This window comes from Streptomyces sp. HUAS MS02, assembly GCF_055702265.1.
Genome location: NZ_CM146747.1, coordinates 2,447,908 through 2,505,578 on the forward strand (window position 1 = coordinate 2,447,908; position 57,671 = coordinate 2,505,578).

Genomic DNA, 57,671 nt, shown 5'->3' on the forward strand with positions numbered 1-57,671 from the left:
CTCGAGTTCGGTGGAGAGGCCCGCCACACGGCGCAGGGCCGCGCGGTCGGAGCGGTCGAACTGGTCGCCGTCCCGCTCTCCGTCGATCTCGAAGCTCCAGGCGACGTCCTCTTCCATCAGGGCATCGGCCCGAAGACCTTCGGGGTTGTTCTGCGCGAAGGCGCGCTGTGCGGCCTGGGAAGGGGAAGAAGAGGAGGTCATTGGGTCCTTACGTCGATGGGGATGTCGCTAGGGATACCGAAGGGCGACGGATCTTCACGGATCCCGACCCGTCACCGGTGACAACGTCCGGGGTGTCCCGGGGATTCCCGGGGCGTGCCGTCGTCGACCCGAAGATGGTCGCACGGTACGCCCCGTCTCGTCACCCGGGTTATTTCCCGTCCGCGCGGGGGTCACACCCGCGCGGATCCCGGTCGGTCCCGCTCACCGCCGGGCGGCGGCCTCCACCGGTGCCGACTTCCAGTCGGGGTGCCCGGGCATGGGGGGTGTTCTCACCTCGTACAGCCAGGCGTGGAAGAAGTCTCCCAGGTCCCGTCCGGCGATCTTGGAGGCGAGTTCCCGGAAGTCGGCGGTGGACGCGACGCCGTCCCGGTGGACGGTGACCCAGGCCCGCTGCAGCAGGGCGAAGGCGGGGGCGCCGATCTCCTGGCGCAGGGCGTAGAGGAAGAGCGCGGCGCCGTCGTAGACGTTGGCCCGGAAGATGCCGATCTTCTGGCCGTCCTTGGGCTTCTTGGGCGCCGCCGGCGGGCCTCCGGCGGCGCGCCAGCGGTCGGACGCGCCGTACGCGGCCTTCATGCGCGCCTCCACCGTCCGGCCGGCAATCTCCTCGGCGTACAGGGCCTCGTACCAGGTGGCGTGGCCCTCGTTGAGCCACAGGTCGGACCAGGTGCGGGGGCTGACGCTGTTGCCGAACCACTGGTGGGCCAGCTCATGGACCATGATCGACTCGACGTACCACTTGGGGTACTCGGGCCGGACGAACAGCGCCCTCTCGAAGAGCGAGAGCGTCTGGGTCTCCAGCTCGAACCCGGTCTGCGCCTCCGCGATCAGCACCCCGTACGTCTCGAAGGGGTAGCGGCCGACCTTGTCCTCCATCCACTCGATCTGGGCGGGGGTCTTCGCGAGCCACGGTTCGAGCCTCTCGCGGTCCTTGGCGGGGACCACGTCGCGTACCGGCAGGCGGTGCGGTCCGGTGCGGTGCAGGACGGCGGAGCGGCCGATGGAGATCTGGGCCAGTTCGGTGGCCATGGGGTGCTCGGTGCGGTAGGTCCAGGTGGTGGTGCCGGGGGCGCGGTCCGTGCCGGTGGCGAGGCCGTTGGAGACGGCCGTGTAGCCGTCGGGGACGGTGACGCGGACGGTGAACATGGCCTTGTCGGACGGGTGGTCGTTGCAGGGGAACACGACGTGCGCCGCGTCCGCCTGGTTGGCCATCGCGAGTCCGTCGGCGGTCCGTACCCAGCCGCCCTCCACGTCGCCCGTGTACACCGGGTCGCTGGTGTGCCGCACGGTGATGCGGGTCCGGCTGCCCTCGGCGAGCGGCGCCTCGGGCGTGATCACCAGGTCCTCTCCCGCGCCGGTGAAGGCGGCGGGCGCCCCGTCGACCTCGACGGAGTCGACCTTGCCGTGGGTGAAGTCGAGGTTGATCCGCTCCAGCCGGGAGGTCGTCCGGGCGTCGATGGTGGTGACGGCGGTGAGCGGCTCGCGGTTGCTGCCGGGGTAGGTGAAGTCGAGATCGTACGACCGCACGTCGTATCCGGGGTTGCCGAGGTGCGGGAAGAGCCGGTCGCCGACGCCCAGCGGGGCGGCGGGCGACGGGGCGCTCGCGGCGATCAGGCAGACGGAGACGGCGGAGGCGAGCAGCGCGGCCTGGACGCGGCGGCTCCTGGGGCGTGGGGTGAGCGGCATGGACCACCGCTACCAGCGCGCTCCGGCTCCGCGCCGCCGACGCGCAGCGGGCCCACCCGAACGAGCGGCCCGGCCGTCCGCCGAGCCGCCCCGGCCCCTCCCGGTCCGCTCAGTACGCGGCCACGGTCTGGTGCTGGGCGCGGCCCACGTCGTACACGCCCGGTACGTTCCGCATGGCGCGCATCAGGGCCGGGAGGTGGGCGGCGTCCGGGAGTTGCAGCGTGTAGGTGTGGCGGACGCGCTGCTGGGTCGGGGGTTCGACGGTGGCGGTGACGATGTCGACGCCTTCGAGGGCGATGGCCTCGGTGAGGTCGGCCAGCAGGTGGGGGCGCTGGAAGGATTCGGCGACGAGGGTGACCCGGAATTCGGTGGTGTCGCCCCAGCGCACGTCGATCTCGGGGCGCCCCAGCCCCTTCATGCGTGTCACGGCGGCGCATTCGACGCGGTGCACGGTCACCACTCCCCCGCGCACGGCGAACCCGGTGACCTCGTCGGGCGGTACGGGGGTGCAGCAGCGGGCGAGGCGGACGGTCGCCTCGGGCCTGTCTGCGACGACCACGGCGCCGGCGGTGTCGGAGGTGGCGGCTGGCTCGTCGAGGGCGGGGCGCGGGGCGGGGGTCCCGTCCTTGCGGTCGCCGTCGCGTTCGTCCTGCTCGTCGGTGGCGGGTGACGGGTGGGTGGCGAGCCAGCGCTGGATGGCGATGCGCGCGGCGGGCGTGTGGGCGTGCTCCAACCACTCCCTGGAGGGCTCGGAGGCCGGGTCCTGACCCATCAGGAGCTGGACGGTGTCGCCGTCCTTCAGGACCGTGCTGAGCGTCGCCAGACGGCCGTTGACGCGGGCGCCGATACAGGCGTGGGCGTCCTCGCCGTACTGCGCGTACGCCGCGTCCACGCAACTGGCGCCCTCGGGGAGCCCCAACGTGCCCCCGTCGGGGCGGAACACGGTGATCTCCCGGTCCTGGGCGAGGTCCTCGCGCAGGGTCGACCAGAACATGTCGGCGTCCGGGGCCGCCTCCTGCCAGTCGAGGAGCCGGGAGAGCCAGCCGGGACGGGTGGGGTCGACGCGCTCGCCCTCGCCGTCGGCCCGCCGTCCGTCGGGTTGTTCCTCGGCGGGGGCGGCGTACGGGTTGCCGAGCGCCACGACGCCGGCCTCGGCGGCCTTGTGCATCTGGTGGGTGCGGATGAGGATTTCGGCGACCTGGCCGTCACCGCGCGCGACGGCGGTGTGCAGCGACTGGTACAGGTTGAACTTCGGTACGGCGATGAAGTCCTTGAACTCCGAGACCACGGGCGTGAGGCAGGTGTGCAGCTCGCCGAGGACGGCGTAGCAGTCGGCGTCCTCGCCGACGAGGACCAGGATCCGGCCGAAGTCGGTGCCGCGCAGCCGTCCGCGTTTTCGGGAGACGCGGTGCAGGGAGACGAAGTGGCGTGGCCTGATGAGGACTTCGGCCTGGATGCCCGCCTCGCGCAGCACGCCGCGTACCTCGTCGGCGATCTCGGCGAGCGGGTCGCTCTCCTGTGCGGCGTTGTCCGCGATGAGGCCACGGGTGTGGGCGTACTCCTCGGGGTGGAGGATCGCGAAGACGAGGTCCTCCAGCTCCGTTTTGAGCGCCTGCACGCCGAGTCGTTCGGCGAGGGGGATCAGGACGTCCCGGGTGACCTTGGCGATGCGTTCCTGCTTCTCGGGGCGCATCACGCCGAGGGTGCGCATGTTGTGCAGCCGGTCGGCGAGTTTGATCGACATCACGCGGACGTCGTTGCCGGTGGCGACGAGCATCTTGCGGAAGGTCTCGGGTTCGGCGGCGGCGCCGTAGTCGACCTTCTCCAGCTTGGTGACGCCGTCGACGATGAAGCACACCTCGGCGCCGAACTCCTCGCGCACCTGATCGAGGGTCACATCGGTGTCCTCGACGGTGTCGTGGAGCAGAGAGGCCGTCAGGGTCGTGGTCTCCGCGCCGAGTTCGGCGAGGATCAGCGTCACGGCGAGCGGGTGGGTGATGTACGGCTCACCGCTCTTGCGCATCTGACCGCGGTGCGAGGACTCGGCGAGGACGTACGCCCGGCGCAACGGCTCCAGGTCGGCGTCGGGGTGGTGGGCGCGGTGCGCCTCGGCGACATGGCTGATCGCGTCGGGCAACCGGTCGCGGGCCGTCGGGCCCAGGAGTGCGGCGCGGCCCAGACGGCGCAGGTCGATACGGGGTCGGCCCTTCCTGCGGAGCGCTGGTGGCGGCGCAGGGGCGGGCGATACGGCGGGGTTCGTGGCCTCCGCGCTCATGGGCACCTCCGGCTGCGTGGACCGGCGGACGGGTGCCCCAGGGCGTGCGGCGGCTCAAGGGATCGTGTCGTTCCCCCGTCCGTGCCGGTGCTTGATGCTACCGAGCCCATCACGCCCGTCCGACCGCCTCTCGCCGAGCGTGAAACGGATCACCCATTCGAGCGATGGTTCCGAGGTTTGCGTTTTCGGGCCACCCCACCGGAGTGGGCCATGGATTCGCACCCCTGGACGCGTGGCGGGCTTGGATCTTCACGGTGTTCGCGCCGCGAACACCGCCATACCAAGCCCTACCACACTTCAACGCGCCGCGTTTTCCAGCCAGTTGGCATCGATCTCGCCCTCGGCGACGATCACGGCGGGGCCGGTCATCTCGATCTCGCCGTCGGGCCGTTCGGTGATCACCAGGGTGCCGCCGGGCACATCGACGGTGTAGGTCGCCGGGGCGCCCGTAACCGCCGGGTCGGCGCCGTCGCGTCGGGCGGCGGCCACGGCGACGGCGCACGCGCCGGTGCCGCAGGAACGGGTCTCGCCGGAGCCGCGCTCGTGCACCCGCATCGCCACGTGCCCAGGGCCCCGGTCGACGACGAACTCGACGTTCACGCCGTCCGGGTAGGCGGAGGCGGGGCTGAAGGGCGGCGGGGCGTGCAGGTCGCCGGCGTGCGCGAGGTCGCCGACGAACGCCACCGCGTGCGGGTTGCCCATGTTGACGTTGCGCGCGGGCCAGCTGCGCTCGCCGACGCTCACGGTCACGTCCCCCTCGGGGAGGCGGGCGCGGCCCATGCCGACGGTGACGTCACCGTCCTTGTCGATGTGGACCTTCTTCACGCCCCCGCGCGTGGCGACGGTGAGGTCGCCCTCGGCGACGTGCCCGGCGTGCAGGAGGTAGCGCGCGAAGACGCGGACGCCGTTTCCGCACATCTCGGCGATCGACCCGTCGCCGTTGCGGTAGTCCATGAACCACTCCGCCTCGGCGGCCAGTTCCTTCGCCTCGGGATGCGCGGCGGAGCGGACGACGTGCAGCACGCCGTCACCTCCGATGCCCGCGCGGCGGTCGCACAGGGCGGCGACGGCGGCCGGGGGGAGATCGATGGCGTTCTCGGGGTCCGGGACGATCACGAAGTCGTTCTCGGTCCCGTGACCCTTGAGGAAGGCGATCCGCGTGCTCATTCCTCGATCGTACGGGAGCGCTCCGGCGGGGCGCCGACGGGAGAGCTTGCGGGTGGAGGGTCCGCGCGCGGGTCTGTTCGTGGCCGGTCGCGCAGTTCCCCGCGCCCCTGACGGGGCGCTCCGTGGGCGGGGCTCTAGCGGAGTCGGGCCACTCGCCAGACGGCCAGGAAGGCCACCGCTGCCACGACCAGGGCGTAGGCGAGGACGAGGCGCCAGTCCGGGCGGCGGCCGGAGCCGCGGGCGGGCAGGCCGGGCCACGTGTAACCGACCCGGCGGGCGGCCATCATGCCCCAGCCGGCCGCGGTGGCGCAGATCAGCAGTCCGAGCATGGCGACCACGGCGCCGCCGTCCCCGAACTCGAAGGCGAGCGGGAAGGCGAACATCAGGGAGCCGACCGCGGCGAGGCCCACGATCGGGGCGAGCTGCCAGAGGCGCAGCCTGCGCTGGGGGCGCAGCTCGACCTCCACCTCCGGACCGGACATCTCGTCCGGTTCCGGGCCGTCGTCGCTGACGCCGTCGGGGGTCTGGTCCTCCGGACCGTCGGGGCTCAGCGGATCACCTTCGGAATCCAGTGTGTACCCCTCGGTAACCAGCTGGTCCGCGTCCTGCGCGGTGCCCTGCTCCGTGCTTTGTGCGGTGTCGCGAGGGCCGGCCTCCATCGCCACGCGCCCTCCCAACTCGGACTCCACTTGGTCGATCGAAGCTCGATGATGGCACGCCCCCGGAGGCCGGGATGACCGCCGGGGCGACCCGATGCCATGACGTGATCAGGCTGTGACCGGTCGTTCGACCAACGCCAGTGCGAGCTGCGGGAGTTCCGTCAGGTCGGCGAGACCCCCCTTGAGCCAATGCACCCGCGGGTCGCGTCTGAACCATGAATCCTGGCGGCGCGCGAAGCGCTTGGTGGCCCGCACGGTCTCCGCACGCGCCTCGTCCAGGGTGCACCGCCCGGCGAGTGCCGCGAGGACCTGCTGGTAGCCGAGCGCGCGCGACGCCGTACGCCCCTCGCGCAACCCCTGCGCCTCCAGTGCGCGCACTTCTTCGACCAGTCCGGCGTCCCACATGCGGTCGACCCGGCGGGCGATGCGCTCGTCGAGTTCGGGCCGCGCCACGTCGACGCCGATCTGGACGGTGTCGTAGACCGCGTCATGGCCCGGCAGGTTCGCCGTGAACGGCTTTCCGGTGATCTCGATCACTTCGAGGGCGCGGACGATGCGGCGGCCGTTGCTGGGCAGGATCGCCTCGGCGGCCTCGGGGTCGGCGGCGGCGAGCCGGGCGTGCAGCGCGCCGGAGCCGCGCAACGTCAGCTCCTCCTCCAGGCGGGCGCGGATCTCGGGGTCGGTGCCGGGGAACTCCAGGTTGTCGACGGCTCCCCGGACGTACAGCCCGGAGCCGCCCACCAGGATCGGCCAGCGGCCGTCGGCGAGCAGGGCGTCGATCCGGGCGCGGGCGAGCCGCTGGTACTCGGCGACGCTGGCGGCGGCCGTCACCTCCCAGATGTCCAGGAGGTGGTGCGGGACTCCGTCGCGCTCCTCGGGGGTCAGCTTGGCGGTGCCGATGTCCATCCCCCGGTAGAGCTGCATGGAGTCGGCGTTGACGACCTCGCCGCCGAGGCGCTGGGCCAGAAAGACGCCCAGATCGGACTTGCCGGCCGCGGTCGGTCCGACGACGGCGATGACCCGTGGGGAGGGAACTGCGTTGCTCACCGACCCAGTCTCGCAAATGTCGGGGCCCGTTCTCTAACGAGCTACGTGACGCGGGGGAGCCGGAGTCGTTGCGTGTTGCGTGTTCGCAGCGCCGGTTTCGAGTGCCGGCGACCCGGATGACGCAATCGGACGCTCCGGGAGAGGGCGGGAATTAACCCGCATGATTAGCATTGAGGTTGATATGGGCGTTTTTTCACTGTTCCGTCGTAAGGCGAAGGACGCGGAAGAGGCCGCCGTGACGGCGCCCGAGCCGGACGCCGAGACGGAGGCGGAGGAGCCGGAGGAAGCGAAGGGAACCACCGAGGCCGCCCGGCCGGAGGCCGGGAGCACGGCCGAGGCCGAGGCGGAGGGCGACGCGGCCGAGCCGGCGGCGGAGGCCGTCGACGCGGCGGACGACGTGGAGATCCCCAAGCAGCAGACGGCCGATCAGGCGGCGGACAACGAGTCCAGTGAGAACGCCCGCAAGTGACTGCCCGCGCGGGAAGGTGAATCATGGGTCTGCTGCATAATTTGAAGTCCAAACTCTCCCCGGCCAAGGACAAGGTCTCGCACCTCGCTCAGAAGCACGAGGGCAAGATCCACCACGGCCTCGACAGGGCCGCTCACACGGTCGACAGGAAGACCAAGGGCAAGTACAGCGACAAGATCCAGTCGGGCACGGGCAGGGCCAAGCACGCCATGGACCGACTCGCGCACCACGAGGACGGTCACACGCCCCCGCCTCCGGGTGGCGGCGCCACACCCCCGCCTCCGGCTTCCTGAACGCGCATCTCGTCGGACGGCCGCGGAGCCTCGTGCTCCCGGCCGTCCGCCGTGTGCGGCTCTACGACCAGACGGCGACCAGGTAACCCACGCCGTACGGGGCGTCGTCGTAGAGCAGGCTGCCGGCCAGGCCCGAGCCTTCGGCGGCGCCCGCGAGGATCTGCCAGGGGGCGCGCCCGGAGGCCCGCAGCTCGCGGGCCAGCCCGGTGTCCAGCGTCTTCAGCGCCTCGATGTCGGCGTCGGCGAGCGCACGCGCGACCCCCGCGTCGAAACCGGCCGCGCGGTCGTCCAGGTACCCGGGGGCCTTGAGCGTGCGGCACGCGCTGGCGTCACCCATCACCAGCAGAGCCACCCGCTCGGCCGCCCCGGCGACCTGCCGTCCCACTTGGGTACACCGCTCGACGGCGGTCGGTTCCGCCACCCCGAGCCCTTCCAGCGGGGCGTCGGCCCAGTTCGTGCGGTCGAGCAGCCAGGCGGCGACGGCGAGCGAGGCGGGCAGGGCCGTCGTGTCGCCGTTCCCCCCGCGTCCGAGGCGGACGTCGAGGTCCACGCCGAAGCCCCGGAACGAGCCGCCCGAGCCTTCCGGATACGACGCGTCGCGCCCGGCGGGGCCCACGACCACCAGCCGGTCGGGCCGGGCGGCGGCGAGCACTCCGAGCGCGTCCGCGCACGCGTCCCGCGCCGTGTCCAGCTCGGGCGCGGCCCCGGCGGCCACCTCGGGCACGAGCAGGGGTGGACAGGGGCAGACGGCGGCGGCGACAAGCATGAGGCGCAGGGTACTTCCGCAGCCCAGGGGCGGCCCCTTCAGGGGCGCGGGGAACCGCGCGAACAACCCGCGCACCGGCAGCCCGCGAACAACCGTCACGACCGAGCGGAACTCGCTGCTGAGAAAGCCCGCTACCGAAGAATCCCGCTACTGAGGAACCCCGCACCCACCGGCGGTCGCCGCCGGCAGCGGCTCCGGAACCCCGATCTTCGGCAGCCCCAGCAGCACCCCGCCCGGCTTCTCCGCCGGAAGGGCCTGACGCTTCTCCCAGGCGTCGCCCGACCGGGTCCGCCGTACGTCCAGGACGGCGCCCTCGGCCAGCAGGTGGTGCGGCGCGGCGTACGTGATCTCGACGGTCACCACGTCGCCGGGGCGGACCTCCTGATCCGGCTTGGTGAAGTGGACCAGGCGGTTGTCGGGGGCCCGGCCGGAGAGCCGGTGTGTGGCGCCGTCCTTGCGGCCCTCGCCCTCGGCGACCATCAGCTCCAGGGTGCGGCCGACCTGCTTCTTGTTCTCCTCCCAGGAGATCTCCTCCTGGAGGGCGACGAGGCGCTCGTAGCGCTTCTGGACGACCTCCTTGGGGATCTGGTCCTCCATGGTGGCGGCCGGGGTGCCGGGGCGCTTGGAGTACTGGAAGGTGAACGCCTGGGTGAAGCGGGCCTCGCGGACCACGTGCATGGTCTGCTCGAAGTCCTCCTCGGTCTCGCCGGGGAAGCCCACGATGATGTCGGTGGTGATGGCCGCGTGCGGGATGGACGCGCGGACCTTCTCGATGATCCCGAGGTAGCGCTCCTGGCGGTAGGAGCGGCGCATGGCCTTCAGGACCGTGTCCGAGCCGGACTGGAGCGGCATGTGCAGCTGCGGCATCACGTTCGGCGTCTCGGCCATGGCCGCGATCACGTCGTCGGTGAAGTCGCGGGGGTGCGGGGAGGTGAAGCGGACGCGCTCCAGGCCCTCGATCCGCCCGCAGGCCCGCAGCAGCTTGCTGAACGCCTCACGGTCGCCGATGTCGGAGCCGTACGCGTTCACGTTCTGGCCGAGCAGGGTGATCTCGGAGACGCCCTCGCCGACCAGGGCCTCGATCTCGGCGAGGATGTCGCCGGTGCGGCGGTCCTTCTCCTTGCCGCGCAGGGCCGGGACGATGCAGAACGTGCAGGTGTTGTTGCAGCCGACGGAGATCGAGACCCAGGCGGCGTAGGCGCTCTCGCGGCGGGTCGGCAGCGTGGAGGGGAAGGCCTCCAGGGACTCGGCGATCTCGACCTGGGCCTCGTCCTGGACGCGGGCGCGCTCCAGCAGGACGGGCAGCTTGCCGATGTTGTGCGTGCCGAAGACGACGTCGACCCAGGGCGCCTTCCTGACGATGGTGTCCCGGTCCTTCTGGGCCAGGCAGCCGCCGACGGCGATCTGCATGCCGGGGCGGGCGGTCTTCATCGGGGCGAGGCGGCCGAGGTTGCCGTAGAGGCGGTTGTCGGCGTTCTCGCGGACGGCGCAGGTGTTGAAGACGACGACGTCGGCGTTGCCCTCCCCCGCGTCCTCGGGTGCGCGGACGTATCCGGCCTCCTCCAGCAGACCGGAGAGGCGTTCGGAGTCATGGACGTTCATCTGACATCCATAAGTACGCACTTCGTATGTCTTGACGCCCACTGCCTGACTCCGGTCGCTGCTGTTGGTCACTCCGTAAGCCTAAGGCAGCGCCCGGGGAGCCCTCGTCCCCAGGCGCCGCGGTCTCAGTGCTCCGCGTCGAGGACGGTCTCCGGGATCTGCACGTTGATCAGTTCGCCGGTGCGCTGGTCGACGGTGAGGCCCCGGCCGGGCTTGCGGCCGCGCAGGTGGGCGTGGGCGAGGCGGGCCCCGACGAAGTCGCCCTCCAGGATGCTCTGCGGGCCGAGGAGGACGCCCTTGCGGTGCCGTTTCAGGGCGCTCAGCCAGCCCATCGCGCCGGTCATGGTCTCGGCGGTGGCCGCAACGACGACGCCGATGCCGTGGTCCCGGCCGGACTGGGCCATGGAGCGCAGGTTCTGGTCGATGTCCGGCAGGACGAACAGGTCGGCGTCGTCCACCATGACCACCCGGGGTCCGCCGCCGGCCTCCAGGGCCTCGGTGAACTCCTCGACCGTGGGTTCGGTCGCGGTGATCAGCCGTACGCCGGGGTGGGTGCCCAGCGTCCGCAGAGGCGACTCGCGCGGGGCGAGGATCACCAGACGGGTGCCGGAGGCCAGCAGGGAGACGGCCAGGGCGGCCAGGGTCGTGCTGCGGCCGGAGCCGGGCGGGCCGACGACCGAGAAGGCGGGCGAGGTCTCCGCGAAGTCGACGCCGACCGGGGAGACGTCGTCGCCACCGAGACCCAGCAGGCCCCACATCGGCCGGCGGAGCTCCTGCCCCACCTTCTCGTAGGCGTCGGTGAACGTGACCTTCACCGGCAGGGTGCCGATGCGGGCGGGGCGGCGGTCGGCCGGGAGGCCGGCGTCGCGGCGGGTGGCCTCGGCGCCGATCCGGCGCAGTGCCTCGGCCTGCTCCTGGCCGGAGGCGCCGGGGGCGAGCAGGGCGACCTGGATCTCGGTGCCGCCGTCGGAGGTGAAGCCGCGGCCGGGGAGGACCAGGTCGGGGATGTCGCGGGCGCGCTTGCCGACGGCGTGGTAGTCGGTGCGGTCGTTCAGCCGCAGCAGCAGTTTGTTGTCGTTGAGGGCGGTGGCCCGGCCGGACAGCAGGGCGCGTTCGGAGGTGGCGACGAGGTGGATGCCCGCCGCGGCTCCTTCCCGCAGGAGCCGGTTGACCTGTTCGACCAGGCGTCCGCCGTTGTGGTCGGCGACGGCCTCGATCAGGGCGTCCCAGCCGTCGATGAACAGCATGACGTGGGCCGGGCGCTCCCCGGCGGCGACCACTTCACGCAGTTCGGTGAGGTTGCCGGCGTGGTGCCGGGTGAGCAGTTCCTGACGGCGCTCCAGATCCGTGTCGAGCCTGGCGAACAGGCGCTCCAGGCGCTCGATGTCACCACGGGGGACCACGGCTCCGGTGTTCGGGAGCACGCCCAGCGCGGTGAGCGCGCCACCGGCGAAGTCGATGCCGTAGAGGTGGACGTCGGCACTGGAGTGGGCGCGGGCCAGGGCTCCGGCCATGGTGCGCAGCACCTGGGAGCGGCCGGAGCGCGGGACACCGACGACGTACAGGTGTCCGAACTCGGCGAGGTCCAGCCGGACCGGCAGCTGCGCCTGGGCCTCGGGGATGTCCGACAGGGCCCAGGAGACCGGGGCCGGCCGGGCGCCGCCGGGCTCGTCCGGCTGGGGCAGGTCGTCGATCAGTACCTGCTGGCCGAGCGCGGGCAGCCAGGGGCTGGGCTGTGGCACACAGTCGGCGAGCCGAGCCGCCTCGGACAGGGCCTCCACCAGGGCGTTGAGGTCGGTGGGGGCTTCATCGGCCATCGGGTCCGACGGGTCCGTGTCCTGCTGCCCCTCGGGGGTTCCGGGCCGGGCGACGGCTCGGCCGAGGCGCTGCCAGTGGAGCGGGGTGCCCCAGATCCGGGCCTGCTCGGCGGCCTGCCGCTCCTGGCGGGCCCGGGTCTCGGCGGACGGTTCGGCGACGGGCCTGGGGGTGCCCGCGTACGCGGTCTGGAAGGGGACGACGGTGCCGTGGCCGAGCCGGGCGAGGGCGCGGCCGGGGGTCGCCGGCGAGATGCTGACGGCGTCCTTGGTGTCGATGACGTCCATGCTCTCCGAGGAGTCGGTGACCCGGAGCGCGATGCGCAGGTTGGTGTTGGCCCGGATGTCGGAGTTGACGACTCCGGCGGGGCGCTGGGTGGCCAGGATCAGATGGATGCCGAGGGAGCGGCCGCGCTGGGCGATGCCGACCAGGCCGGGGATGAAGTCGGGGATCTCCCGGAAGAGGGTGGCGAACTCGTCGATGACGATCACCAGCCGGGGCACGGGCGCCAGTTCGGGGGTCCGGCGGCGCATGCCCTGGTACTCGGGCAGGTCCTTGGCTCCCGCCTCGGCCAGGATGTGCTCGCGGCGGGTGAGTTCGGCGGACAGCGAGGTGAGCGCGCGCTGCACGAGGTGGCTGTCGAGGTCGGTGACCATGCCGAGGGTGTGGGGCAGGTCGACGCAGTCCTTGAAGGCGCTGCCGCCCTTGTAGTCGACGAGGACGAAGGTGAGTTCGTCGGGACGGTTCATCGTGGCGAGGGAGGCCACGAAGGTCTGCAGCAGTTCGGACTTGCCGGAGCCGGTGGTACCGGCGACGAGTCCGTGCGGCCCGTCCTTGACCAGGTCGAAGGCGACCGGTCCGTCGTAACCGGCGCCCAGCAGGACACCGGTGGAGGCCGGGCGGCGGGACCAGCGGGCGGTGATCAGTTCGGCGTCCGGCTGCGGCAGTCCGAGGAGTTCCAGCAGCCCCACCTCGCCGGGCAGGCCCTCGGAGGCGTCCGGGGTGACGTCACGGATGGGGGCGATGCCCCGGGCCGCGCGCTCGCACCAGTCGGGCTCGACCAGGTCGGGGCGGATGTCGGCGATGTCGGGCCGCCCGGTGCGGCGCAGGGTCAGCCGGTGGTCCTCGTGGCGGACGACGGCGGTGCACTCCTCCGGCAGGAGCCGTTCCTCCTGGTCCAGGCAGAGCGGGAAGATCCGGACGCCGGGGCCCTCCTTGAGGATCGCGACCACGCCCGGTACGTCACGCAGCCGACGGGCGCCGTCCATCACCACCAGGACGTCGGGCTCGCTCAGCAGCGCCTTGCTCATGGTGGACTCGGCCGCCCGCTGGCGGGTGCGCAGGGTGGAGACCAGTTCGGCGACGCGGTTGGCGACCGTCTCGGGGTCGTTGCCGATGAGGGTGACGGCACCGCCGCGGGTGCCGGGCAGGCCGTCGCGGGAGTGGGGCAGCCAGCGTGCCCAGTTCCAGGAGTCCTCGGAGCCCTTGTCGGTGAGGATGACGATCCGCAGGTCGCGCGGGGTGTGCAGGATGGCCGCCTGGGCCGTCATCCAGCGGGCCAGCGCCTGCACGGGTCCGGGCGCTCCGGCCAGTCCGACCACGCCGCTGTCGACCAGGCCGACGCTGACGGGGGCGTCCGGGATGGTCCAGTGGACGGCGGTGTGGTTGTCCTCGCGGGCCGTGTCGTCGATGCCGAGCAGCGACGGCTGGGGGGCGGTGCCGATGCGCAGGGCGAGGTGGTCCGGGTCGCCGCGCCGGCGCTCCCAGAGCCGTCGGCCGGGGCCGACCGCCCACAGTCCGGCGACCGCCGGGTCGGGCGCGCTCTCGGTGCGCAGCCGCCGCTCGCCGGCGACCTTCTCGCGGACGTCGTCCTCCAGGGAGGCCCGGCGCTGCCGGTAGACGCGGGACCGTTCCTCGTAGTCCTTGCGGGCCTGGCGTCGTCCGCTGAGGTAGTTCGCCGCCATCAGCACCGGCGAGAGGAACATGAAGATCAGATAGAAGTACGAGTTCCAGAACAGCATCATGGCCACGCCGAAGACCATCGGGGCGAGCGAGACCATCAGCGGGATCGGTCTGCGGGCCGGGGGGTCGGGCGGGCCGGGCAGCCGGAACCGCTCGGGTGCCAGATGGGGCAGGATGCGCGGCGGCCGGTTGTAGTCGAGGCCGCCGCCGCCCTCGGACGGCACCACGGCGGCGTCCCTCGGGGTCGGCTCGGTCAGCCGCAGCAGATACTCGCCGACCGACAACTCGGCCCCGACGGCCCACGGCTGCCAGCCCTCGGGGAGTGCCGGGCCCTCGGCGTCCTCCTCGGGCCCGCCGGTCTTCCCCTCCCCGTCCTCCTCGTCCTGTTCGTCCTGTTCGGCGAGGGGCAGCAGCGGGGTGTCGGGCCGTCCCCGGTGCTCCGGCGGCTCCGGGACGGACAGCCGCGCGGGCCCGCCCTCGCGGAGTTCCACGACGGCCGAGCCGTCCGGGCGCACGGTCACCCGGATGCCCTCGGACGGCAGGCCCCGGCCTTCGAGGGGCACGGCGGCGTCCTCCAGGGGGCCGATGCCGTGGGTGCCGAGGCCGAGGGGGTACACGCGTCCGGCGTCGGGGCCGCCCACCACCTGGAGTTCGACCACGGGGGCGTGGTCCGGCCGGTGTGGCTGCGGCATCGCGTCGCGCTCGGGGCCGTACGGGGTGACGGCCGGAGACCGGGGGGCGCCCAGGGCGACGACGCTGCCGTCCATGAGGCGTGTGTCGCGCAGCGGCGTGCCCGGTGCGAGGGGCTCGGCGCCCAGGAAGCAGGCGGGGGCCGGGCCGGACGCGGGGAACGGGCCGGAGGTCTCGTCGGCGTCCCCGGCGCGCAGCCGGGCCAGGTGCGCGGCGACGTCCTCGACGGGGGTGCTGCCGGACGCGGTGAGCAGAACGTCCTGGACGTCGCGGGAGTCGCCGCCGTCGATCGTGGTGATGAGGAGTTTCACTTCTCCCCTTGCGGGTGGTTCGGGGGCTGGGGGGTGGTGGGGGCAGGCCCCGTCGTCAGTCGTCCCTCGTGGTGGAGGAGGCCGCCGTGGGGCGGTCGCGGGCGGTGGCCGGCTCGGCGAGGAGGGCGGTGGCGGTGGTGGTGGCGGTCGCGATGGTGGGGTCCGCCGGGTGTTCCTGCAAGGGGCTGGCCTCTTCCAGGAGATCGGGGCGGGGCTCCTCAAGGCGGCTCGCGCGCGGGCGGCCCGTCGGCGACTCTCGGCGCAAGCGGCGCCGGTCGGCGCGGACGGCCGCCACGACGGCGCGGCCCAGGGGGCCCGAGTCGGCGTCCAGGTCCAGCTCCGGCGCGGTCACCCGGCCGCGGCCGTCCACCCGGAGGGTCCAGGCGTGCCCCGCGACCCGGCCGTCGACCAGACCGACGACGGCACCGGAAGCGGCGAGGGCGCCGAGCCTGCGGGCCTGGTCCGGGGTGGGGGCGGCGCAGACGACCACCGTGGTGGCGGCGCGGCCCTGCTCCCCGATCTCCTCGGGCTCCCGGACCCCGGCTGTCTCGGCGGCGCCCGTACCGCCCGGGCCGGGCGCCGTCTCCAGCTCCGTCAGCAGCGCGTCGAGGCGTCGGCCCCGGTGCTGCGGATGGACGCCGTCCGCGACGACGACCGAGGCCCCGCTGCCGGGCCGGTCCAGCTGGGCGGCGAGTGCCTGGAACAGCAGGGCGCGGGCGGTGGTGTCGCCCTCGACGGTGATCAGCCGTGGTCCGGCGGCGAGGTCGACGTGGACGCAGGCGTCGTCCGCCATGCCGACGGCGACCGGCAGCGGTCGGACCGCGCCGGCCCGGGTGCGGCCCGGCGGCAGCGCGTCCGCCTCGTCCAGCGGCAGCTCCCAGCGCTGCGGTCCGGGCTCGACGGCGGCCTCCCAGGGCGCGGGCGGTTCCGGCAGCCGGCGGGCGGCGATCTGCACGCAGGCCCAGCCGGGTTCGAGGCGCACGGCGTGCGCCAGGGCGCCGGGGACGTCCGCGAGGGCGGCCGCCGCCGCGTCGAACAGCCGTCGTACAAGCAGTCCGCCGCGTGGGTCGGAGAGTTGCCGGGCCAGGGCGCGGACGCCTCGGCGGTGGCGGCGGTAGGCGCGCAGCGGCTCGCCGAAGGCGCGTCGGGTGAGCGTCAGTTCCCGGCCGACGCTCCGCCGGAACCGGCGCCAGCCGCCCCGCTTGCGGATCAGGTGCCGCAGCAGCAGGACGAGCAGGATGAGGACGACCGCGGCGACGATGACGACGGTGAGCACCGAGTCGCCGGGCTTGCCGATCGCGACCAGCCGCCCGTGTGCCGTCAGGTGGGCGCCGGTCACGACGGGCCCGGTCATGCCGCCGCCAGGGCGTCTTCGGGGTGCCTGCGGCGCAGTTCCCGCAGCGCGTGGTGGGTGCGGGACTTGACGGTGCCCGGGGGGATGCCCAGGGCGTCCGCCGCGTCGGTACCGGTGCAGCCGAGGACGTAGACGTAGAAGAGGACCTCGCGGTGGGGGTGCGAGAGCCGGGAGAGGGCGTGGACCATGAAGCGGCGCTGGACGGCCTGGCTCATCGGGTCCACCGGTTCGAGGTGTCGGTCCAGGCTGTGTTCGTGCTGGATGTCGGTGTGCACCCGCTCGCGGCGGGACCAGTCGATCACCAGGTTGTGCGCCACCCTCATCAGCCAGGCCCGGGACGGCGACCAGCCGGGGGGCTGGCTCCCGGTGCTCAACCAGGCGCGGACCAGGGTCTCCTGGACGAAGTCCTCGGCCCGCGCGCGGTCACCCCGGATGAGGCTGGACACATAACGCAGCAAGGGGCCGTGGTGCTCGTCATAGAGTTTGCGAACGGAACCGTCGCAGGAGGCGGGCGAGGCCTCGCCGGTATCCGGGGTGCTCCCGGACACGGCGGAGCTGGGCGTAGGCGTTCTCATAGGTTCCCCCAGGGCCGGCATGGGTCTCTGAGCCGGTCCGGTCGGGCGCCGCGGCGGCGGCGTTGGCTGGGCAAGGGCTGAGCACGGGTACCCGGGTGACCTCACGGTTCATGGGTGGAAGGTGAGGTTCCGTTTGGAGTCTATGAGCGCTTCCCGATGTTTCAAGAGTTCCTGAGAAGAACCTGAGGTTACTGACGAGAAGGAAACATTCCTGGTGGATGACCTGGAGAAAGGACGACGTCCGACGGTTCGATCCGTCGAACCGTCGGGTGAGAAGCGACAGGGGCGCCGGTCCGGGGGAAGGACCGGCGCCCCTGCCCAAAGGGGGTCGGCGGAGGGGGAGTTGAGGGGGCCGACACCCTGCTTCGGGGTCGATCAGCTGGGGATGCCGCCCGCGATCTGCGCGTCGAGGTTGTTCACCGCGTTGCAGATGTCACGGAACTGCTTGGAGAACTGCGTGATGTTGTTCACTGCCTCCGTCAACGACTTGTTGAAGTTGGCGTAGGAGGTCTGCATCTTCGGGCTGGTGGCCGTCAGCAGCAGGCCGCCCTGGAGCAGGTTCTCCACATCGGCCTGCAGCGAGGACAGCTGGGGGACCAGGGTGTCGCTGACGGCGGAGTCGAGCTTCTTGGCCGTGCTCTCGACTTCCTCGTCGTCGATGACGTTCTTCGGCATGGTGCACCTCGTTCTCTGTTGACGGACCCGGCAGCGCCGGAGGGGCGCGCGGGAGCTTCGGGGCGGGGCGTGGCGGCGCCCGCGAGGGGGGTCAGCGCCAGTTCTCGCCGAGCGCCCCCAGGGGCGGTTCGTCGCCGTAACGCTCGTGCTGGGTGACGGACTCCCGCAAGTACCAGGTCCCGTCCGCGCGCCGCTGCCAGACCTCCTGGATCTCGTTGTTCTCTGCGGCCACGAAGCGCTGTCCCGTGTTCTCGTTGGTGACGACCTTCAGCACGGAGCCGTCCGGTTCCGTGTAGTCCGTCCGCGTGACCCCGTCCTGCAGCCGGGTCGTCGTCCCCGGGGAGGACGTGTCGCCGGAGGGGCGGCCGTCCGCGTCGACGACCGGGTTCTCCACCGTGAGGTACGCGGGAGGCCTGTCCAGGAACTGCTGGGGGTCCTCCTTGCCGGCCTCCGACTCCAGATAGGTCTCCTTGTCCAACCGCAACACCCAGTCGCCGTCGGCCGTCTTGCCCCAGATCTGCTGGGTGTCCCGGCCGGTGGCGTCGGTGACGTAACGGGTCCCGGACCCGTCGGCCTCGACGGCCGTGTAGACCTTGGTGACGGTGCCGTCGGAGCTGCGGATCGTCGTCACCGAGTCGCCGTCGGTGGAGAGCGGATGGTACGTCTCCGTGTACGACAGGCCCGTGTTCTTGTTGGTGACGGTGGTGGTCGTCTCGACCGGGTCGCCGTTCGCGTCGACCTTGATCTCACCGTTCTCGTCGAGCTGGAACGACACCGTGGTCGTGTTGTTCTCGTCCGTGATCGTGTAGCCCGTGGGCACGAACGCCTCGGGGGGCAGGTCGTCCAGCTCGCCCCGCATGCCCCGGAGCTGGCTGAGGTCCTCGTCCTTGTCGAAGTCCCGGTCGCGGATCTCGTCGAGCCGGTCGCCGAAGCCGTCCTGGAGGTCCTGCTGCCGCTGCTGGAGGGGCTTCTCCTCCTCGGTCAGCGCGGTCTGCGCGTCCTCGGTGTCGGACTCCTCGTCCCACAGCTCCTTCTGGCGGTTCTGGAGGTCGTTCGACTCCCGGTCCAGGGGGTCCAGCCGCGACTGGAGGTCGGCGCGGTCGGCGTCGAGCTCGCCCTGCTTCCCGTCCATGGTGTCCTCGACCTCCTGCTGGGTGGACTTCTCCAGGGCCCAGAGGTCCTTCTGCTTCTGCTGCAGCTCGTCCTGCCGCTCGGAGAGGGGCTTCTGGTCGGCGGCCAGCGCGTCACGCTCGGCGTCGATCTCCTTCTGCCGCTCGTCCAACGGATCGAACGCCTGCTGCTGGTCGCGCTGCTCCTGCTCCAGGGCGTCCCAGCGCGCCTCCAGGCGCTTGCCCTCCGACTCCCACAGGGCATCCCGCTCCTTGTCGAGGGCGTCCTGCCGACGCTGCCAGGCGTCGAGGTCGGCCTGGGTGACGCCCTCCTCGGCCAGCAGGGCCCGCCGCTCCTGCCAGAGGGCCTCCCGCCTCTCCTGAAGGGCGTCCTGCTTGGCGTCGTAGGCCTTCTGCTCCTGTTCGAGGGCGGTGACCTTCTTCTCCGTCGCCGCGTCCTGCTCGGCGCGCAGGGCCTTCGCGTCCGCCCACAGCTGCTGCTGCTTGCGCTGGAGCTCCTCCTGCCGCTTGATCAGGGGCTCCTGTTCCGCGCGCAGGGCCTCGGAGTCCTTCTGCAGTTCGTCCCGTCGCGCCCGGAGCTTCTCCTCGCGCTCCTCGAGGAGTTCCTTCTGCTCCTGCCAGAGCTGCCGCTGCCTGGCCTGGAGTTCGTCCTGCTGCCTCATCAGGGGCTCGCGCTTCGCGGCGAGTTCCTCCTGTTCCCTGTTGAGCTCCAGCTGCCGCTTCTCCTGGGCCGCGGCCTGCTCGTCGAGCCTGTCGCGCTTCTCGACGAGGGCGGCCTGTTGCTTCTTCAGGCGCTCCTGTTCCCTCTGGTAGCCGATCTCCAGACGGCGGGCCAACGCCTCGCGCCGCTTGCCGTCCAGCGTCTGCTTGCGTATCTCGTTCTGCCGGGTCGCCTCGCCGCGGACCTGTGCGGTGACCTGCTGGGCGGCGCCGGCGGCCTGGGCGGCGTCCTGGTCGTAGAAGGCCTTGCCGGCCCGGTCGAGGAGGTTGCCGAGGTCGGTCATGACCTGCCAGCCCTCCTGGAACGACTTCTTCCAGGCCCCGTAGAACTCCTCCAGGGCCTCGGCCGTCTCCCGGCGGGGGCCGATGTCCCCGGGGGCGAACGTCTTGTCCGTCTGCGAGGTGACGTCCAGCTCGTCGCGGAGGTGCCACAGATGGCGTGCGAGGACGGTCATCAGGTCGTAGTCGTAGGAGACGCGCACCATGTCCGCCGTCCTTTCCTCGAAGCGGTCGTGTGCCGGGCGATCGGGCGCGAGGGCCGGTCCCGCGGCTCGTGCCGGGGTTCGGTGCCGAGCCGCCCTGTAGACGAGGAGCCGGGGCCGGATGGTTCAAAAAAACTTTCCGCCGCACCTCACTGACCGGCGGAAATGTGGCGTGCGCCACTCTCTTGAACTCTCGTGCCGCCTGGGAACGTCTGCCTTCGACACCCAAGTCCCGGACCGCGTGGAGGATTCGTTGGCCACCTCCGACGAGTGGAGCAGAGTCGGCTTCACCGGCAATCCGGTGACCGGGAATCCGGGCGTCCTGGAGAGCATCGCCAAGGAGCTGCGCGACCTCGGCGATCTGGCCGGCCGGGTCAGCGGCGGCCTCGACACCCTGCTGGCGAAGGCCGAGGACGGCGGCTTCGAGGGGCGGACCGCGGACGCGCTGCGGACGTACGTCAAGGACGAGCTGAAGACGTACATGGCAAACATCAACCGCTCCTTCGAGATGGCCGCCGACGCCACCGCCCGCTACGCCCGCGCGCTCGGGGACGCCCAGGACCGGGCCGAGAACGCCGCGGACACCGTGGCCGCGCTGGAGCGGGTCGGCGGTGAGCCGCTGGCCGCCAACGATCCGGAGATGGCCCGTGCGCGCGGCGAGGTCGACGCGGAGCGGGACGCCGTCCAGGCCGAGGCGAAGATCCTCGAAGACGCGTTGCACGAGGCGTCCCGGCTGGTGTCGAGACCCGTGAAGAAGCCGAAGAAGAGCTTCTGGAAGCGGTTCGTGTCGACGTTCTTCAAGGTGCTGGAGATCGTCGCGCTGGTCGTCACCATCGTCGCGGCCATCATCGGCGGCCCGTTGGGGCTGGTGGCCTTCGGACTGGGCGCGGTGCTCTTCGCCAAGGCCCTCGTCGACTACGCCACGGGCAACGGCAACGCCCTCAGCCTGGGCCTCGCCTTCCTGGGCGTCCTGTTCCCGTCGACGAAGGGCCTGACCACTCTCGGCGGACTGTTCCGGCTCGGCGCGTCCGGCGCCAAGGCCCTCAGCGGCGCCCTCTCCGCGAGCGGGCGCCTGCTGTTCCGGGGCGGCAGGGCGTTGATGTCCTCCCCCGGCCGGATGCTGTCGCTGGCGGGCCAGGGGCTGGTCAGGTTCGGCGGAGGGCTGGCGAGCCGGGCGGGCAGCGGGTTCATGGCACTGCCCCGGGTGCTGGCGAAGACACCCGCGATGCTGGGGTCGGCCCTGAGGTTCATGGGCGGCTTCGCCCGCGGCGCGGTCCGGCAGGGCTGGTCCGCGCTGAGCCGCGACTTCTACCGGTCGACCGCGTTCGTCACCGGCAACATGGCCACCAAGCTGGGCGTCTTCGCGGTCATGGGCCTCGGCCGGCTCACGGCCACCGCGCTGCTGCCGATGAGGTACTCCGAGATCGCCCGGCTCGGATACCGGGGCGCCGCCCGCATGGGCTTCATCAACCGGGGCCTGCACTTCACCCCCAAGAGCTCCGGCCTCCTCACCAGGACGGGCTCCCTGACCGGCGACCTGCTGGACCTGCCGGCCAGGAACCTCGACCGGGGCGGCACCCTGCGCCCGTTCGACGGCACCGGCTCCGACACGCTCGCCGTTCCCGGCACCCCCGGGTTCCACGAAACCCTCGACGAGCTGGCCGACATCTCGGTGACCCCGGTGACGACGCCCCGCACCCCGGGCTTCAGCTCGCTGCCGGGCCCGAGCCCCGTCCGGATGCCCGGCCGCCTCGACGACCTGGGCGTACGGCTCGGCGCGCTCGACGACCTCGACGCGGTGGGCCTGCCGGTCGGCACGGTCCCCGGCGGGCAACGGCTCGGCCTCTTCACCCCCGTGAACGATCGCCTCCGTCTCCTCGACCCGCTGGACGGCCGGGTCGGCGACGGTCTGCTGCCGTCGCCCACCGCCCTCGACGACCTGCGGGACCTCGACGCCCTGACCGGTATGGAGCGCACCCCGACCGGGCTGCTCAGACCCCTCGACGACCTGGCCGGACTGAGCCTCGACGGCAGGCTGGGCGGGCTCACCGAGTCCCAGGTGCGGCAGGTGCTGGACGGCGAGATCGATCTGGTGCGGGTCACCCCCGACGGGGTGGTGCTGCGCATCGGGAAGACCGACCCGATCGACGTCCGGGTCGGGTTGAAGGACGGCGTGACGATCGAGGCCCTCGGCCCGGCCGACCCCCGCGTCCCCACGTGGAACGCCACCAAGGGTGCCGAGGGACTAGACGACCTCGGGATCAAGCTCGACGATCTGACCCGTCTGCTCCCCGACACCGGCGACGGCTCCCGCACCGCACGCGATCTGCTCGGTCTGGGCCCGGTCCGCACGGACGTCACCGCTCCCCCGGCCACCAAGCCGTTCACCGCGCTGACCCTGCGGGACATCGTCACCGGCGGCGCCACCGGCCGGCTCGCCACGGAGCGCTTCCGGACCTGGCTGCGCGCCCAGTCCGCCCAGCTCCAGCTGGACACCGCCGGGCGCAGACTCAGCGAACTCGACGTGCTGACCGACGTACCGCCGCTGAGCCGCGCGCGGGCGGAGCTGGATCTGAGCGCCGCTCGAATCGACCTCAACCAGGCCAGGATCGCGTTCGACCGGCTCGGGATGAACCTGGACGCGGTCCGCCGGGACGTCGTGGTGATGACCGCCCGGGTCGACGGGCCGGTCGCCGCCCTGCCCACCGGCGAACTGCGGCTGCTGGACGACCTCGGGCTGCCCACCGGCCGGTGGATCACCATGGAGCCCGGGCAGAACGTCACCTGGGTGGTCCGGACGGACGCCGGGATCGTGCCGGACGTCCAGGTGCGGATGGCCGACGGGGGCTTCACGGTCACCGGCCCCGAGGGTGCCGTCGCCCGGTTCGGCGCCGACGGACGGCCGGACCGGCTGGCCTTCGCCGCCGACCGGTCCGTCGACGTCCAGGCCATCGCTCCGGGCCCGGTCTGGCGTGCGACCGACGAGACGCTGTGGCGCAGCGGCGGCAAGCGCCCGCTCGACCAGGTCTTCAGGGTCGGTTCGCTGGACGGCATCGGGAGCGGACTGGACGGCGTCGGAAGCGGACTGGACGACCTCGGCCGCCTCTCCGACGACGTCCGCTTCGACCGCTTCGACGCGCCCGCGCCCCGGACCGACTCCCTGGTGGTGGACCCGTCCGACCTCCCGGGCATGACCGGTTTCCGGACCGAGTGGCAGCTCACCCCGCTGGAGAACGGTGGCTTCCTGTTCACCGACCAGACCGGTGACCTCCGACTGGTGTTCGACGCGGGCGAGGTCCAGCAGTTCACCGACATCCGGCTCCCGGGTGCCGACGCCTTCGTACGCTTCGACGCCGACCCCGGGCCGGGATCGCTGCCCCGGATCGTCGGCGAGGACGGCGTGGGGCTGCCCGGCGGTGCGACGATCGAGCCGGTCAGGGGTGCGCTGGGTGTGGTGACCGGGGTGCGGGTGCAAGCGCTCGACGGCTCCTGGATCGGCCGCTTCGACCTCGACGGCACCCGGCTGTCGGAGCAGCTGACCCTGTCCGGCCCCGTCGGCGGCCCGCTGAGCGGGGCCCGGCTGAGCACGACGTTCACGCAACTCCCGGGCGGCACGACGTCGGTGACCCACCGGCTGACCGTACCGGGGCTGGGCGACGGCGCCTTCGATGTCGTACGGCTCGACGGGGCCCTGGGGCAGCGGTTGCCGGGCGGCTTCTCGGTGACCGACAGGGCCACCGGCGGCCAGTTCCTGTTCGACCGGGGCGGCCGGTTCGTGGACCTTCCCGTGGACGGGGTGCCGGCACCCCGCCTGGACAGCTTCGGGACGACGGTGCCGGACACGACGGCGCGCCCGGCGCCGGCCCTCGACGCTTCCGACGGTCTCAGCGGTGTCGGAGGCCCCGACGGCGTCGGGAGTCTCGACGGCGTCGGGAGTCTCGACGGTGTCGGGAGTCTCGACGGTGTCGGAGGACTCGACGGTGTCGGAGGACTCGACGGTGTCCGGGGGCTCGACGGTCTCGGCGGCAATCCGTCCGAGCGGCTTTCTCCGGCGTCCCTGCCCGGGACCGGAGTCCTGGACGACGTGGCGAGCGAGGTCACGGGACCACTCCCGGGCGGCGAGCGCGTGTCCCTGGAGGACCTGGCCGTTCCGGCGCCGCCCCGTGTCGCTCCTCCTCCGCCCGCCCCGCCGCATCTCGCTCCGCCACCGCCCGCCCCGCCATCGGTTCCCGCCGCCGCTCTCCCGGCGCACGCGCCCGGTGCGCCGGTGGCCCCTCGGGGCTCGCGGGCGGTGGCACCGGGCTTCGACTCGTCCTTCCCCGCCCCCTCCATCGGCACCGAGAGCGAACTCGGCGGGTTCGTCGTCGCGCTGCCGGAGAACGCGGACCGGACCTTCGCCTTCGTGTCGAAGGCCGGGACCGACGAACCCCTGCTCATGGTCACCAAGGACATGAGCAAGGGCGCCTACGCCAACCCGGCTGACCTTTCGACGGCACAGCGCGGCAACTGGCAGACGCACACCGTGGAGCTGATCACCTATCCCTCCCGTCTGGGCGACCAGGCAGCGATCGGCGCCCGCAACGACGCGACCCAGTGGCTGCTCGACGTCTTCAAGGAGCGGCTCGGCGGCCACAACCACCGGCCGCTGGAGTCGATGACCAGCCCTGACGGGCTCTACCGGCTGCAGGTGACGAGCGACCGGCACGTCATCGCGACGGGGAGCGGCCTCGAACTCGAAGGCATTCCCTCCGTCTCCATGCCGACCACCCAGCAGCAGGCCACGATCGGCATCCGGGCCGTGGACTTCGGCTCCCGTACCTCGCAGGAGCTGAGACTGCTGGCGGACCACGCCCACTGGTACAAGCCCGCATTCCGTGACGACGAGGCCCTGCGGACGGCGCTGACCCGGGAGGCGCTCGACGCTCCCGAGCAGGTGGAGAACGCGTACACCTATGTGAAGTCCGTCATCGACTTCACCTCCGACCTGGTGCGCAGGCACGGCATCCCCATGGAGGGCTGGTCCGGCGCGCCGCCCTACCGCGGTCTGACCCACCCCGCGGTGAAGAACGAGTGGTCGGTACTGCCCAGGACCAGGCCGAGTCTGGTCCTCGACGCCCTGTCGCCCGGTGACCGCGCCCTGACGCTGAGACTCCTGCGCGAGGCGCCCGCCCTCGGTGACGAACCCGTCTGGCAGGCGGCGAGGCAGTACATCCTCACCGGCAACGAGGTGGCCGGACGAGGCATCAACAACGCCACCGTGGGGGGCGAACGAGCCCTGCTGTTCGAGTTCCGCTCCCTCCCGGACGAGCTGAAGGGCGCCGTGCCTCACGAGAAGGCGCCTGTCCTCGTGGTCACCGACCCCCTGGCCGAGCTGGGCGGGAACCGGGCGGCCGGCGTCCGGAGGATCAACGACTTCGTCTCCGGACCGGAGAACCGGGACGCCTTCGCGGACTGGTACCGCACGGAGTTCCCGAGGGATCCGGACGCCGCGCGCATCCACCAGGACAAGGGCACCGACGCGATCCTGAGGATGGCGGCGGCCCGCCACAAGGCCGAGTGGATCAGCCTGCGGCATCCGCAGACCTGGCAGGACATCACCACGAGGCCCGCGGCACCCGTCGTCCCGTCGACCTCCGCGGTCCCCACCGCCCCTGCCGTCCCGCCCGCCCCCTCCATGCCTGCCGCCCCGGCCGTCCCGGCCGTCCTGTCTGCCTCCTCCGTTCCGCCGGTGCCCCCGCATGTCGGCGCGGGGTCGCTTCCGGACGGGCTGAACCGTCCGATGACCGACCTCGGCGGGCCGGGCCTGCCCCCGCCCGACCTGCCCAGGACGGGCCTGGACATGCCCACCGCCGACCTGCCCTCGACGGGCCCGGACCTGCCCACCGCCGACCTGCCCCGGACCCCGCGGACACCGGGGACCGACCTGCCGCGGATCACCGGGAGCCCGGACGTCTCCCTCTCCCGGACCACCCCCGCACCGGACGTCAGCCTCACCCACACACCCACCGCCGCATCGGACATCAGCCTCACCCGCACACCGACCGTCACACCGGACGTCAACCTCCCCCACACCCCCGCGCACGTACCCGTCGTGCGGGAGGTCCCCCTGTCCGGGCTGGACGACGTGGCCGGGCTGCGGCTGCGCGTCACGGAGGTCCCGGCGACCGACACCGCCCCGGCGTCGGTCCGCGTCGAGGTGCTGGACTTCACCGCCCAGGGCGGGCCGGCGCGGCTGCCGGACGCCTCGGTCACCGTGCGGGAGGGCGGCGGATTCACCGCCACCGGCCCGCAGGGCGGCGTGCGCTGGCACTTCGACGCCGCGGGGCGTCTGGAACACCGGGAACTGCCGCTGACCGGAACCGACTTCTCGCTGCGCTTCACCGACGATGCCCTCCGTCCGATCCGGGTGACCGGCCCGGACGGGGCCCCCGTCCCCGGCGCCGCCGTCACACCGGTACGGGATGCCTCCGGCGCGCTGAGCGAGCTGACCGTGCGCGTGCCCCTGCCCGGCCCCGACGGTCCCACCGCGGTGTGGCGCTTCGAACCCGGTGGCCTGACGCACTCGCGGGAGCTGCCGCTCACGCTGCCGGGCCTGGACGGGCCGTCCGGTCTGGGGGTCAAGGTCACGACCGCCCCCGGAGCGGGCGGCACCACGACAAGAGTCCTGGAACTGACCGGCCCGCCGAACCTCACCGGCTCCTTCCGGCTCGACCCCGTGGGCGGCACGCTCTCCGGACGGCTGCCGCAGGGCTTCACGGTGACCGACTCGGTGACCGGCTTCCGCTTCCACTTCGACCACTCCGGTCGCCTCGCCTACCGCGACCTCCCCGACCAGGACGGGTCCGGCTTCCTGCGCTTCAGCGAGGAGGCCCCCGACACGGCACCGACCAGGCTCGACGAACTCGACGACGTCATCGGGGACGGCGGCCACCTGCCGCTCGCCCCCGAGACTGACGCGCTGGACGGCATCGACCTGGCGCGGATCTTCGACCTCACGCTCGACGAGGCCGCCGGCCTCCGGGCCGCCCCCGGGGGCTCCCCCACCCACCTGTCCGACACCGCGGGGGCCCTCGACCTCCTGCCCAGGGCGCTCGACCCGCACGCCACCCGGTCACCGGACCTGCCCCGCCTGCCAGGACCCGCCGACGATGTGACCGTCTCGCCGGACCGCTTCGAGCTGCGACGGCAGGCCGTCACCGCCCTCGACGACCATCTCGGCCTCCCACCGGCGCCCCGCGTCGACGGCCTCCCGCCCGTCGCCCACAGCACCGGCGGCCATGTCGTCGGCGACTTCACCGTCACCCCGACACCGCACGGCGGGCCCGGCGGCAGCCACCACACTGTCCACCACGGCCCGACGGACGTGACCCTGGGCTTCGGCCCGGACCGTGAACTGCGCTACCAGGAGATGTTCCTCAGGGGCGGCCCCGACGAACTGGACGGACTGAGGGTCGGTGCCACCGGCCGGGCGACGGACGGCAGTCCCTGGACACCCGACTCGTTCGACTTCGCGGGCACCCGCACGGCGGACGGCTTCACCCTCTCCCCCAGCACCGACGTGCCCGGCGGACTCAGCCTCACCGACGCCGCCGGGACGACCACGTGGCACTACGGCCCCGACGGCGTCGCCGCCTTGCGGGACCTGCGGCTGCCTGCCGACCGTGGCGTCCTCCGCTTCGACACCGGCACCCCCGGTGGGGTGCCCCAGGTGCTCGACCCGGCGGGCCGGCAACTCGGCGGCGTGCGGGTCGACCTGCTGGACGAGGGCCGGATCGCGCTGATCCCGACCGGCAACGGCGCGCACCCGCTGGAACGGACGGTGTTCGACCCGGCGGGCACCCTGCTGGAGGAGACGGTCGCGGTGCGCGGCAAGGGCGGCGTCCCCACCGGGGACCTCTGGAAGATCGACCATGTCTCCGGCACGGCCGTCCGCACCGACACCTCGGGCACCGCGTTCACCGGCCGCTTCGACACCGCGAGCGTGGAGCGGTCCGCCACCGGCCAGTTCAGGCTGACCGGTGCCGCCCCGGGCAAGGTCACGCTGTTCGAACGCGAGACGCTGCGGAACGGCAACGTCCTGCACCTGTCCCGGGACCGCTACGGGCAAGCCCGCTGGACCGAGTTCGACGCCGCCGGTGACGTGTTCCGGCACGGCCGGCGCATCGGGGACCCCGACCTGCGCACCTTCCACGACGTGCCCTCCGGTACCTGGCGCCGGCTGCTGGACAACGCCGGTGACGTGCGGACGTACACGAAGGCCAGTGACGGCGGTCTGGTGCGGGCCGAGAAGGGCCCGGGCGGTGCGTGGACGTGGCAGCGCTTCGCCACGGACGGCACCGAGTCGCTGTCCGGCACCCGGCACTGGAGCTGGGACCACGTCGGCTTCAGGGACACCTTCCGCGACCCGGCGACCGGTGTGGAGTCCGTCGCCCAACGCCGGGGCACGACCTGGCCGTTCGGCGGTGTGCACGGCTCCCGCATGTACCAGGAGTTCTCGGTGGTGCCGGGCCACGCGCCCGCCGGCGGCCGGATCGACGTGGGCGCGTACACCGGGCACGGCCTGGCGAACGCCCAGATCAAGAGCCTGGAGACGCTGTCGGACGGCGGGAGCCTGCTGGTGCGGCGGTTCTCGGACATGCGCCCGCCCGCGTTCCTGTGGAAGAGCGCGGCCGGCCGCAGCCCGTTCGACGGCTTCTTCCGCGACCTGTTCGCCGGCGACTCGCTGCACCGGGTCAGCCACTGGACCCAGACCGCCGCCGACGGCACGACGATCACCGGCGTCCGTCTCAACCCGTCCGGAGCCAACTGGGTCGACATCGACGAGTACGGCCGTGTCGTGCGCGAGACCCGCAAGCTCGACGACGGCCACGTCGTCGAGATCGGCCGCAGCCCGGACGACCCCACCCGCTGGGCGCCTCTCCCGGAGTACCGCGCGGGCGGCTCGTACGAGCTGTCCTGGCGCGACACCACGAGCGGCACCACCGGCACCCGGCACGTCGACGGCGAGGGCCGCTGGCGGGACCTGTTCACCGACGACGGCGGCGTCGAGCGGGTCCGGATGCGCGGCGAGGGCCGCGACAGCCGCGAGTACCTGTTCGAGGCGCCCTCCACCCGCGACCTCTCGCTGCACGACAACGCGGGCACCTGGGTCGACAGGAACTCCCTGCTGCACGTCACCGGCCGCCGTGACCTGATCGACGGCCGGATCGTCGAGTCGTCCGGCAGCCCGTACCGCACCTCGTGGACCTGGCGGGAGTTCTCCGCGGACGATCCGGCCACCGTGGTCGCCGAGGGGGTCCGCAGGCAGAACCGTGGTTCGTTGTACTCGAAGACCTGGGACGACTCGTTCGTCGACCTGGACCGGCTCGGCGACACCGTGCGCGAGCGCAACGCCACCGACACCGGGAGTTCCTGGGTCGACGCCGTGCGGCAGCCCGACGGCACATGGAAGTGGACGAAGACCTCCGCCGACGGCACGGTCCACTCCGAGGGCACGCGCGTGTACGAGGGCGCCGCGGGCGGCGGCCGCTGGCGGGACCTCGTCGACGGCCAGGTGGTCAGGGAGCGGGAGGCCGGGGGCCGGGTCCGCGAGTTCGACTACAAGATCCTCACTCCGGAGCCGCCGACGGCCCCGCCGACCACCGGCTCGCTGCGCGAGCTGCTCGCGCACGCGGCCCGCCAGTTCGAGCCGCCGCGCACGGTCGAGGTGAACACGCAGGTCTGGAAGGAGTACGACCTCGGGAAGGTGTTCCGCGAGCGGGTCGCCGTGGACGGCGTGCCCGGCCGGTTCCGGGAGGTCGACAAGCAGTGGGGGCAGTGGCGTGAGTTCCAGGACGGCCGGCTGGTGGAGCAGCGCACCTTCACCGGGCGTATCTGGAAGACCGACGCCTTCGGCCGGCTGAGCACCTCCGGCCCGGCGTTCGTCCCCGAGTACCTGGCGGGTGCGCTGCCCCGCATGGGCGACGAGGTCGGGCTGGCGGGCGACACCGGCTGGCGGCTCATCGGCCGGGAGACCGACTTCCGGGGCCCCGAGATCGAGGCGCTGGGCCTGCTGCGCGAGGTGCAGGACCCGTGGCACGGAGTCTTCACCGGGGTCAGGGACGGGGTCTCGGCCGAGATGCCGGTGTGGCAGCGCGAACTGCGCGCCGCGCTCACCTCGTTCACTCTCGGCTTCGTCACCGACTTCACCGCGAGTCTCGCCATCACCGCCGCCACCACGGGCGACGGCAGCGTCTCCCGTATCGACGTCTACAAGGCCCTGCTCAGCGGCACGGTCGGCGGTTCCTTCGGCAGCGGCCTCAACGTCCTCTACAACCGCACCGCGCTCGGCCATCTCAAGACCAGCATGGGCGCCCGCGACTGGGGCGGACACCCGAAGCAGTCGATGAACTCCAACACCGACGACTGGGCCACCGACTGGGCCGCCCAGGAGAAGGCCACCCGCTGGCGCAACGCCACCTACGCGAACACCGTGGGCATCGCCACGGGCGCGCTCAGCGGGTTCGTCAGCACCGCCGTCAGCGCGGCGGTCTTCGGCGTCAACGGCCACGACGTCAAGGGCGCGGACGCCCTGGTGGCGGGTCTGTGGGGCGCGGGAGCCTCCGCCTTCGGCGGGGTCACCACCGGTCTGGCGAAGAACGCCTTCCACCTCACCACCGGCGCCCGGGTCTTCCACAAGGGCGGCCTGCCGGAGATGGGCGTGAACTGGGGCGAGGCCGCGCTGACCAAGTACATCAGCTGGCTGATCACCGAGGCGGGCAAGAAGAACGGCAGCGATCTGCCCGCCCCCGGCCGAGCGTTCCCGGCCGCGCCGCCGACCACCACGCCCGCGTCCACCATGCCCACGTCCACCACCCCCACCACCACGCCATCGGCGACGGCGCCGCAGCGACCGGCCCCGGATCCGGCCGCCCTGCTCGCCGACGGATTGGAGTTCCCGTGACCCCCACCGCCACCGTGCACCGGGTCGCCCCCAAGGGACGCGGCGCCCATCGCAGCATCGCCTCCGCCCTGCGCGCCGCGCGCGACGGCGACGAGATCCGTGTCGCCGCCGGTGAGTACGTCGAACAGTTGCTGGTCGACCGCGCGGTCCTCCTGGTGCCGGAGGAGGGCGCACGGCACGCCGTACGCGTGCTGGCGGCCTCCCCCGGCCGCCCGGTGCTGGAGGTCGCCGCGCGGGCCGTACGCGTCGAGGACCTCGTCCTCGTCGGCCAGGACCCGGGGCTGCCCGCAGTGCTGGTGGACGCCGGGGATCTGGAGCTGGACGGCTGCGACGTGTCCGGCGGCCGCATCGAGGCGGGCGGGGACGCGTCGCTGACCCTGACCGACTGCGGTGTCTCGGGCGCCGAGCTGGCGGCCGTGCACCTCAACACCACCGGATCGGCGCGGCTGACCCGCGTCGTGGTCGAGGACGTCGAGGGGACCGGCGTCGTCGTCGGCTCCCGGGCGACCGCCGAGGCCGACGAGCTGACGGTACGACGGGTCACCGGGTCCGGACTCCGGGCCCGGGGCGGCGCACGCGTGGTCCTGCGGGAGTGCAGGATCTCCGGTCCCGGGCGCAGCGGGCTGCTGGTGGAGGACGACGCCTCCGTCACCGCGCGGGACTGCCGGGTGGAGGAGACGGCCGGCGAGGGCGTACGGGTGCTGGGCAGTTCCGCGCGGAACGCGCCGCCCCCGGGGGACGCGGAGCCCGGGGGCGGCGGGGTGGTGCTCACCGGCTGCGAGGTGCTGCGCACCGGCGGGGACGGGGTCGCCGTCTCCGGCGGCGGCGATGTGCTGATGCTCGGCTGCCGGCTGCGGGACGGTTCCGGGCCCGGGGTGAGCGTGGAGGACGAAGGCCGCGTCGAGCTGGTGGACTGCCAGGTGGACGGGGCGCACGGCTCGGGCCTGGTGGCCCGGGGCACGGCCCGGCTGTCGGCCGAGGGCACCTCGGTGACGGGCAGCCGGGCGAACGGGCTGCTGGCGGGCGGGCGCAGCGAGGTGCGGGTCGACGCCGGCGATCTGACGACGTGCTCGTTCAGCGCGGTGCACGCCTGCGACGACTCCCGGGTGACGCTCACCGCCTGCCGGATCGGCTCCTCCGCCGAGCACGGCATCCGGGCCACCGACCGGGCCGACCTCACCGTGGAGGGCGGCCGGGTCGTCGACTGCGGACTGTCCGGGGTGCGGATCGACGGGGCCGCCGAGGCACGGATGCGCGGGCTGTCCGTGATGCGGGGCCGGGCCGGGATCACCACCGAGTCCTCCGGGACCGTGGTCCTGGAGGAGTGCGATGTCGTCGGCGCCGAACGGGCCGGGATCACCTGCGGCACGGAGACCGCGCCGGTGCTCCGGGACTGCCGGATCAGCGGGACGGGCACGGCCGGCCTGGTCATCGGCGAACGCGCCACGCCGAGCGTCGAGGGCTGCACGGTCCGCGACGCGGCGGGCTCCGGCGTCGTCGTGGGCCCCCGCGCCGAACCCCGGGTCAAGGCCGTGACGGTGGTCCGGACCGGCAAGAACAGCCTGTTCGTCGGCGAGCAGGCCCGCGGCACCTTCGAGGACTGTGTGTTCGGCGGCGCGGGCGACGACGGCGCCGCCTTCCCCGCCCTGCATGTCTCGACGGGCGGGGCGCCCGTGCTGCGCGGCTGTCTGGTCCGTGACTGCGAGGAGGACGTGGCGGTGGAGAAGGGCGCCCGCCCGGTGTTCGACGACTGCCTCTCCCGGGACGTGAAGAACCCGTCCCTGCCGACCGGCGCCGAACAGGCCCTGTCGGCGGCCGGGGGCCCGGAGGCGGCGGGAGCCGTGACCAGCGCGTGGGAGACCGAGGCACCCGCCGAGGACACCCTGGACGACCTGCTCGCCGAACTCCAGGGCCTCGCGGGCCTGGAGCGCGTCAAACACGATGTCTCGTCCCTGGTCAAACTGATGCGGATGGTCCGCCGCCGCGAGGAGATGGGCCTGGCCCCGCCCCCGCTCAGCCGCCATCTCGTCTTCACCGGCAACCCGGGCACCGGAAAGACCACCGTCGCCCGCCTGTACGGCCGGATCCTCGCCGCCGTCGGACTGCTGGAGCGCGGCCACCTGGTCGAGGCCGACCGCTCCGCCCTGGTCGGCGAGTACGTCGGCCACACCGGACCGAAGACCACCCGCGTCTTCCAACAGGCCCGGGGCGGTGTGCTGTTCATCGACGAGGCGTACTCGCTCACCCAGTACGCCGGGTCCAACGACTTCGGCCAGGAGGCCATCGCGACCCTGCTGAAGCTGATGGAGGACCACCGCGACGACGTGGTGGTCATCGTCGCCGGATACCTCAAGGAGATGGAGGTCTTCGTCCGCTCCAACCCCGGCCTGGCCTCCCGCTTCAACCGCACCCTGCTCTTCGACGACTACAGCGGCGCCGAACTGGTCAGCATCGTCGAGCACCAGGCCGCCCAGCACCAGTACGAGTTGACGCCGGAGGCCGTCACCGCGCTCACGGCGCGCTTCGACGCCATGCCCCGCGACCGGGGCTTCGGCAACGGCCGTACGGCACGCCAGTTGTTCCAGGCCATGACGGAACGCCAGGCGTACCGGGTCGCCGAACTGCCGGACGCCTCGGAGGCGGACGTGACGACCCTCAGGCCGGAGGACATCCCACTGAACCCCTGAACCGCCCGGCACATCCCGCACCCGCCCGCAGATCCCGTACGCACCAGACGCGTTCCGCACCGGACGACCTTCGAAGGACTGGCCCCATGCCGCTCAAGCCCCCCTCCAGCGATCGCAGAGAAGGCGAGTTCGCCGACCTCTTCGCCCGGCGGACCCGCATCCCGCTCCGCGGCTTCCTGCCCGGCCGCCGGGTGTGGAAGGCCGTCGGCGGTCTCGCCGCCGCCGTGCTGGTGATCGCCGGCTCCGTCACCGCCGTGGCCGCCGTCGACTGGAGCGACGACGCGTCCGAGAAGGTGACCACGGCGGCCGACGAACCGGCCGACGACCAGGCCGTGACCGGCGACACCAAGAAGGCGGCGGCCGACCCGTCGCCGACGGACCGGGCCGAGGGCGAGGGCAGCGGCAAGGGCAAGGACGGCCCGGACGTCGTCTACGTCCCGGTCAGCGGCGGAGCGGGCACGGGCGGCGCGGCGGATTCGGCGCCGGACACCGACACCCGGTCCGGGACGGACGGCACCACGGGCGGCACCTCCGGCTCCACCGGCACCGAGGAGAAGAAGAACACGACCACCCGGAACACCGAGTCGGGGTCGACGTCCGGCTATCTGTGGGCCGACGGAAGCGTGGAGGCCGACTCGAACGCCTACTGGGACCAGAGCGTGGTCACCGTCAGGTCCGCCAAGCCGATCACCTCGCTCAAGGTCGTCGTCCGGATCATCCAGACCGGCGGCGTGAAGAGCACCGGGACCTGGACCTCCCTGGGCGACAAGGTCGCCGTGGGCCAGAACTCCACCGGCGACCAGATCGGCTACGTCATCACGCTGAAGTCGGGCGTCACGCTCGACCCCGGCACCTATGTCTTCAAGGTCCAGTACGACCACGCCCAGGGCGGACGCGACGCGGGCCGCGACCTCTACACCGTCACCGCCGTCGCGAACGGTTCGGACGACGAGTCCGTGTCCGGCCGCTTCTGACCCTCCGCACGGCCGTTTCAGAACGTCCGACGGCCGTTTCAACGTCCGACGGCCGCGTTTCCGAGCATCGCCGTCCGGGGGCGTCCGGCCAGCGGGCTCAGCCGGCCCAGCCCTGCTTCCGCAGCACCGAGGACACGTCGGGTGCCTGGTAGTGGTCCCCCTTGAGCACCTTGCCGTCCGCCCGGCGGGCGACCCGTCCGTCGGGGCCCAGCTTGGTCATGTTCGAGCGGTGGATCTCGGCGATCACCTCGTCCAGGTCGATGCCGTGGACGAGGGCGGTGCCGTACGCCACGTACACCACGTCGGCCAGTTCGTGGGCGAGCCGGTCGAGCGGCCCGTCGACCGCCACCTCGGCGACCTCGGCGGCCTCCTCGGCCAACAACTCCCCCCGGTGGGCGGCCAGCTCGGGCGAGACCTCGGTGGGGGCGGTACGGGCGTCGAGACCGAAGGCCCGGTGGAACTCACGGACCAGTCGAGCGGGAGAGGAACTCATCCGCCGACCCTACCGACCGGCCGCCCCACACCGACAGTTCTGTCCGACTCGTACGGCCATGACACCCAAGTCCCTCTGTGTCACGGAACTTTGACGTTACGTCAGCACAGGGGGGCGGTGACGGAACGGGTGACTCCACTCCGTACCCTCCGTTGTGTCTTCACGTACCACCCCGAGCGATTGAGGACCCATCGTGAGCGTTCCCCCCACCTCCCCCAGCCACCGGGCCAGGTCCCGGGTGACCCGCCGTGCGGTGATCGGCGCGGCCGGCGCGGTCGCGGCCGGCGCCGTGATCACGCCGACCGTGATGGCCACGACCGGCGACTCCGGCGGCGCGGACACCAAAGCGGAGGACACCGAGGCCGGCACCACGACCGAGACCTTCCCGAAGACCCGCAGCGAGGCCGCCACCGGCGAGGCACCCGTCGAGGCGGCCTTCCCCATCGGCTACGTGGGCGTGCGCTGGGGCGGCACCGACGAGACCACCGGCGGCGGCATCCGGCTGACGGACGCCGACGGCGGGCAGGGCGCGTGGCGCTCGCTCGGCGACGGCGGCTGCTCGGTCGCCAACGGCGGCGGCGTGCTGATCGCGGCCGACCAGGCCGCCGGATACGAGCTGAGAGCCCCCGACGGCGCCACGGGGCTGCGCTCGCTCGCGCTCGACACCCTGCACGGCCCGGACCGCGAGGTCGCCGTACCGTCCGACCCGACCCGGGTCCGGGGCGTCCAGTACCTCACGCGGGCCGCCTGGGGCGCCGACGAGTCGCTGCGGTTCAAGGCGGACGGCACGGAGAACTCGCCCACCGCGTTCTACCCGTTCCAGACGATCACCGTGCACCACACGGCCATGGCCAACGACGACCCGGACCCCGCCGCCACGGTGCGCGCGATCTACCAGCTGCACGCCGTCACCAACGACTGGGGCGACATCGGCTACCACTTCCTCATCGACGAGGAGGGCCGTATCTACGAGGGCCGCTACTCCGGCGACGACGGCCTGCCCGCGCACGACGCCGACGGCAAGGTGGTGACCGCCTTCCACGTCGGCGGCTTCAACTCCGGCAACCTCGGCATCGCCCTGCTGGGCACCTTCACCGAGCAGGGCCCCAAGGAGGCCGCCCGCGCCGCGCTCACCCGCCTCGTGAAGGTCCTGGTCCGCCAGCACGGCGTCGACCCGCAGGCCCGCGTCACCTACACCAACCCGGTCAACGGCACCCAGAAGGAGGTCGCGGAGATCAGCGGCCACCGGGACTGGATGGCGACGGAGTGCCCGGGCGAGGTGATGTACGCAGAGCTGGAGCGCCTGCGCACGGCGGTGGCCACCGGCCGCTGACCGCGTTCCGTGCCCCCGGCCGCCGGGCCCGCCCCCTTACGGGTCCGGCGTCGCCGAGGTCACGAGCTCGCACCGGATGGGTCCGACCCTGGCCTGCCCGCCCGGTGACCTGGCAGGATCTCGTCGCATGGTCCAGGTACTCCCACGCATCGGCAGGCGGCGCGCGCTGCTGGGCTCGGTGGCTTCGCTGGTGGTCCTCGGGCTGCTCACGTGGTGGCTGTGGCCGCGCGAGGAGCCCCCGAGCGGGACGATCACGGTGACCACGGGAGCCGAGCGGGGCGTCTACCAGGAGTACGGCAGCCGGCTGCGGAACGCGATCGCCGGGGACATGCCGGGGCTGCGGGTCCAGCTCATGCCGAGCAACGGTTCCCAGACGAACGTCCGCCGGGTGGCCACCGGGCAGGCCGACTTCGCCATCGCCGCGGCCGACGCCGTCCAGACGTACATCGACGAGGAACAGCCCGGCGCCGACCGGCTGCGCGGGGTGGCACGGCTGTACGACGACTACGTTCAGCTGGTGGTCCCGGCCGACTCGACCATCCAGAACGTGTCGGAGCTGAAGGGCAAGCGGGTCGCCGTGGGTCCCGAGGGCTCCGGCGTACGGCTGATCGCCGAACGTCTGCTGAAGGCGGACGGGCTGGACATCGACAAGGACATAGACGCGCGGAGCGACACGATCGGCACCAGCCCGGAGGCCCTGCGCACCGGAAGGATCGACGCGTTCTTCTGGTCGGGCGGCCTGCCCACGAAGGGGCTGACGGACCTCGCGGAGAAGGAGAAGTACGACTTCCGGTTCGTCCCGATCCGCAGCGACCTGGTGACCGGTCTGCACGACCGGGGCGGCGTCTTCAGTCACTACCGGGCGTCCGTGATGCCCGCCGACGCCTACCCGACCATCCTCCCGGCCTCGGTGCCCACCCTCACCGTGGCGAACCTGCTCATCACCCGTGCCGACATGGACCCCCGGCTCACCGAGTGGCTGACCCGCGTCGTCCTGAAGAGCCGTGACAACATCGGCCAGCACGTCCACGCGGCCCAGGTGGTGGATCTGCGCACCGCGATCTACACCGACCCCCTACGACTGCACCAGGGCGCGAGAGCGTACTACCGCTCGGTGAAGCCGTAGCCCTCCGGGAGTCCGGCCCCGCCCCTGCCCGGCCCCTCAGGCCGGCGGGCGCGAGCGGGGCACCGTCACCGTGACCCGCAGCCCGTGCGGCTCGTGGTGGGCGTAGGCGATGGAGCCGCCGCCCGCCGCGATCAGCGCCCGGGAGATGGAGAGCCCGAGGCCCGAGCCCTTGATGTTCTGGTGCGCGGTGCTGCGCCAGAAACGGTCGCCGACGCGTTCCAGCTCCTCGTCGCTGAGGCCGGGCCCGCCGTCGGTGACCACGACCGTGGACGTCTCGCCGTTGGAGGCGACCCGGACCTCGACCCGCTCCCCGGCAGGCGTGAACTTCAGCGCGTTGTCGATCACCGCGTCCAGGGCGCTGGACAGGGCGATGGGATCGGCCCAGGCGGTGGTGGCCGGGCAGGTGCCGACCAACGACACCCCCTTGTCGTCGGCCAGCGGCGACCAGGACGCGACGCGCTCGGCGGTCAGCTCACCCACGTCGATGAGCCGCAGATCGGAATCCGCGTGCTCGGCGAGCGCCAGGTCGAGCAGATCGTCGAGGACCGAGGCGAGCCGTTTGCCCTCGGTGCGGACGGAGGCGATCTCCTCGTTGCCCTCGGGCAGTTCGAGCGCGAGCAGGTCGATGCGGAGCAGCAACGCGGCCAGCGGGTTGCGGAGTTGGTGCGAGGCGTCGGCGACGAAGGCGCGCTGTTGCTCCAGCACGTCCTCGACGTTGTCGGCCATCTCGTTGAACGACCGTGCCAGCCGCCGGAGTTCGGGCGGTCCGCTGGCCACCGCGACCCGTGACTTGAGCCGCCCCGATGCGATGGCGTGGGTGGTGACGTCGAGGACGCGTACAGGCTTGAGGACCCAGCCCGTCAGCCGCAGCGCGGCACCGACGGCGAGGAGCATCGCGGCGATCTCACCCGCGCCGATGACCAGCCAGCCGCGCAGGATCTTGGAGCGCATCTGGTCGGTGGGCGAGTCGGTGACGACGGCCGCGACGACGTCACCGTCGTGGATGACGGGGGACGCGACGACGAGCCGGCCCTCCTGCCAGGGCCACACCTGTCGCGGGTCGTGCGGGCGGCGTCCCAGCAGCGCCTCGTCGAAGGCGGCGAGGCCCTCCCCCTCGGTGGGCCGGCCCCACTCCAGGGGGGCGTTGGCCATGGCCGGCTGGCTCTTCTCCCGGTAGAAGACACCGGCCTTGATGCCGTACACCCGGTAGTACTGCTCCAGCTCCCGCTGGAGGGTCTCGCCGCGGCCGTCGGTGGTGTCCACCCGGGATCCGCTCGGGCGCTCGGTGACGAACTGGGCGAGGGCCGCGAACCGCGCCGTGTCATCGATGCGGTCGATGACCACCTCCTGCTGCCGCGCCGCCGCGAGGCTCACCGCCAGCGGAATGCCGAGGGCCAGCAGCACGGCGGCCATCAGGACGATGAGCAGCGGAAGAAGACGAGTGCGCACGCGGGCACGCTACGGCGTCGGGGCGACCAGCCGGTAGCCGACCCCACGCACCGTCTCGATGAGGGCAGGCATCCGCAGCTTGGACCGCAGGGAGGCGACATGCACTTCGAGGGTGCGGCCGGTCCCTTCCCAACTGGTCCGCCACACCTCGCTGATGATCTGTTCCCGGCGGAAGACGACCCCGGGCCGCTGGGCCAGCAGCGCGAGCAGGTCGAACTCCTTGCGGGTCAGCTGGACGACCGAGCCGTCCACACTGACCTGCCGGGTGGGCAGTTCGATGAGCACGGACCCGAGCCGCAGCCCGCTGTCGCCGGACGACGCGGCCTCGTCGGGGGCCCGGCGGCGGGCGACGGCGTGGATCCGGGCGAGCAGCTCACCCGTGTCGTACGGCTTGACCACGTAGTCGTCGGCGCCGAGGTTGAGGCCGTGGATCCGGGACCGTACGTCGGAGCGGGCCGTCACCATGATCACCGGGGTGCTGGTGCGCTTGCGGATCTTGCCGCAGACCTCGTAGCCGTCCTGGTCGGGCAGGCCGAGGTCGAGCAGGACGACCCCGAAGCCGTTGCCCTCGGGGACGAGCGCCTGGAGCGCCTCCTCGCCGCTGCGGGCGTGCGTGACGTCGAAGCCGTGCCGGGCCAGGACCGCGGACAGGGCGGCGGCGACGTGGTTGTCGTCCTCGACGAGGAGCAGCCTCATTCCGGCCCCTTTCCTGTTCGGTGGGTCATGCGTTTCGGTCATGTGTGCGTCTCTGGCTGGCACACATTACGCGGACGCGCATCCCGGGCACGCGCGTATCGACTCCCTGGCAGTCACACTGATGAGTGAGGACGCCGTCAAGGCCGGAGGGGTTCCGCGCGGGTTCCGTTATCCAGCCGAAACGCCCCGCTCGGGCTCGTCACGTGCAGTGTCCGTCCGGCTACCAGATCGTTATGCTCAATTCTCGCTCAGATGTAATGACGCTGGTCGTCGCCGGTCACTACTGTCCTCCGAAACCGAGGAAGACGGAGCCCAAAGCGATGACCGAAGTTTCGGTGGTCAAGGACGCGGTGCCCGCGGCCGACGACCTGGTCGTCCTGAAGAGCGTCAACAAGCACTTCGGCGCGTTGCACGTACTCCAGGACATCGATCTGACGATCACCAGGGGCGAGGTCGTCGTGGTGATCGGACCCTCCGGGTCCGGCAAGTCCACTCTGTGCCGCACCATCAACCGGCTGGAGTCGATCGACTCCGGCGACATCACGATCGACGGCAAGCCGCTGCCCGCGGAGGGCAAGGCGCTCGCACGACTGCGGGCGGACGTCGGCATGGTGTTCCAGTCGTTCAATCTCTTCGCGCACAAGACCGTGCTCGAGAACGTGATGCTGGGACAGCTCAAGGTCCGCAAGGCCGACAAGAAGCAGGCCGAGGAGAAGGCGCGGAACCTGCTCGACCGGGTCGGCGTGGGGACCCAGGCCGACAAGTACCCCGCGCAGCTCTCGGGTGGTCAGCAGCAGCGCGTCGCGATCGCGCGGGCGCTGGCCATGGACCCCAAGGTCATGCTCTTCGACGAGCCGACCTCGGCGCTCGACCCCGAGATGATCAACGAGGTCCTGGAGGTCATGCAGCAGCTGGCCCGGGACGGCATGACGATGGTCGTGGTCACCCACGAGATGGGCTTCGCCCGTTCAGCCGCCAACCGGGTGGTGTTCATGGCGGACGGCCGCATCGTCGAAGAGGCTGTGCCGGACCAGTTCTTCAGCAACCCCCGCAGCGACCGGGCCAAGGACTTCCTGTCGAAGATCCTGCACCACTGACGGCCCCGCCGACACCCCTTCCGGCCCCCGGCACCCGCACCATGACGGTCCGCATCTCTTCACCACAAAAAGGATGTTCACCATGAAGCTCCGCAAGGCCTCCGCCGCAGCAGCCACCGCCCTCGTCCTCGCCCTGACGGCCACGGCCTGCGGCGGCGACGACAGCAACGGCAGCGACAACGGCTCCGACTCCGGTTCCAGCGGCGGCGGCAAGATCAAGGTCGGCATCAAGTACGACCAGCCGGGTCTCGGTCTGAAGAACCCCGACGGTTCCTTCTCCGGCTTCGACGTCGACGTGGCGACGTACGTGGCCAAGGAGCTCGGCTACGACGCCAAGCAGATCGAGTTCGTCGAGACCAAGAGCGCCGACCGTGAGAACGCGCTGGCCCGCGGCGACGTCAAGTTCATCGCGGCCACGTACTCGATCAACGACGAGCGCAAGAAGCTCGTCGACTTCGCCGGCCCGTACCTGCTGGCCCACCAGGACCTGCTGGTCAAGGCCGACTCGGACATCAGCAAGGGTACGGACCTCAACGGCAAGACCCTCTGCTCGGTGACCGGTTCCACCTCGGCGGAGAACGTCAAGAAGAGCATCGCCCCCGACGCGCAGCTCAAGGAGTACGGCGGCTACTCGGAGTGCATCGCCGGCCTGCAGAGCGGCGCCGTGGACGCGGTCACCACCGACGACTCGATCCTCGCGGGCTTCGCCGCGCAGGAGAACTACAAGGGTCAGTTCAAGCTCGCGGGCCTGAAGCTCAGCAATGAGAACTACGGCATCGGCGTCAAGAAGGGCGACACGGCGACCGTGGACAAGATCAACGCCGCCCTCGAGAAGATGGTCAGCGACGGCGCCTGGGAGACCGCGGTCAAGGAGAACTTCGGCCCGGCCGACTACAAGAACGAGCCCGCCCCGAAGATCGGCGTCATCGCCTAGTCAGCGGATATCCGCCACCAGCGCGGATCTCGTTGTCGCGCCGCCGCCCGCCGCAAGGCGCGGTAAGGGCGGCGGCGCTCTGCGCCTGCCACGTATGCCACACACCCGGAAGCGCGGGAGACAGTGTTCGACTTCCTTTCAACTTACAGCGACCCAACCTTCTTGGGTGCGTTCTGGATGACGGTCAAGCTCACCGTCTTCTCAGCCATCGGCTCCCTGATCTGGGGAACCCTGCTGGCCGCCATGCGCGTCAGCCCCGTGCCCCTCATGCGCGGCTTCGGCACCGTCTATGTGAACGTCGTGCGGAACATCCCGCTGACCGTCATCATCGTCTTCACCTCGCTCGGCCTCGCCGACATCTTCCGGGTGACGATGGGCGCGGGCAACGACGTCAAGCTCACGGCGTTCCGGCTCGCCATTCTCGGTTTCGTGGCCTACACCGCGGCCTTCGTCTGCGAGGCGCTGCGCTCCGGCATCAACACCGTGCCCGTCGGTCAGGCCGAGGCGGCACGCGCCATCGGACTGAGCTTCAGCCAGGTCCTCGGCCTCATCGTGCTGCCGCAGGCGTTCCGCGCCGTCATCGGCCCGCTGGCCAACGTGCTGATCGCACTGACCAAGAACACGACCGTGGCCGCGGCGATCGGTGTGTGGGAAGCCGCCTACCTCATGAAGGGCATGATCGAGAAGGAGGCGCAGACCCTGCTCATCGGTGCGATCTTCGCCTTCGGATTCATCGTTCTGACCCTTCCCACCGGCCTGATCCTCGGCTGGCTGAGCAAGCGACTGGCGGTGAAGCGATGAGTTCCGTTCTCTACGACGCCCCCGGCCCCCGGGCCAAACGGCGCAATGTGATCCTCACGGTGGTCTTCGTCGTTCTGCTGGCCCTCCTCGCGTGGTGGCTCTGGGGAGCGCTGGACAGCAGGAACCAGCTGGAGTGGAAACTCTGGAAGCCGTTCTTCACCTCCGAGGCCTGGACGACGTATCTGCTGCCCGGCCTTGCGAACACGCTCAAGGCCATGGCGCTCTCCATCGTGATCGCCCTGCCCCTCGGCGCGCTCTTCGGCATCGCACGCCTCTCCGACCACCTGTGGGTCCGCATCCCGGCCGGTGCGGTGGTCGAGTTCTTCCGGGCCATTCCGGTCCTGCTGCTGATGCTGTTCGCCAACGAGGTCATCGCCCGCTCGCTGGAAGTCACCACCGAGCAACGGCAGCTCTGGGCGGTCGTCACCGGTCTGGTGCTGTACAACGCCTCGGTCCTCGCCGAGGTCGTGCGCGCCGGTATCCTCGCCCTGCCCAAGGGCCAGACGGAGGCCGCCCAGGCGATCGGTCTGCGCAAGGGTCAGACGATGTCCTCCATCCTGCTGCCGCAGGCAGTCACGGTGATGCTGCCGGCCATCGTCAGCCAGCTCGTGGTCATCGTGAAGGACACCGCGCTCGGCGGCGTGATGATCGGGTTCACCGAACTGCTCAGTGGACGCGCGACGCTGGCGGCGGTGTACGCCAACGTCGTACCCAGCTTCGTCGTCGTCGCGATCATCTACATCGTCCTGAACTTCATCATCACCAGCTTCGCGAGCTGGCTGGAGCAGCGGCTGCGGCGGGGCAAGAAGTCGACCGGCGTGGTGCTGGGCCCGGCGGCGATCGAGGGCACCGCGGCGACCGGCGCGGGTGCGGGCATCGGCATGGGCGGTGTCGCCGGTGGCGACGGCGGTGGCGACGGAGACACCTGACAGGTGATCAGGTGACATCCGCCCAGGATGTCCCCCGATTCGCTCCCCGGAGGGCAGTGGCATGATCGCCACTGCCCTCCGTCACTTGACGCAAGCACCGGCAATGGGTTGCATACGTTCTGTGATCGTGCACCCTGCTCCAACTTCCTGTTCACCCACGTCCGCCGGGACGTCACGTCGGGCAGGGGGCGCCGCGCCGTGGATCCGGTGATCGTCGTCGGCGCGGGGCCCGTGGGGCTCACGCTCGCCCTCGCGCTGGCGCGCCAGGACGTGCCGTCCGTGGTCCTCGACGAGGGACCGGGGAAGGACGAGCAGCGGCCGGCACGGACGGTGGTCCTGAACGAGGACACGGCCGCACTGCTGGAACGGTTGTCCGGCGCCCCGCTCTCCCGGCTCGGCTTCCGCTGGGCCGGATGGCGGTCGATGCGGCGCAAGCAGGTGATGCGTCAGGTCCGATTCGGCGAGCCCGACTTCGAGGAGACGGGTATCCCGCCCCGGGAGGTCGCGAAGGCTGGGCGCGGCGGCCACGACGCTGTCGTGGAGGGTTCCGCCGACCTCCCCCCGCTCCACATCGCCCAGCACGTCCTGACCGCGGCCCTGCGCGAGGCCATCGCGGGTGAGCGGCTCGTCAAGGTCGCCGTGGAGAGCCGGCTCGACGCGCTCGAACAGGAGAAGTCCGGCGTCACGGCCCACACCCGCGGCCCCAAGAGCACCTGGTGGCGCGGCAGTTACCTGGTGGGATGCGACGGCCCCCGCTCGACGGTCCGCAAGCTCCAGGACATCCGGTTTCCCGGCCGTACGGCGGTGGAACGGCACGCGGTGGCGGCCCTGCGCGCGGAACTCCCCTGGCCGGGCGAAGCGTTGCTGCATCGCATGCCGCCCTGGCGCACGGCGGGCCCGTCCGGCGGAGAGATCACCGCACGGCCCCTCGCCGAAGGTCTCTGGCGCCTCGACTGGCTCCTGCCGCCGGGCAAGGACCTCGTGACGCCCGATCTGCTCGTGGCCCGCGTCCGCGAGACCCTCGCCGGCTGGACGGGCGGCTCGACACCGCCGTACGACCTGCTCGACACCGGTGTCCACACCGTGCACCACCGGCTCGCCCGGCGCTGGCGGGTCGGCCGGGTCTTCCTCGCCGGCGACGCCGCGCACCTACTCGGGGCCCTCGGCACCCAGGGTCTCGACGAGGGACTGCGGGACGCCGACAACCTCGCCTGGAAACTGGCCCTCGCCTGGCACCACGGCCCGCACGAGGCCCTGCTCGACAGCTACCAGACGGAGCGGCGCGCGGTCGTCGCCGCCCGGCTGCGCGCCGCCGACCAGGTGCTGCCGCTGCTGCGCGGCGGCAAGGGGCTGCGGTCGTACGTCCCCGGCTCGGCCCGGGGCCACGACGCGCTGCTGGCCGACGGCCACCTGGGGCGCGGGGCACTGGGTGCGCCGGGGGCGTACTCCGATTCACCGCTCATGCCTCCACCCGCCGACGGGGAGACACCGGTCGACACGCTGCCGGGCACCCAGGTCGTGGATGTGGAGGTGACGGCGGAGGACGGCACTTTCGTCCCGCTGCGGGACCGGCTCGGGCGCGGGGCGCTGCTGGTCGTGCTGATCGCGCCCGGCACCGGCGTGTGGGAGCGCAAGCACTGGATGAGTGCCGGGATCATGCCCCGGCTCGCAGCCGCCGTCTCCGCCCTGCCGCGGCCCGCCGAGTTGCTGGTCGCCGAGGCCTACCCGGGCGCGGCCGCCCACACCGTCCTCCTGGTCCGCCCCGACGGCTACCTCGTCACCGCCCTGAGCGGCGTGCGCCCGGCCGACCTGTACGCGGCCGCGGAGGCGACGCTGGGCGGGGCGAGGCAGCAGCCCGAGACCAGCGACGCGGCCACGAGCGCACGTTGAGGCGCTCCCGTAAGCCCCGGCCCCTGCCCCGTCACCGACGACCGTCACTGTGTGTCCACATAGTGACGGTGAGTTGACCGTCCCGCCCGGTCATGGTCTACTCCGGTCCGTGACCGACACTTCTACGCGCCTGTGGCGGAGGGTCCATATGGACCTCGTCCGCTATGCGGGCTGCGTGTGTCGCCCGTCCTGCTGACTTCGCATCCTTCTTCATTCGCGCGCGCCGGTCATATGCGGCCGCGCGCTCCCGAGCGAACGCACTTCAGGACGGTACCCGTGTCTGTGTCCCCCGTTGTTCCCCCCACTTCCGCCGTCGCCGCCCCCACGCAGGCGGAGCTGCTCGACTTCGCGCGCCGGACCGCCGCCGACGCCGAGCTGATCGCGTCCCTTCCGCTCGACCCCGAGGGCCGTACCTGGGTACGGCTGGAAGGCCCCGGCGGCAGCGAGGCCTGGCTCATCGGCTGGCCGCCCGGCACGGGAACCGGCTGGCACGACCACGCCGACTCGGTGGGCGCCTTCGTCACCGCGGCGGGCGAACTCAAGGAGTACTCGCTCGCCGCCCGGCTTCCCACCGACGGCTGGAAGACCCTCGAACTCACCGAAGGCGTCGACCGCGAGCGGCAGTTGTCCGCCGGCAAGGGGCGCTCCTTCGGACGTCACCACGTCCACGAGGTGCTCAACGAGTCCCGGGAGGAGCACGCGATCTCCGTCCACGCCTATTACCCGCCCCTCCCCCGCATCCGCCGCTTCAGCCGCACGGGGCAGGTGCTGCGCCTGGAACACGTCGAGCGTCCGTCCGACTGGCAGTGAGCCCGGGCCCCAGCTCGTTCCCCCATTCCCCAGCTCCCGCCGGCTCGCCCCTCTTCCCTCGCGCGCGGAGGCGGCATCCCTCGCCTCAGTACCCCTCGTCCTCCAGCCCCTCCGTCTCCTCCCCCTCTTCCTCCAGCGCCTGCCGGACCACGCGCAGGGCCATGCCCTCGGCGTAGCCCTTGCGGGCGAGCATGCCGGCGAGGCGGCGGAGGCGCTTGTCGCGGTCGAGGCCACGGGTGGAGCGCAGCTTGCGGGCGACCAGCTCGCGCGCGGTGGTCTCCTCCTGCTCCGTGTCGAGCTGGGAGACGGCCTCGTCGATCAGTGCCGAGTCGACACCCTTGGTGCGCAGCTCCCTGGCGAGGGCCCTGCGTGCCAGGCCCCGACCGTGGTGCCGGGACTCCACCCAGGCGTCGGCGAACGCGCTGTCGTTGATCAGTCCGACCTCCTCGAACCTCGACAGCACCTCCTCCGCCACGTCCTCGGGGATCTCCCGTTTCTGTAGGGCGTCCGCGAGTTGTTTCCGAGTGCGCGGGGTCCCGGTGAGCAGGCGCAGACAGATCGCGCGCGCCCGCTCAGCCGGGTCCCCTGAGGTCTCGCCTTTCTCGGCCCTCGACGAGAAAGACGAGCCCCCGTCCTGCGGCCCCCCGTCGTCCGGGCCGTCCCCCTGTTCCCCGAAGCCACGCCGCCGACCGCCCCGCCCGCCGCGTCTGCCACGCGCGTCGCCGCCCGCACCGCGCGAAGGGCCGCCGCCACGCCGACGGCTGCCGACGGCCGGGCCCTCGGAGCGCGGGCCGTCCTCCCGCCGTACGACGTCGCCGTCACCGCCGTCGTCGTACGGTCGGAACCCCTCGTCCTCGTGCCCGTCCGCGCCGAATCCCCCGGTCCCCCCGCCGGTACCACCGCGCCCCCGGCTCTCGGGAGCACTGGGATACGCGTACTCGCCCCAGTCCGTTCTGCGCGTCACGGACTAGCTCTTCGCCGCCGCGGCCTTGGTCTTGGTGGCCTTGGCAGCCGGAGTGGACACCGCCTTCGCGGCGTCGTCAGCGGTGGCCGGGGCCACACCCGCGGCGTCCGCGCCCGGTTCGGCGGTGGGCTCCTCGGGCCGCACGCCGACGCCCAGCTTCTCCTTGATCTTCTTCTCGATCTCGTTGGCGAGATCGGGGTTGTCCTTCAGGAAGTTGCGGGCGTTCTCCTTGCCCTGGCCGAGCTGGTCGCCCTCGTACGTGTACCAGGCGCCGGCCTTGCGGACGAAGCCGTGCTCCACTCCCATGTCGATCAGGCCGCCCTCACGGCTGATGCCCTGGCCGTAGAGGATGTCGAACTCGGCCTGCTTGAAGGGCGGCGCAACCTTGTTCTTGACGACCTTGACGCGGGTGCGGTTGCCGACCGCGTCCGTGCCGTCCTTGAGGGTCTCGATGCGGCGGATGTCGAGTCGCACCGAGGCGTAGAACTTCAGCGCCCGGCCACCGGTCGTGGTCTCCGGCGATCCGAACATGACTCCGATCTTCTCGCGGAGCTGGTTGATGAAGATGGCGGTGGTCTTGGACTGGTTGAGCGCACTGGTGATCTTTCGCAGGGCCTGGCTCATCAGCCGGGCCTGCAGACCGACGTGGCTGTCGCCCATCTCGCCCTCGATCTCCGCGCGCGGGACGAGGGCTGCGACGGAGTCGATGACGATGAGGTCCAGGGCGCCGGAGCGCACCAGCATGTCCACGATCTCCAGGGCCTGCTCGCCGTTGTCCGGCTGGGACAGGATCAGGTTGTCGATGTCGACACCGAGCTTCTTCGCGTACTCGGGGTCGAGGGCGTGCTCGGCGTCCACGAAGGCGACCTGGCCGCCGGCCTTCTGAGCGTTCGCCACCGCGTGCAGCGTCAGGGTCGTCTTACCGGAGGATTCCGGTCCGTACACCTCCACCACACGGCCACGCGGCAGGCCGCCGACGCCGAGGGCCACGTCGAGCGCGGTCGACCCGGTCGGGATGACCTCGATGGGCTCCTTGGACCGGTCACCCATGCGCATGACCGCGCCCTTGCCGAATTGTCGTTCAATCTGTGCGAGCGCGGCGTCGAGCGCCTTCTCGCGGTCGGTTCCTGCCATGGGTTCCACCCGGTTTGCTTGAGTCGATCGCTTCACGTGAAAGACGCTAACGCCTGCCACTGACAATGGGCCCCGACGCCCGCCCGGCCTGTGGATAACTCGGGCACTTCTCCACGAAAACCCTGCCGAACTCCCGTCGGCAGCCGCGCCGGAGCCTCCATAAGAATGGATGTTCGAATTTAGTGTCAAGCGACACCACGGGCCGTCCGGAGGACTTCCGCAGAACCTCGGACCCCTTCGACGGGCCTTCCCGTGCGACCGCGACGCCCGGAGGCCGCGCCCTACGGAGTGCCGCGTTCCGGCCCGGTGCGGCTCTCCGGCCCGACATCGCCTGCGGACCCGGCGTCGGCCTCGGGGGCGGCCTGGGCCTCGGGGTCGTCCGTCGGTCGGTTCGTCGGGTGCCGCCGGTCCGCCTTCGCCTCCAGCAGTCTGCGCAGCCGCCTCAGGAGGTTGCGGGAGCCGGGTCTGCGGTGCCCGTGCACCCGGGGGTCGTCCGTGACGTCGTACCGCTTCACGTACGCCCCGAGGAAGGCCTGCAGGGTGGCGATGGCGGGAATGGCGATGAGCGCGCCGACCGCCCCGAGGAGGGCGGTGCCCGCGATGACCGACCCGAAGGCGACGGCCGGGTGGATGTCCACGGTCTTGGCGGTCAGCTTGGGCTGCAGCACATAGTTCTCGAACTGCTGGTACAGGACCACGAAGACGAGGACCCACAGCGCGTACCACGGGTTGACCGTGAAGGCGATCAGCATCGGCAGCGCACCCGCGAGATAGGTGCCGATGGTCGGGATGAACTGCGAGACCAGGCCGACCCAGACCGCCAGCGCGGGTGCGTAGGGCACGTCGAGGTACTCCAGCAGGATGTAGTGCGCCGCGCCGGATATCAGCGCCATCAATCCGCGTGAGTAGAGATAGCCGCCCGTCTTGTCCACGGCGATCTCCCACGCGCGCAGCACCTCGGCCTGCTTCGCGGGCGGCAGCACGGAGCACAGCGCGCGCCGCAGCCGTGGTCCGTCTGCGGCGAAGTAGAACGAGAACAGCGCGATCGTCAGCAGTTGGAAGAGACCGCCCATGACCTGCGCGGAGACGTCGAGGACACCCGTCGCGCTGTTCTGCACATACTTCTGGAGCCAGTCGGAGCGCAGCAGCCCCTCCTGGATGTCGACCCGCTTGAGCTCGGTGTGGAAGCTGGTGTTGATCCAGCTGATGACGGAGTCGAGGTAGGCCGGGAAGTCCTCGACCATCTTGATGATCTGGCCGGCGAGCATCGAGCCGAGCAGGGTGACGAACCCCGCGGCCCCGATCAGGGTGATCAGGAAGACCAGGAAGGTGGCGAAGCCCCTACGCAGCCCCTTCGAGGCCATCCAGCTCACGGCGGGCTCGATCGCGAGCGCCAGGAAGAACGCGATGAGGATGTTGACCAGCAGTCCGATCAGCTGGTGGAACGCCCAACTGCCCAGTTGGAAGACGGCCACGAGGGAGAGCGCGAGCACCATCGCGCGCGGCAGCCAGCGCGGCATACGGCCGCTGGGCACGGCACCGGGACCCGGGTCGGCCGGCGTGCCGACGGGAGGTGTCGTACCGGACGGGGGTGCCTGCTGCTGGGACCTCGCGGTCTCGTCTGTGGGGGCCACGCACCAAGTTTCGCCCACGCCACCGACAATCAGTCGCCGCCCCCTGGTCCTCCGGCGCAACGACCGACGTCCGCGGGGTGAAGTCCCGGGCTTTTCAGCGGTTTTCGGCGGGAACGCCCATGGTCGCGCACACCACGCGCCACACTTCCTTGGCCTCCCAGCCCGCGTCCAGCGCCTCGTGGACCGTGCGTCCGCCGAGGTCGGACATCACGTGATCGCGCGCGAAGGTGTCGGCGTACCCCGCACCGAAGTGCTCCGCCATCCGCTGCCAGAAGACCGTCAACCGCATGAGTCCAGTATCCCGCCCCAGGGGGTGGGCCTGCCCGGGACGGCTTTCCGATACCGCTTTCCGCCCTACGGTCGGAACCATGGCCGAAACCGGAGCATCCCCCCTCCCCTCGTCGTCCCCGGCGCAGACCCCGCTGGCTCGCGCCGAGCAGTTCATCTGGCTGACCGCGCGCGTGCTGGAGCAGCGCCGCTTCGCCTACCACTTCCTGGAGGGGAGCGCCGACGCGGTGGAGACCGCGCTGGCCGCCTACCGCAACGCCGACGAGGGCTACGGGCACGCGCTCGAACCCGATCTGCGCGGCCCCGTGAGCCAGCCGCTGCACACCGGGCACGCGCTGCGCGTCCTGGACTCGATCGGGCGCTGCGGCGGGCAGCGGGTGGAACGCGTGTGCCGCTATCTGACGTCGGTGTCGACCCCGGACGGCGCGCTCCCCGCGGTGCACCCCAGCCAGCGCGGCTATCCGGCGGCCCCGTTCGTGCCGATCGTCGACGACCCTCCCAGTGATCTGCTGGCCACCGGGCCCGTGGTGGGCCTGCTGCACCGCAACCAGGTGTGGCACGCGTGGTTGTTCCGGGCCACCGACTTCTGCTGGCAGGCGGTCGAGTCCCTGGAGAAGTCACACCCCTACGAGGTGCACGCCGCGGTGGCGTTCCTGGAATCGGTGCCGGACCGCTCTCGCGCGCGGGCCGCCGCCGACCGGCTCGGCCGCCTGGTCCGCGAACACCGGCTCGCCGCGCTGGATCCGGAGCGGCTCGGCGACTTCCCGGTGTCGGCCGGTTACGCACCGGGCGAGCATCACTACCCGCACGACTTCGCGCCCACCCCGGAGTCCCTCGCGCGCGCGTGGTTCACCGACCAGGAGATGTCCCGTTCCCTCGACTTCCTGGCGAGCGAGCAGACGGACGACGGCGGCTGGCCGATCCGCTGGCGCCAGTGGGCGCCGAGCACGGCCATGGAGAGCCGCCCGATCGTGACGATCGAGGCACTGCGTACGCTGCGGGCGTACAGACGTCCGATCGGCTGAGGCCCGCCGCAGGGCCGTCCGGTGCGGCATGTGGTCGTACGACAGTCGTGGCGGGCGTCAGCCCGTGATCGCCCGCACCCCTGCCGTCACGAGCACCGCTGCGCCCACGACGATCAGGAAGGGCGCGCGCCAGAGGAGCGCCAGGGCGGCCGCGGCGAGCCCCGCGGCCCTCGCGTCCACCACCAGGTCGTGGCCGGCGGCGAAGGTCTGCTGGGCCGTGAGTGCGGCGAGAAGGGCCACGGGCAGCAGGGCGGCGAGGCGGCGCACGGAGGGGCGTTCCAGGACACCCTCGGGCACCATCAGGCCGATCAGCTTGACCGCGTAGCAGCCGACGGCGGTGGCGACGACCGCGATCCAGACGTTCACCGGACGTCGCCCTGCCTGTCGCCGCGTCGGCCGTCCTCGCCCTGCGGGTCGGGTCCGCCGTCGTCCTGCCCGCCCTCCGGCCGACCGTCACTCCTCCGACGGCCCACCCGCGCACCGGCGGCTCCGCGTCGGCGCCCCTCCGCCCAGAGCACGACCGGGGCTGCCGCCGCGGCGACCAGGACCGGGACTCCGGCCGGCAGGACGGGCAGCAGGCCCAGTCCCAGGACGACGGCGATGCCCGCGACGGCGCGCTCCCCGGAGGTCTTCAGCATCGGCGCGAGGAGGGCCAGGAAGACGGCGGGTCCGGCCGCGTCGAGCCCCCAGGCACCGGTGTCGCCGATGGCCTCGGCGCCGAGCGCGCCGAGCAGCGTGGTGAGGTTCCACAGCACGTAGAGGGTGAGACCGGTGACGGTGAAGCCGATGCGGCCGGCCCGGCGCGTGGGCTGGGCGAGGGCGACGGCCGTGGTCTCGTCGATGACCCACTGGGCCGCGAACGGCCGCACCGCGCGCGGGAGGGCGAGCATCTGGGACAGGCGCAGCCCGTAGAACGCGTTGCGCACGCCCAGGAAGAAGGCCCCGGCGGCGGCAGTGAAGGGGTTGCCCCCGGCCGCGAGCGCACCCACCAGGGCGAACTGGGAGGCCCCGGTGAACACCAGGAGGCTCAGCGCGCAGGTCTGCATCAGGCTGAGCCCGCTGCCGGCCGAGGTCACTCCGAAGGCGAACCCGGACAGGCCGACGGCCACCCCGACGCCGAGCGAGTCCCGGACGACCGCTCCGTCGGACTTCGTACCGCCGCCGTCGTCCCGTGTCTCGGCGAGACGTGTCTGTTCAGTCACCACGCACCGGACGGTACGAGCCGTCGGCGCTATCGGTCTTGTACGTTCTTGCGCCCCCGAGCGCCGTCCGTGCCTCCTTGCGCGTCCTCCGCCCGCTCACGCCCGCCCCCGGGACCGCCCACGCGTTCGCGCTGGTAGGCCCCTGGAGGCACGCCGACGATCCGGCTGAAGTGCCGGTTGAGGTGCGGCTGGTCCGTGAAGCCGACGGCGACGGCGGCATCGACCGGAGCCGTGCCCGCGTCGAGCAGGCTCCGCGCCCGCCGGACGCGGGCGTCGGTCAGCCAGGCGTGCGGCGGCATGCCGTAGGCCCCGCGGAAGGCCCGCAGCAACGCGAAGGGACTGGTGCCGAGGTCGGCGGCCAGCCGCTCCAGGGTCGGCGGGTCAGCCATCCGCTCCGACAGCACGCCACGCGCGTGCCGCGACGGAGGTGCCTGCCGTACGGACGGGGCGTTGGGGCAGCGGCCCGCCGTTCAGGCGCAGCAACCGCGTCACGGCGACCCGCAGCAGGGTGTCCGCGGCCAGCGCGTTGCCCTCGTCGACGGCCCGCAGCACCTGGTGGACGAGACCGGCGGCGCACGGGTCGTCGAGCACCGGGCTCACGAAACCGGGGGTGCCGCGGATCGTGGTGGTCTCGGCCGCGATCTCGGCCACCACGTCCGCCGACGGGTAGAGCGCGCCGTACCGCCAGCCCTCGGGCACACCCGCGCGACCGGTGTGCGGGGTGTCCGGGTTGACGAGGGCCAGGGTGCCCGGACCCGCGTACTGGTCGGCGCCTCCGTGGTGGAACACCTCGACACCGTCGGCGATGGCCGCGATCACGAAGCTCTCGTGGGTGTGCCGCACGAATTTCTTCTCGACGTAGGTCGCCCGCAGCAGGTCGACCCCGGGCAGTTCCGCGTACCGCCAGTGCCTCGCCCGCTCCACCGAACCCGCCATACCCCCATTCTGCGACCGTTCCGTACGACGAACCCCACTGCCCCAGGCCGGGCCGGCCCCGGCCGGCCCGGCCCACCGGGCACGGCGCGAATCGCTCCAGCCTCACCCCGCCGCGTCCGGACCCAGCCCCGCCCCCTGGCCCCAGCCCCTCGGCCCCATCCCCCGGCCGCAGTCCCCAGGCCCCGCCCACGCGCCCCCGACCCGCTCATGCTGCCCCGCCCCGAACCATTTGCCCAGGTCCGAGCCGTTGTCAGTGGTCGGGTGCAGGATGGGGGCATGGTCAGCTCCGCAGATCGAGCCCTCGACGGCTTCTCCCCCGCGACCCGCGGCTGGTTCACGGGGGCCTTCTCCGCGCCCACCGCGGCCCAGGCCGGGGCGTGGCGGGCCATCGGCGAGGGCTCGGACGTGCTGGTGGTCGCCCCGACCGGCTCCGGCAAGACGCTGGCCGCGTTCCTCGCCGCACTGGACCAGCTGACGTCCAGCCCGCCCCCGGCCGACCCGCGGAAGCGCTGCCGGGTGCTGTACGTGTCACCGCTGAAGGCCCTCGCGGTGGACGTCGAGCGGAACCTGCGCAGTCCGCTGACCGGCATCCGTCAGGAGTCGGTGCGCCTGGGGCTGCCCGAGCCCGAGGTGAAGGTCGGCATCCGCTCCGGGGACACGCCGGCCGCCGAGCGGCGGGCCCTGGCGACCCGTCCGCCGGACATCCTGATCACCACCCCCGAGTCGCTGTTCCTGATGCTGACCTCGGCCACACGCGACGCCCTCACGGGCGTGGAGACCGTGATCCTGGACGAGGTGCACGCGGTCGCGGGCACCAAACGCGGCGCCCACCTGGCCCTCTCACTGGAGCGGCTCGACGAGCTGTTGCCCCGGCCGGCCCGCCGCATCGGCCTGTCGGCCACCGTGCGTCCCGTCGACGAGGTCGCGCGCTATCTCTCGCCGCGCCGCAGGGTGGAGATCGTCCAGCCGCCGTCCGGCAAGGAGTTCGACCTGTCGGTGGTCGTGCCGGTGGAGGACCTGGGCGAGCTGGGCGGCTCCCCGGTCGCGGACGCCAACGAGGGCGCGGAGCGGCCGTCGATCTGGCCCCACGTGGAGGAGCGGATCGCCGACCTCGTCCAGGCCCACCGCTCCACGATCGTCTTCGCCAACTCCCGCCGCCTCGCGGAGCGGCTGTGCAACCGGCTCAACGAGATCGCGTACGAGCGCGCCACCGGCGAACCGCTGGACGAGCACCACGCCCCGGCTGAGCTGATGGGCGGCTCGGGCGCGGCTCAGGGAGCGCCCCCGGTCCTCGCCCGAGCCCACCACGGCTCGGTCTCCAAGGAGCAGCGCGCCCTGGTCGAGGAGGACCTGAAGGCGGGCCGGCTGCCGGCCGTGGTCGCCACCTCCAGCCTCGAACTGGGCATCGACATGGGCGCAGTGGATCTCGTCGTCCAGGTGGAGTCGCCCCCGTCGGTCGCCTCGGGCCTGCAGCGCGTGGGCCGCGCGGGACACCAGGTGGGCGCGGTCTCCACGGGTGTGGTCTTCCCCAAGTACCGAGGCGATCTGGTCCAGTCGGCCGTGGTCACCGAGCGGATGCGCAGCGGCTCCATCGAGTCCATGAGGATCCCGGGCAACCCCCTGGACGTCCTGGCGCAGCAGGTCGTCGCCATGACTTCGATGGACACCTGGCAGTTCGACGACCTCCTCGCCACCGTCCGCCGCGCGGCCCCCTTCGCGTCGCTGCCCGAGTCCGCGTTCACCGCCGTCCTCGACATGCTCGCGGGCCGCTACCCGTCCGACGCCTTCGCCGAGTTGCGCCCGCGCGTGGTGTGGGACCGGGTCGCCGGCACGATCGCGGGCCGCCCGGGAGCCCAGCGGCTCGCCGTCACCTCCGGGGGCACGATCCCGGACCGGGGCCTCTTCGGAGTCTTCCTCGCGGGCTCGGACCCCAAGAAGGGCGGCGGCCGGGTCGGTGAGCTCGACGAGGAGATGGTGTACGAGTCCCGGGTCGGGGACGTGTTCACCCTCGGCACCAGTTCCTGGCGCATCGAGGACATCACGCGGGACCGGGTGCTGGTCTCCCCCGCCCCGGGTGTCCCGGGCCGGCTGCCGTTCTGGAAGGGCGACCAGCTCGGCCGCCCGCTCGAACTGGGCCGCGCAGTCGGCGCGTTCCTGCGCGAGGTGGGCTCCCTGTCCGAGGAGGACGCCCGGCTGCGGCTGCTGACCGCGGGCCTCGACGCCTGGGCCGCGGACAACGTGCTCTCCTACCTGGCCGAGCAGCGCGAGGCCTGCGGCCATGTGCCGGACGACCGCACCATCGTCGTCGAACGCTTCCGCGACGAGCTGGGCGACTGGCGGGTCGTCGTCCACTCGCCTTTCGGCGCCCAGGTCCACGCCCCCTGGGCCCTCGCCCTGGGCGCCAAGCTCTCCGAGCGGTACGGCATGGACGCCCAGGTCATGCACGCCGACGACGGCATCGTGCTGCGTCTGCCCGACGCCGACCTGATGGGCCTGGACCTGCTCGACATGGAGCCCATGAAGGCGGGCACGGAATACGACGCCGAGCAGGCCCCGCTCGGCGCCGCCGACGTCGCCTTCGACAAGGGCGAGGTCGACCAGATCGTCACCGACCAGGTGGGCGGCTCGGCCCTGTTCGCCTCCCGCTTCCGCGAGTGCGCCGCCCGCGCGCTCCTGCTGCCCCGCCGCACCCCCGGCAAGCGCACGCCGTTGTGGCAGCAGCGCCAGCGCGCGGCCCAACTGCTGCAGGTGGCCAGCGAGTTCGGTTCGTTCCCGATCGTCCTGGAGGCGGTCCGTGAATGCCTCCAGGACGTCTTCGACGTCCCCGGACTGACCGAGCTGATGGGCGACATCGAGTCCCGCAAGGTCCGCCTCGTCGAGGTCACCACCCCGGAGCCCTCCCCCTTCGCCCGCTCCCTCCTCTTCGGCTACGTCGCCCAGTTCCTGTACGAGGGCGACTCCCCGCTCGCCGAGCGCCGCGCGGCCGCCCTGTCGCTGGACTCCCGGCTGCTCGCCGAGCTGTTGGGCCAGGCGGAGCTGCGTGAGCTGCTCGACGCCGAGGTGCTGACCGAGCTGGAGCGGGAGCTCCAGTGGCTCACCGAGGACCGCCGCGTCAAGGACGCCGAAGGGGTCGCGGACCTGCTCCGCCTCCTCGGCCCCCTCACGGACGCCGAGTTGGCCGAGCGCGGCGCCGAACCGCAGTGGGCGCCGGAGCTCGCCGGGGCCCGCCGCGCCATCCGGGTCCGCGTCGCCGGCACCGACCACTGGGCGGCGATCGAGGACGCGGGCCGCCTGCGGGACGCGCTCGGCACCGCCCTGCCGGTCGGTGTGCCGGAGGCCTTCACCGAGCCGGTCAAGGATCCCCTCGGCGACCTCCTGGCCCGGTTCGCGCGCACCCACGGCCCGTTCACCTCGGCCATGGCCGCCGCCCGCTTCGGCCTCGGCGTGGCCGTCACGGACGGCGCCCTGCACCGCCTGGCGGCGAACGGCCGTGTCGTGCAGGGCGAGTTCCACCCGGCGGGCATCGGCCAGGAGTGGTGCGACGCGGCCGTGCTGCGCCGGCTGCGGCGCCGCTCGCTGGCGGCCCTGCGCCATGAGCTGGAGCCCGTGCCGCCCGCGGCGCTCGCCCAGTTCCTGCCCCAGTGGCAGCACGTGGGCGGCGGCCACGGACTGCGCGGCGTCGACGGCCTGGTCCGCGCGATCGAGCAACTCCAGGGCGCCTCCGTGCCCGCCTCAGCCCTGGAGAAGCTGGTCCTGCCCTCCCGGGTGGCCAACTACAGCCCGGCGATGCTCGACGAACTCACCGCGTCCGGAGAGGTCGTCTGGGCCGGGGCCGGAGCCCTCCCCGGCAAGGACGGCTGGGTCTCGCTGTACGTGGCGGACGCGGCCCCGCTCCTCCTCCCGCCGCCGCACCCCCTGGAGCTGACCGCGCTCCACGAGTCGGTCCTGAGTGCGCTCTCCGGCGGCTACGGCCTCTTCTTCCGCCAGATCGCCGACCAGGTCCGCGCGACCACCCACCCCGACGTCACCGATCCCCAACTGGCCGACGCCGTCTGGGACCTGGCCTGGTCCGGCCGACTGACCAACGACACCCTCACCCCCATGCGCTCCCTCCTCGGCTCGGGCCGCACCGCGGGTTCCACCGCCCACCGCGCCAAGCGCACGGTCCCCCGCGGCCGGTACGGCTCCCTGACCGCCGCCGCGCGCCCCCAGTCCCGTACGGGCCCGCCCACGGTCGCCGGCCGCTGGTCCCTCCTCCCCGCCCACGAACCCGACCCCACCGTCCGCGCCCACGCATTGGCCCGCACCCTCCTCGACCGCCACGGCGTGGTGACCCGGGGCGCCGTGGGCGCCGAGGGTGTCGAGGGCGGTTTCTCCGCGGTCTACCGGGTCCTCTCCGTCTTCGAGGAGAGCGGCCAGGCCCGCCGTGG

At 72.3% G+C, this 57,671-nt stretch carries 38 protein-coding genes and 1 pseudogene (2 of these 39 only partly in view); 16 read left to right on the forward strand and 23 right to left on the reverse strand.

All coding sequences use genetic code 11. From position 1 onward, the window contains the following. From hflX to miaA, 6 genes are all read right to left on the reverse strand, one after another. Positions 1–201, reverse strand: the start of a protein-coding gene (gene hflX, locus ACZ9QC_RS10400) for a GTPase HflX (RefSeq protein ID WP_184900107.1). The gene continues 1,299 nt to the left of window position 1, outside the view; only the first 201 of its 1,500 coding nucleotides appear in the window; it begins with the start codon at positions 199–201; its stop codon lies beyond the left edge, outside the window. Between the two features lie 222 nt (positions 202–423). Then, positions 424–1,905 (reverse strand): M1 family metallopeptidase, encoded by a 1,482-nt coding sequence (locus tag ACZ9QC_RS10405; RefSeq protein WP_472919910.1) that lies wholly within the window; start codon positions 1,903–1,905, stop codon positions 424–426. A gap of 109 nt (positions 1,906–2,014) precedes the next feature. Then, positions 2,015–4,180, reverse strand: coding sequence for a RelA/SpoT family protein (locus ACZ9QC_RS10410; protein ID WP_472919911.1), 2,166 nt, complete (start codon positions 4,178–4,180; stop codon positions 2,015–2,017). 297 nt (positions 4,181–4,477) lie between these two features. Continuing rightward, the gene (dapF, locus tag ACZ9QC_RS10415) at positions 4,478–5,347 is read right to left on the reverse strand and encodes a diaminopimelate epimerase (protein ID WP_472919912.1); all 870 of its coding nucleotides are present in this window, start codon (positions 5,345–5,347) and stop codon (positions 4,478–4,480) included. A gap of 134 nt (positions 5,348–5,481) precedes the next feature. Next, complete coding sequence (locus ACZ9QC_RS10420) at positions 5,482–6,006, reverse strand: hypothetical protein (RefSeq protein WP_472921651.1); 525 nt, start codon at positions 6,004–6,006, stop codon at positions 5,482–5,484. Between the two features lie 108 nt (positions 6,007–6,114). Continuing rightward, positions 6,115–7,053 carry a tRNA (adenosine(37)-N6)-dimethylallyltransferase MiaA gene (gene miaA / locus ACZ9QC_RS10425; protein ID WP_472919913.1) on the reverse strand — a complete coding sequence of 313 codons (939 nt, stop codon included), beginning with the start codon at positions 7,051–7,053 and terminating at the stop codon, positions 6,115–6,117. A 181-nt stretch (positions 7,054–7,234) separates the two neighbouring features. Between miaA and ACZ9QC_RS10430 the strand changes: the two genes are divergently transcribed. Continuing rightward, positions 7,235–7,522, forward strand: coding sequence for a hypothetical protein (locus tag ACZ9QC_RS10430; RefSeq protein ID WP_472919914.1), 288 nt, complete (start codon positions 7,235–7,237; stop codon positions 7,520–7,522). A gap of 23 nt (positions 7,523–7,545) precedes the next feature. Beyond that, a complete protein-coding gene (locus ACZ9QC_RS10435) occupies positions 7,546–7,815 on the forward strand; it encodes an antitoxin (protein ID WP_472919915.1) in 270 nt (89 codons plus the stop codon). Between the two features lie 61 nt (positions 7,816–7,876). On the opposite strand, the gene ACZ9QC_RS10440 is transcribed toward ACZ9QC_RS10435, so the two are convergent. The 7 genes from ACZ9QC_RS10440 to ACZ9QC_RS10470 all read right to left on the reverse strand — a co-directional run bounded on the left by ACZ9QC_RS10440 (position 7,877) and on the right by ACZ9QC_RS10470 (position 19,900). Then, the gene (locus ACZ9QC_RS10440; RefSeq protein WP_472919916.1) at positions 7,877–8,581 is read right to left on the reverse strand and encodes a class III extradiol dioxygenase subunit B-like domain-containing protein; all 705 of its coding nucleotides are present in this window, start codon (positions 8,579–8,581) and stop codon (positions 7,877–7,879) included. Between the two features lie 147 nt (positions 8,582–8,728). Beyond that, on the reverse strand, positions 8,729–10,183 hold the full coding sequence (miaB, locus tag ACZ9QC_RS10445) for a tRNA (N6-isopentenyl adenosine(37)-C2)-methylthiotransferase MiaB (RefSeq protein ID WP_472919917.1): 1,455 nt from the start codon (positions 10,181–10,183) through the stop codon (positions 8,729–8,731). 125 nt (positions 10,184–10,308) lie between these two features. Further along, entirely contained in the window at positions 10,309–14,961 is a 4,653-nt protein-coding gene (locus ACZ9QC_RS10450; RefSeq protein ID WP_472919918.1) for an FtsK/SpoIIIE domain-containing protein, read from the reverse strand. Between the two features lie 55 nt (positions 14,962–15,016). Then, entirely contained in the window at positions 15,017–16,315 is a 1,299-nt protein-coding gene (locus ACZ9QC_RS10455) for a hypothetical protein (protein ID WP_472919919.1), read from the reverse strand. Further along, the gene (locus tag ACZ9QC_RS10460; protein ID WP_472919920.1) at positions 16,312–16,911 is read right to left on the reverse strand and encodes a sigma-70 family RNA polymerase sigma factor; all 600 of its coding nucleotides are present in this window, start codon (positions 16,909–16,911) and stop codon (positions 16,312–16,314) included. The genes ACZ9QC_RS10455 and ACZ9QC_RS10460 overlap by 4 nt, the downstream gene beginning before the upstream one ends. Before the next feature lie 354 nt (positions 16,912–17,265). Beyond that, positions 17,266–17,565 carry a hypothetical protein gene (locus tag ACZ9QC_RS10465; RefSeq protein WP_467337179.1) on the reverse strand — a complete coding sequence of 100 codons (300 nt, stop codon included), beginning with the start codon at positions 17,563–17,565 and terminating at the stop codon, positions 17,266–17,268. A gap of 91 nt (positions 17,566–17,656) precedes the next feature. Next, positions 17,657–19,900 carry a hypothetical protein gene (locus ACZ9QC_RS10470; RefSeq protein ID WP_472919921.1) on the reverse strand — a complete coding sequence of 748 codons (2,244 nt, stop codon included), beginning with the start codon at positions 19,898–19,900 and terminating at the stop codon, positions 17,657–17,659. A gap of 250 nt (positions 19,901–20,150) precedes the next feature. Here ACZ9QC_RS10470 and ACZ9QC_RS10475 point away from each other — a divergent pair, with 250 nt between their 5' ends. The 3 genes from ACZ9QC_RS10475 to ACZ9QC_RS10485 all read left to right on the forward strand — a co-directional run bounded on the left by ACZ9QC_RS10475 (position 20,151) and on the right by ACZ9QC_RS10485 (position 34,500). Then, on the forward strand, positions 20,151–30,839 hold the full coding sequence (locus ACZ9QC_RS10475) for an actin cross-linking domain-containing toxin (RefSeq protein ID WP_472919922.1): 10,689 nt from the start codon (positions 20,151–20,153) through the stop codon (positions 30,837–30,839). Further along, entirely contained in the window at positions 30,836–33,526 is a 2,691-nt protein-coding gene (locus tag ACZ9QC_RS10480; RefSeq protein ID WP_472919923.1) for a right-handed parallel beta-helix repeat-containing protein, read from the forward strand. Before ACZ9QC_RS10475 ends, ACZ9QC_RS10480 begins: the two co-directional genes overlap by 4 nt. An 86-nt stretch (positions 33,527–33,612) precedes the next feature. Further along, the gene (locus tag ACZ9QC_RS10485) at positions 33,613–34,500 is read left to right on the forward strand and encodes a hypothetical protein (RefSeq protein ID WP_472919924.1); all 888 of its coding nucleotides are present in this window, start codon (positions 33,613–33,615) and stop codon (positions 34,498–34,500) included. Between the two features lie 97 nt (positions 34,501–34,597). Here the strand turns inward: ACZ9QC_RS10485 and ACZ9QC_RS10490 are convergent, their stop codons facing one another. After that, the gene (locus tag ACZ9QC_RS10490) at positions 34,598–34,993 is read right to left on the reverse strand and encodes a pyrophosphohydrolase domain-containing protein (protein ID WP_215449320.1); all 396 of its coding nucleotides are present in this window, start codon (positions 34,991–34,993) and stop codon (positions 34,598–34,600) included. Between the two features lie 193 nt (positions 34,994–35,186). On the opposite strand from ACZ9QC_RS10490, the gene ACZ9QC_RS10495 reads away from it, so the two are divergent. Both ACZ9QC_RS10495 and ACZ9QC_RS10500 read left to right on the forward strand, forming a co-directional pair. After that, on the forward strand, positions 35,187–36,326 hold the full coding sequence (locus tag ACZ9QC_RS10495; protein WP_472919925.1) for a peptidoglycan recognition protein family protein: 1,140 nt from the start codon (positions 35,187–35,189) through the stop codon (positions 36,324–36,326). Positions 36,327–36,453: 127 nt separating this feature from the next. After that, positions 36,454–37,452, forward strand: a complete 999-nt coding sequence (locus tag ACZ9QC_RS10500; RefSeq protein ID WP_472919926.1) for a TAXI family TRAP transporter solute-binding subunit — start codon at positions 36,454–36,456, stop codon at positions 37,450–37,452. Between the two features lie 36 nt (positions 37,453–37,488). On the opposite strand, the gene ACZ9QC_RS10505 is transcribed toward ACZ9QC_RS10500, so the two are convergent. Next, a complete protein-coding gene (locus ACZ9QC_RS10505) occupies positions 37,489–38,901 on the reverse strand; it encodes a sensor histidine kinase (RefSeq protein WP_472919927.1) in 1,413 nt (470 codons plus the stop codon). A 9-nt stretch (positions 38,902–38,910) separates the two neighbouring features. Next, a complete protein-coding gene (locus tag ACZ9QC_RS10510; protein ID WP_184900077.1) occupies positions 38,911–39,597 on the reverse strand; it encodes a response regulator transcription factor in 687 nt (228 codons plus the stop codon). 320 nt (positions 39,598–39,917) lie between these two features. Between ACZ9QC_RS10510 and ACZ9QC_RS10515 the strand changes: the two genes are divergently transcribed. From ACZ9QC_RS10515 to ACZ9QC_RS10545, 7 genes are all read left to right on the forward strand, one after another. Continuing rightward, positions 39,918–40,694, forward strand: a complete 777-nt coding sequence (locus ACZ9QC_RS10515; protein ID WP_086756243.1) for an amino acid ABC transporter ATP-binding protein — start codon at positions 39,918–39,920, stop codon at positions 40,692–40,694. A gap of 82 nt (positions 40,695–40,776) precedes the next feature. Further along, positions 40,777–41,628 (forward strand): glutamate ABC transporter substrate-binding protein, encoded by an 852-nt coding sequence (locus ACZ9QC_RS10520; RefSeq protein WP_472919928.1) that lies wholly within the window; start codon positions 40,777–40,779, stop codon positions 41,626–41,628. A gap of 123 nt (positions 41,629–41,751) precedes the next feature. Beyond that, complete coding sequence (locus ACZ9QC_RS10525) at positions 41,752–42,429, forward strand: amino acid ABC transporter permease (protein WP_472919929.1); 678 nt, start codon at positions 41,752–41,754, stop codon at positions 42,427–42,429. Then, positions 42,426–43,358 (forward strand): amino acid ABC transporter permease, encoded by a 933-nt coding sequence (locus tag ACZ9QC_RS10530; protein WP_472919930.1) that lies wholly within the window; start codon positions 42,426–42,428, stop codon positions 43,356–43,358. Before ACZ9QC_RS10525 ends, ACZ9QC_RS10530 begins: the two co-directional genes overlap by 4 nt. Positions 43,359–43,556: 198 nt before the next feature. Further along, positions 43,557–45,248: an FAD-dependent monooxygenase gene (locus ACZ9QC_RS10535; RefSeq protein ID WP_472919931.1), complete on the forward strand. Its 1,692-nt coding sequence runs from the start codon at positions 43,557–43,559 to the stop codon at positions 45,246–45,248. 148 nt (positions 45,249–45,396) lie between these two features. Continuing rightward, complete coding sequence (locus tag ACZ9QC_RS10540) at positions 45,397–45,444, forward strand: hypothetical protein (protein WP_309506048.1); 48 nt, start codon at positions 45,397–45,399, stop codon at positions 45,442–45,444. Between the two features lie 80 nt (positions 45,445–45,524). Further along, positions 45,525–46,058: a cupin domain-containing protein gene (locus ACZ9QC_RS10545; RefSeq protein WP_472919932.1), complete on the forward strand. Its 534-nt coding sequence runs from the start codon at positions 45,525–45,527 to the stop codon at positions 46,056–46,058. Positions 46,059–46,143: 85 nt separating this feature from the next. On the opposite strand, the gene recX is transcribed toward ACZ9QC_RS10545, so the two are convergent. The 4 genes from recX to ACZ9QC_RS10565 form a co-directional block, all read right to left on the reverse strand. Next, positions 46,144–47,022 carry a recombination regulator RecX gene (recX, locus tag ACZ9QC_RS10550; protein WP_472919933.1) on the reverse strand — a complete coding sequence of 293 codons (879 nt, stop codon included), beginning with the start codon at positions 47,020–47,022 and terminating at the stop codon, positions 46,144–46,146. A gap of 3 nt (positions 47,023–47,025) precedes the next feature. After that, complete coding sequence (recA, locus tag ACZ9QC_RS10555; RefSeq protein WP_472919934.1) at positions 47,026–48,156, reverse strand: recombinase RecA; 1,131 nt, start codon at positions 48,154–48,156, stop codon at positions 47,026–47,028. A 281-nt stretch (positions 48,157–48,437) separates the two neighbouring features. Further along, positions 48,438–49,790: an AI-2E family transporter gene (locus ACZ9QC_RS10560; protein ID WP_472919935.1), complete on the reverse strand. Its 1,353-nt coding sequence runs from the start codon at positions 49,788–49,790 to the stop codon at positions 48,438–48,440. Positions 49,791–49,884: 94 nt separating this feature from the next. Next, positions 49,885–50,079: a DUF3046 domain-containing protein gene (locus ACZ9QC_RS10565; RefSeq protein WP_184900059.1), complete on the reverse strand. Its 195-nt coding sequence runs from the start codon at positions 50,077–50,079 to the stop codon at positions 49,885–49,887. Between the two features lie 79 nt (positions 50,080–50,158). Here ACZ9QC_RS10565 and ACZ9QC_RS10570 point away from each other — a divergent pair, with 79 nt between their 5' ends. After that, positions 50,159–51,103 (forward strand): hypothetical protein, encoded by a 945-nt coding sequence (locus ACZ9QC_RS10570; protein ID WP_472919936.1) that lies wholly within the window; start codon positions 50,159–50,161, stop codon positions 51,101–51,103. 57 nt (positions 51,104–51,160) lie between these two features. On the opposite strand, the gene ACZ9QC_RS10575 is transcribed toward ACZ9QC_RS10570, so the two are convergent. From ACZ9QC_RS10575 to ACZ9QC_RS10585, 3 genes and pseudogenes are all read right to left on the reverse strand, one after another. Continuing rightward, positions 51,161–51,469: an AzlD domain-containing protein gene (locus ACZ9QC_RS10575; protein WP_472919937.1), complete on the reverse strand. Its 309-nt coding sequence runs from the start codon at positions 51,467–51,469 to the stop codon at positions 51,161–51,163. After that, on the reverse strand, positions 51,466–52,305 hold the full coding sequence (locus tag ACZ9QC_RS10580; protein ID WP_472921652.1) for an AzlC family ABC transporter permease: 840 nt from the start codon (positions 52,303–52,305) through the stop codon (positions 51,466–51,468). Before ACZ9QC_RS10580 ends, ACZ9QC_RS10575 begins: the two co-directional genes overlap by 4 nt. A gap of 29 nt (positions 52,306–52,334) precedes the next feature. Next, positions 52,335–53,241 (reverse strand): annotated as a pseudogene (locus tag ACZ9QC_RS10585) (AraC family transcriptional regulator). Positions 53,242–53,517: 276 nt separating this feature from the next. Here ACZ9QC_RS10585 and ACZ9QC_RS10590 point away from each other — a divergent pair. Next, positions 53,518–57,671 carry the 5' portion of an ATP-dependent helicase gene (locus ACZ9QC_RS10590; RefSeq protein ID WP_472919938.1) on the forward strand. 760 nt of this gene lie beyond the right edge of the window, so the window shows 4,154 of its 4,914 coding nt (coding positions 1–4,154); the start codon lies at positions 53,518–53,520; the stop codon falls past the right edge of the window.

Excerpts from the sequence above, each read along its gene's own strand:
- ACZ9QC_RS10490 (WP_215449320.1), bottom strand. The coding sequence starts at position 34,993 with ATGAGTTCCTCTCCCGCTCGACTGGTCCGTGAGTTCCACCGGGCCTTC.
- ACZ9QC_RS10570 (WP_472919936.1), top strand. The coding sequence starts at position 50,159 with ATGGCCGAAACCGGAGCATCCCCCCTCCCCTCGTCGTCCCCGGCGCAG.
- ACZ9QC_RS10440 (WP_472919916.1), bottom strand. The coding sequence starts at position 8,581 with ATGCTTGTCGCCGCCGCCGTCTGCCCCTGTCCACCCCTGCTCGTGCCC.
- ACZ9QC_RS10510 (WP_184900077.1), bottom strand. The coding sequence starts at position 39,597 with ATGAGGCTGCTCCTCGTCGAGGACGACAACCACGTCGCCGCCGCCCTG.
- ACZ9QC_RS10410 (WP_472919911.1), bottom strand. The coding sequence starts at position 4,180 with ATGAGCGCGGAGGCCACGAACCCCGCCGTATCGCCCGCCCCTGCGCCG.
- ACZ9QC_RS10500 (WP_472919926.1), top strand. The coding sequence starts at position 36,454 with ATGGTCCAGGTACTCCCACGCATCGGCAGGCGGCGCGCGCTGCTGGGC.
- ACZ9QC_RS10470 (WP_472919921.1), bottom strand. The coding sequence starts at position 19,900 with ATGGTGCGCGTCTCCTACGACTACGACCTGATGACCGTCCTCGCACGC.
- ACZ9QC_RS10515 (WP_086756243.1), top strand. The coding sequence starts at position 39,918 with ATGACCGAAGTTTCGGTGGTCAAGGACGCGGTGCCCGCGGCCGACGAC.
- ACZ9QC_RS10430 (WP_472919914.1), top strand. The coding sequence starts at position 7,235 with ATGGGCGTTTTTTCACTGTTCCGTCGTAAGGCGAAGGACGCGGAAGAG.
- dapF (WP_472919912.1), bottom strand. The coding sequence starts at position 5,347 with ATGAGCACGCGGATCGCCTTCCTCAAGGGTCACGGGACCGAGAACGAC.
- ACZ9QC_RS10435 (WP_472919915.1), top strand. The coding sequence starts at position 7,546 with ATGGGTCTGCTGCATAATTTGAAGTCCAAACTCTCCCCGGCCAAGGAC.
- miaB (WP_472919917.1), bottom strand. The coding sequence starts at position 10,183 with ATGAACGTCCATGACTCCGAACGCCTCTCCGGTCTGCTGGAGGAGGCC.
- ACZ9QC_RS10530 (WP_472919930.1), top strand. The coding sequence starts at position 42,426 with ATGAGTTCCGTTCTCTACGACGCCCCCGGCCCCCGGGCCAAACGGCGC.
- ACZ9QC_RS10485 (WP_472919924.1), top strand. The coding sequence starts at position 33,613 with ATGCCGCTCAAGCCCCCCTCCAGCGATCGCAGAGAAGGCGAGTTCGCC.
- ACZ9QC_RS10565 (WP_184900059.1), bottom strand. The coding sequence starts at position 50,079 with ATGCGGTTGACGGTCTTCTGGCAGCGGATGGCGGAGCACTTCGGTGCG.
- ACZ9QC_RS10405 (WP_472919910.1), bottom strand. The coding sequence starts at position 1,905 with ATGCCGCTCACCCCACGCCCCAGGAGCCGCCGCGTCCAGGCCGCGCTG.
- ACZ9QC_RS10420 (WP_472921651.1), bottom strand. The coding sequence starts at position 6,006 with ATGGAGGCCGGCCCTCGCGACACCGCACAAAGCACGGAGCAGGGCACC.
- ACZ9QC_RS10460 (WP_472919920.1), bottom strand. The coding sequence starts at position 16,911 with ATGCCGGCCCTGGGGGAACCTATGAGAACGCCTACGCCCAGCTCCGCC.
- recA (WP_472919934.1), bottom strand. The coding sequence starts at position 48,156 with ATGGCAGGAACCGACCGCGAGAAGGCGCTCGACGCCGCGCTCGCACAG.
- ACZ9QC_RS10455 (WP_472919919.1), bottom strand. The coding sequence starts at position 16,315 with ATGACCGGGCCCGTCGTGACCGGCGCCCACCTGACGGCACACGGGCGG.
- ACZ9QC_RS10465 (WP_467337179.1), bottom strand. The coding sequence starts at position 17,565 with ATGCCGAAGAACGTCATCGACGACGAGGAAGTCGAGAGCACGGCCAAG.
- ACZ9QC_RS10520 (WP_472919928.1), top strand. The coding sequence starts at position 40,777 with ATGAAGCTCCGCAAGGCCTCCGCCGCAGCAGCCACCGCCCTCGTCCTC.